The organism is Snuella sedimenti (genome assembly GCF_016428595.1).
GTDB classification, from domain to species: Bacteria; Bacteroidota; Bacteroidia; order Flavobacteriales; family Flavobacteriaceae; genus Snuella; species Snuella sedimenti.
This window is the reverse complement of the sequence record NZ_JAELVQ010000010.1, coordinates 57672-115342: the sequence shown is the minus strand read 5'-3', so window position 1 is coordinate 115342 and position 57671 is coordinate 57672. Positions and strand designations below refer to the sequence as shown.

Below are 57671 nucleotides of genomic sequence, written 5' to 3'. Positions count from 1 at the left end.
CCCAGTTTAAAACCGTAATTGCTCTATACCTTAACGACGCCCTCCACACCTTTACCGGTATTTGCCCTGGTAGTATTACCAAAAGCAAAAAGGGAGACAAAGGATTTGGTTACGACCCCATTTTTAAACCCGATGGTCATAATGATACTTTTGCAGAAATGGATTTAAGCCTAAAAAACAGTATTGGACACAGAGGAAAAGCTATTTCACAGCTAGTCAACTTTTTAGCCCCTGAACCTTAAAAATACACTACAAAAACCACAAACCTATTGGTAATTAACATTCTTTATGTTATTTTTAATTTATGACAGAGGAAGCTATAGAAAAAGAGAACGCAGCCATTACCAAAGCCTACAAAGAGTTATTAAGAGTTAGTTACACCACACTCACTAACGATGATAAAAAACTTATTCGTAGCGCCTTTGATGTGGCATTAGATGCTCATAAAGATCAACGCAGAAAATCCGGTGAAGCATATATTTTCCACCCACTGGCAGTAGCTAAAATTGTTGCCCAGGAAATTGGCTTAGATGCAACATCCATTGCTGCTGCTTTGCTTCATGACGTTGTAGAAGACAGTAAAAATTACACTATTGATGACATAGAACGCTTATTTGGCGATACAGTTGCTCGCATTGTAAACGGTCTTACCAAAATATCTTCCCTTAAAAAAGATATGGACGTATCCCTACAGGCGGAGAACTTTAGAAAGATGCTGTTAACATTGAATGACGACGTCCGCGTTATAATCATTAAAATAGCAGACAGGCTCCATAACATGCAAACTATGGACGCAATGCGTTCTGACAAACAAGTTAAAATAGCTTCAGAAACCTTATACATTTATGCGCCCTTAGCACACCGTATTGGGCTTTATAATATAAAGACAGAACTAGAAGATCTAGGCCTAAAATATACAGAACCCGATGTATATTTCGATATCCTTAACAGAATTAAAGAAAGTAAGGAAGAACAAGACCTGTATATTAAAGAATTTAGTGACGTCATAAAAAAGTCTTTAGACAAAGAACAACTTGAGTATACCATAAAAGGACGACCCAAGTCCATTTTTTCCATTCGTAGAAAAATGGTTAAACAAGGGGTTTCCTTTGACGAAGTTTACGACAAGTTTGCTATTAGGATTATCTACAAAAGTGAAGATATAAATGAGAAATTTTTAGCGTGGAAAATATATTCGGTTGTAACCGATCACTTTAGACCCAACCCCATTAGATTGCGTGATTGGATATCATCACCTAAATCTACCGGATACGAAGCCTTACACATTACCGTAATGGGACCTAAAGGTCGCTGGGTAGAAGTTCAAATACGCAGTGAGCGCATGAACGAAATAGCAGAAAAAGGCTATGCTGCACACTATAAATACAAACAAGCTAGTGAAAAAGAAGATAACTTAGAAAACTGGATCAACAAACTACAAGAAGCATTAGAAAACCCAGATACCAATGCCGTAGATTTTGTAGAACAATTTAAGTTAAACCTATACTCCAAGGAAATATTTGTTTTTACACCCGCGGGCGAACTAAAATCGTTACCCAAGGGTGCTACATCGCTCGATTTTGCATTCAGTATCCATACCGAAGTGGGCATGAAAACCCGGGGCGCCAAAGTGAATGGCAAACTAGTCCCATTAAGCCATGAGCTACATAGCGGTGACCAAGTTAGTATCTTAACATCAGAATCGGCCAAACCCAATGCCAATTGGCTAGACTATGCAACCACAGCCAGGGCGCGAAGCAAAATAAAATCGGCTTTAAAGGAGGACAAAAAACGTATTGGCGAAGAAGGCAAGGAAATTCTACGAAGAAAATTAAAACAACTTAAAATAACCCTTAACGAATCCTCCGTTAACGAATTGGTTAACTATTTTAAACTTAAAACCAGTTTAGACTTATTTTACCGTGTAGGTATTGGCACTATTGATAATACGATGCTTAAAGATTTTGCTGCTTCCAGAAGCAATGTCTTAATGAGTTTTATTAAAAATAAAATATCTAGAAAGCCCCATATAAGCAAAGATGAACTGGACAAAGAAGAAGTAACAGCTAACTACGACTCTATTGTTTTTGGTAAAGAAGAAGAAAAGCTTGACTATAAATTAGCAAATTGCTGCAATCCGATTCCCGGCGATGAAGTATTTGGTTTTGTTACTGTTACCGAAGGCATCAAGGTGCACAAAAAAAACTGCCCAAATGCCTTAAGCTTGCAATCTAACTATGCCTACCGAATTATGCCTGCCAAATGGATCGACTCAACACAGCAAGAGTTTTTAGCTCAAATTGTTGTCTCGGGTATTGATCATATTGGCTTAGTTAATGACATCACACAAATTATTTCGTCCAATATGCACGTAAACATGAAAAGCTTGAGTTTTGAAAGTGATGATGGTTTGTTTTCGGGAAAAATTAACGTGATTGTAAAAAATAAAACACTATTAAAAAAGCTTTTAGAGAAGCTTAAAAAAATTAATGGTATAGATAAGGTCTCTAGAGTGTAAAAAAAGTGTAAATTTGCGACGAAATTATGAATGCAAAGGCAGATACAAAAAATCAAGAAATAGTAAAAAGCGTATTTACAAGTTTCTTAGAAAATAACGGGCATCGAAAAACACCCGAACGCTACGCTATACTGCAAGAAATTTATAATAATACCGAACACTTCGATATAGAGTCATTATATCTTAGCATGAAAAACAAAAAGTATCGTGTATCTCGCGCTACTTTGTACAATACCATAGAGTTGCTTTTGGAATGTGGTTTGGTTAGAAAACATCAGTTTGGACAAAACCAAGCACACTACGAAAAGTCATATTTCGACAGGCAACACGATCATGTTATCCTTACAGATACTGGAGAAGTTATAGAATTTTGCGACCCCAGAATCGAATCAATAAAAAAAACAATCGAAGAGATTTTTGATATTGAAATCAACAATCACTCACTCTACTTTTACGGAAACAGAAAATCAACCAACTAATTATTTTTTACAATGGCAGTAGATTTACTACTAGGATTACAATGGGGAGACGAAGGCAAAGGAAAAATTGTTGACGTACTTACATCTAACTATAATATTATAGCACGTTTTCAAGGTGGCCCAAACGCCGGTCATACCCTGGTTTTTAATGGTAAAAAGCACGTATTACATACCATTCCGTCAGGAATCTTTCATGAAGATGCTACCAATTTGGTTGGTAACGGCGTTGTTATCGACCCTGTTATCTTTAAAAAAGAACTTGACAAATTAGAAGAACAAAACATAGACTATAGAAAATCATTGCTTATTTCCCGTAAAGCACATATTATCTTACCTACACATCGTTTATTGGATGCTGCAAGTGAAGCTGCTAAGGGAAAGGCGAAAATTGGATCTACCCTTAAAGGTATTGGTCCAACATACATGGACAAAACCGGAAGAAATGGTATTCGTGTTGGCGATTTGGAGTTGAGCGACTGGAAGGATCGCTATAGGGCTCTGGCCGACAAACATGAATCCATGATTTCATTTTACAATGTAGACATTCAATACGATTTGAAAGAACTTGAAGCTGAGTTCTTTGAAGCCGTAAAAATTTTAAAATCGCTTAAGTTTATTGATTCCGAAGAATATGTATACCAAGCACAAAAAGCAGGTAAAACCATTCTTGCTGAAGGTGCTCAAGGCTCATTACTGGATATCGATTTTGGAACCTATCCGTTTGTTACCTCCAGCAACACAACAGCTGCAGGAGCCTGTACAGGTTTAGGAGTCTCCCCTAATAAAATTGGCGAAGTATTTGGTATCTTTAAAGCCTACACCACCCGTGTTGGTTCTGGCCCCTTTCCTACCGAGTTGTTTGATAGCGATGGCGAAACTATGGCACGCGTAGGAAACGAATTTGGTGCGACTACTGGTCGTCCAAGACGTTGTGGTTGGTTGGATCTTGTTGCCTTAAAATACGCTTGTCAAGTTAATGGTGTAACACAATTAATGATGATGAAAGGCGATGTGCTTTCTGGTTTTAAAACACTTAAAGTATGTATCGCTTACAAATACAAAGGAGAAATAATAGAGCATTTTCCATACAATATCGATCCAGAAAATGTAGAACCAATCTATACCGATTTTAAAGGTTGGAATGAAGATTTAACTGCTATGGATGATGCTTCACAACTTCCGGCAGCTCTAAACGAATACATTGCATTTTTAGAAAAAGAACTGGAAATCCCTATTACCATCGTATCAGTTGGGCCAGATAGAAAACAAACAATTTTTAGACAACAATTGGTTTAATACTAAACCAATAATGATATATTTAACGCTCCAAAATATTTTGGAGCGTTTTTTGTTACCATACAATTATAATATATTATTATCGTTATTTTTGCCACAAACACTTATACTTTGAGAATACCATATCGCTTTTACATTCTAACAGCTATTTGTCTAACCATTTCATTTGGTCTTGGCGCACAGGAAAAGAAAGTCATTGAAATCCCGTATTCGGGTTTTTTAACTTACGATGAAGAAAACTATCCAGGAGCTAAGATTTTTACTCGCGACGACTCACAACAAGTTCATATTGTCCATGGAAGCATCGATTTATGGTGTGACAAGGCCATCCATTATGATACAGAAAAGTTTATAGAAGCCTATGGCAATGTAAAAATGATTGAAGGAGACACCATAACCATGACCTCTAAATATATTGAATACAGTGGTAAATCTTTATTAGCCTATGCTAGTGGCGAAGTAGTACTAAAGGATCCTAATTCTACCGTAACATCGGACACGCTGTATTTTGACCGTGCAAAACAACAAGCCTACTATAGAACTGGAGGCAAAGTAGTAAAAGACTCTTCTGGAACCATTACTAGCAGGATAGGGCGCTATTATATGAACCAAAAAAAATACCAGTTTGTTACCGATGTGGTACTCGTTAATGAAGAAGCTACAGTAAAATCAAACTTTTTCGACTTTTATTCCGATACTGGTCACGCATATTTATACGGCCCATCAACCATAACAACAAAAGAAAGCGTTACCTACTGCGAAAAAGGATTTTACGACACCAAAACCAAAATAGGCTATGCCATTAAAAAAGCCAGGATAGATTACGACAACCGTACCGTAGAAGGCGATAGCTTATATTTTGACAATACCAAAAGTTTTGCTTCCGCTACCAACAACATTACCGTTACAGACACCGTAAACAATAGTATTATAAAAGGTCATTATGCGGAGGTTTTTAAGGAAAAAGACTCTGTTTTCATTACGAAAAGAGCCTTAGCAATTAGTGTACAAGAAAAAGATTCCATTTACATACACGGCGACACCTTAATGGTTACCGGTAAACCCGAAAAACGTATTACCAGAGCCTTTAGAAATGTAAAAATTTATAAATCAGATTTAAGCGGCAAAGCAGATTCCATACACTTTAACCAACAAACTGGTTTAATGCAGTTAATAAACATCTCTCGTTCAGGCACGAATGATGCCTTTTCTACCAAACGTAAACCTATTCTTTGGAACATAGAAAACCAAATGACTGGCGATACCATTCATTTAATATCGAATACCAAAACGGAAAAGCTAGATTCCCTTATTGTTTTTAATAACGCCTTTATTATAAGTAAAGATACACTCAGCGACGACGGCTATAACCAAATAAAAGGTTTACGCTTGGTTGGGCTATTCAATGAAGAAAACACGTTGCACCAAGTAAATATTAATAAAAATGCAGAGTCTATCTTTTACACACGAAATGAAAAACAAGAATTAATAGGAATAGACAAAGCCAAATCGGGAAGTATTTATATGCTGTTTTCTGAAGGTGATATTGAGGAATATACGAGACTAAATCAAATTGACGGAAGTCTGTTCCCTGAGTCTAAATATCCAGAAAGGGACAAACGACTAAAAGATTTTGATTGGCGTGAAGAAGAACGTCCAAAAAGTGTCGACGATTTATTTAAAGACGATCCACCATTAAACCTTCCTAAAATAAAAGGTTTAGATGATTATGTGCCACAAGAAGACTTTTTTGATGACGCGATGCTAGAACGTATGGAAAAAGCCGATAGCGAAGCTAAAACCAAAGAAGATGAAGATCCTAAGGCTTCCAGAAGGCTACCACAACATGTTAAAGACCAACAAAAGGCTAAAGACTCCTTAAAAAACAAAACGGGCAAATAGTCATGACCTCAGATTTTTTTAAATACCAAGCGCAAACATCACCCCATCCCCTTGCCCTGGAAATCTCCCATGCTGAAGGGGCGTACATATACGACACCAAGAACAAAGCTTATTTAGACTTTGTTGCGGGTGTTTCTGCCTGTACTTTGGGACACAAACACCCGAAAGTAAACAAGGCAATAAAGGAACAAGCAGATAAATATTTGCATGTAATGGTATATGGCGAGTACATCCAGAAAACGGCTGTACAGCTCACTAAACTATTAGCTAAAAACTTACCAGAGCCTTTAGAAAAAACCTACTTAACTAATTCTGGTACCGAAGCCATAGAAGGTGCTTTAAAACTCGCTAAACGGGCTACAGGAAGAAGTGAGGTCATTGCAGCACATAAAGCATATCATGGCAATACCATGGGCGCTATGAGCGTTATGGGATTTGAAGAGCGCAAACAAGCATTTAGACCGTTAATACCCAATACACGCTTCATCTCGTTTAATGACACAGACGATTTAAAACACATTACAACCCAAACTGCTTGTGTTATTTTAGAAACCATTCAAGGGGGTGCAGGCTTTATTGAACCAAAAAATGGCTATTTAGAAAAGGTAAAAAAACAATGCTCTAAAGTTGGGGCCTTACTAATTTTGGACGAGATACAACCAGGTATTGGTCGCACAGGAAAACTCTTTGGTTTTGAACACTATAACTGTATTCCTGATATTTTAGTTAGTGGTAAAGGCTTAGGGGGTGGATTACCAATTGGCGCCTTTACAGCTTCGAGCAAACTTATGAATTTGCTTCAAGACCAACCAAAACTGGGGCATATTACAACTTTTGGGGGGCATCCGCTTATTGCAGCTGCTGCGTACGCCACGCTTCAAGAAGTCCTAACCAGTAACTTAATGCAGCAAACCCTGGAAAAAGAAACGCTAATTCGTAAACATTTAGCACACCCGCTTATTAAAGAAATACGAGGAAAAGGATTAATGTTGGCTCTTATTATGCCATCGGATACTATTGCAAATAACTTAATTCTTAATGCTCAAACTAAAGGATTGATACTATTTTGGTTGCTCTTCGAACCTAAAGCAGTAAGAATCACCCCACCTCTAACCATCTCAAACGACGAAATTATTAAGGGTTGTGGCATCATTATTGCTATACTAGATGAGATAACCCAAAAGCAATAAAAACACGTAACACACTAACTATCAATATAAAACAAACAATTTTAAAAGTAAAAACAGTACTTGTTCATTACTTTGTTAAAAACATTTGAGTAATTCTTCCAAAAAAAAGCTTTAGAACCTTAAATTTATTAGGGTAGAAACATACGATTGTGCCTATGGAGTTTAGTCCCGAAGACAATAACAATTTACCGCTTACTAAGTTTGAATCGATGTTAAAAACGAACCACGTTTTGTTTTTCGATTCAGAAGAGTTTGAGAACATAATACATCACTACTTAAATCAAGGTAAGATAGCGTTAGCCAAAAAAGCCATTAAGTTAGGTCTAGACCAACATCCCACATCTATTAACCTAAGACTTTTTAAAGTTGAAGTATATGTTTTTGAAAATAAGCTTATTGAAGCTGATACTTTACTAAACCAACTTTATAGTTTAGATCCATCCAACGAAGAAATCTTTATTCAAAAAGCCAATATACTATCGAAAAAAGATGAGCACCAACAGGCTATTAATGTACTTAAAAAAGCGCTGGAATTAACTGACGATGTTGCCGACCTTTATTCTTTGATTGGTATGGAATACCTATTTCTAGATCAATTTGAGGAAGCCAAAACGGCCTTTATGAAGTGCTTAGAAGAAGACATAGAGGATTATTCTGCACTATATAATATTATTTACTGCTTTGAATATTTAGATCAAAGTAATGAAGCAATTAGTTATCTCAACATCTTTTTAGATAAAAACCCTTACAGTGAAGTTGCTTGGCACCAACTTGGCAAGCAGTATTACAACTTAAAAAACTATAAAAAATCGTTAGCTGCCTTCGATTTTGCCATTATCTCGGACGACACCTTTGTAGGCGCGTACCTTGAACGCGGTAAAGTACTTGAAAAATTGAGCCGCTTTGAAGAGGCTATTGAAAACTATAGCATCACCCTAAAATTAGATGACCCAACATCCTTCGCACTGCTACGTATAGGACATTGCTATGAAAAGTTAAAAAAAGACGATTTAGCAGTTCAATATTTTTACAAAACAGTTCACGAAGATCCTTTATTAGATAAAGGTTGGATAGCCATTACCAAGTTTTATAATCGAAAAAAGAATTATAAAAAAGCGCTATACTATATCAACAAGGCTATTAACATAGATACCGAAAATGTTATCTATTGGAAATTATACTCACAAATAAACCACAGGTTAAACTATTATGAAGAAGCCGAACGTGGGTACAAAAAAACATTAGAGCTAGGGAATTACGAATTAAGCACTTGGCTATCTAGGGGCGATTTATTAATTAAACTAGGAGAACCCGAAGCCGCTATTTACAACTTTGAACAAGCTGTTGAGTTTTATCCCGAAAATGCTGAATTGGAATTTCGTTTGGCCGGCTTATACTTATCGCTAAATGAAATTGACAAGGGCACATTCCACTTAAAAAATGGACTCGACTACAATAAAGAATACAGCTTTATTATCGACGAACTCTTTCCGAAAGTCTCCAATAAAAAGCTTGTAAAAAACTTACTAAAAGCGAATCTATAAGCTAACGTTTCATTAAAATGCATACCTTTGATTTTTTGTTAAAATCAAAATATGCAACGACGTTTATCCAACTACTTAACCATTACTTTAAAAGGTCTAGCCATGGGTGCTGCCGATGCTGTTCCAGGTGTCTCAGGAGGAACAATCGCTTTTATATCAGGTATCTACGAAGAACTCATTGAAACTATTAGCAATGTAAACGCCTCACTTTTTAAAACACTGTTCAGTAAAGGTATTAAACCATTTTGGGCACAGTTAAATGGAAACTTTATTGCAGCACTTCTAATTGGAATTATTATTAGCTATGTTTCTTTTATGAGAATAGCTAAATATTTATTAGAATACCACCCCGTCCTAATTTGGTCTTTCTTTTTTGGTCTTATTATCGCCAGTATTTATTATGTTGGCAAACAAATTACCAAGTGGAATATCCGCACTGTAATAGCATTGGTTATTGGTAGTGCTCTTGCTTACTATATTAGTGCTCTTCCTATAATTAGTGAGAGTACCAATGGTTCGTTCCTGTTTTTTGCCGGAGCAATTGCTATTTGTGCTATGATATTACCCGGTATTTCAGGATCTTTCATCCTTATCATTCTTGGGGCATACAAAACACTAAGTGATGCCATTCATGATTTTGACATAAAAAAATTATTCATTTTCATTGCTGGTGCAGTTTTTGGCTTGCTCAGTTTTAGTCATATTTTAAAATGGCTTTTCAAGCATTACCATAATATTACATTGGCTTTACTTACAGGTTTCATATTTGGATCCTTAAATAAAGTTTGGCCCTGGAAGGAAACCATTGCTTGGCACACCAACACAAAAGGTGTAAAAACACCTCTCCTACAAGAAAGTGTATCACCTTATACTTTTAGTGGAGAGCACCAAATTGGATTCGCTATAACCTTAATGATTCTAGGATTTTTAACTATTTTTATTCTTGAAAAATTAGGATCTAAAAAATAACAATGCAAAGTACCAGAACATTTACCGATAGAATATTTCTAATTCTCAAAGGGTTAGGCATGGGAGCGGCCAATAAGGTTCCCGGTGTTTCTGGCGGTGTTGTTGCTTTTGTTGCCGGTTTTTATGAAGAATTTATTTATTCGCTACAAAAAATAAACAGAAAAGCCTTTAAACTACTCATAAACGGAAGGTTTAAAAGCTTTTACAACTATATTAATGGTCGCTTTTTAAGCTTACTCCTTTTTGGTATGGTTGTAAGCTACTTTAGTGTATCCAAGGTTTTAGATTACCTTATCAAGCATTACGAACTCTATGTATGGAGTGTGTTTTTTGGGATGATCATTGGTTCTATCTATTATATAAATAAAGATTTTAGGGATTGGAACTATAAAACATATACGTCTTTGGCAATAGGTATCATAATTGGTGTAAGCATTAGCTTTTTGAATCCAGCTAAAGAGAATGACAATTTGTGGTTTGTTTTTTTTTGTGGAATCATAAGTGTATCGGGCATGACCCTTCCTGGCTTTTCAGGTTCTTTTATTTTAATCCTTCTTGGAAACTATGTCCTTCTTTTGGTTGATTCCGTTAATGCTCTGTACGATACATTTTACGAAATCATTAAAGGCGATTTTAGTTTCATTGACAAAGTGGAACGCATGCGAATGCTTAAAGTTTTGGCTGTTTTCACATTAGGATCGGTTACTGGGCTAGTAACTTTTTCCCATCTGTTAAATTACATTTTAAAACACTATAAAAGTATTACGCTATCTGTTATCATAGGTTTTATTATAGGCTCTTTAGGCGTAGTATGGCCTTGGAAAAAAACAATTTATAAAGTACAAGCTAACGGTAGCTTTCTACTGGATTCTACAGGAGAAAAAATAATAGCGAACTACAAGCGGTATATCCCAGAATTACATGCAGAAACCTATTACGCCATCGGCTTTATAATACTGGGAATAGCCATTGTGCTAGCACTTGAAATTTATGGACAAAAAACCAGAAAAATACATGATTAAAAAATTAGGTCTATTAGGTAAGAATATTTCATATTCATTTTCAAAAACATATTTTAAACTAAAGTTTGAAGAAGAACAAATAACAAATACAACCTACGAGAATTTCGATATAGAATCGATCGACTTATTTCCTGAAATAATTAAAAATACAGAAGGATTAAAAGGTCTAAATGTAACCATCCCCTATAAAGAACAAGTCATACCCTATCTAGACAAAGTAAACAAAAAAGCAAAGGCCATTGGTGCAGTAAACACAATTAAGATCACAAAAAAAGGAAAACTAATTGGCTACAACACCGATTGCTACGGATTTAAAAAATCTCTAAAACCCTTTTTAAAGCCACACCATAAAAATGCCTTAATATTAGGTACAGGTGGCGCTAGTAAGGCTATTGCCTACAGTCTTAAAAAACTGGGCATACATACTAGCTATGTTTCCAGAAAAGCTTCAAAAGGAATAGATTTCACGTATGCTTCATTGACAGAAAATGATATTAAATCACATCAACTCATTATAAACTGTACACCTTTAGGTACCTTCCCAAATATTGATAATTGCCCGGATATTCCATACGATGCCATTACCGACAAACACATATTATTCGATTTAATTTACAATCCAGAAGAGACTAAATTTCTTAAACTTGGAAAAGCGCAATGCGCCACAACCGTTAACGGCTTATCCATGTTACAATTTCAGGCCGAAAAAGCTTGGTCTATATGGAATTCCTAATTAAAACAAATAAATTAATTATTAAAACATAGCTACTCCTTTGTAAATATATAGAGTTGTTAGTATATTTAAGCTTTAAAGAAATTTAACGAACCTAAACATTTTTAAAATGTCTGAGATAAACAATACGCAAAAAGCAGAAGAAAACGAAAGCGTTAATACCCCTGCAAATCCATCTAATAATGACGATGTGACGAATACTTCCCAAGTTGAAAAGAAGGACGCAGAAATAGATATAGTTGAAGATAACAATCTTGAAACTGTAACTGAAAACAATACTTCTGCCCATACTACTCAGACAGATTCCACACCAAACACTTCTGATAAAACCGCAACTTCCAATAACACAGATAAAGAAAAAGAGGAAGAAGAAGAAGAAGAAGAAGGACACGATGAAGTTCTCAATGAAATAGATGAATCGAATGCCGAAGACGCTGAAGATGAAGGCAATAAAGAGCGCCATACTATTGAGGTTAAGGAATACGACAAAATGTCTCTTGAATCCCTAGCTATAGAACTTGAACACCTTCTAAAAAAAGAAAAAGTACAAGCTATAAAATCGCATGTCGAGAGTATAAACTCTGAATTTAAAACTAAATTTCAGGCACTGCTCGATGAAAAAAAAGAAGAATTTTTAAATGACGGTGGGAACGAAATTGATTTCTACTATTCATCTCCTATCCAAAAACGTTATAAAGAAGCCTATAGAAATTACCGTGCTAAACTTAATGAGCACTATAAGAACATAGAGAAAAACCTAAAACAAAATTTAGCAACTAAACTTGAAATTATTGAAGAACTCAAGGGGCTTATCAACGTTGAAGAAAACATAAACACTACATATAAGCATTTTAAAGAGCTACAAGAACGTTGGAGAAATACAGGCCCTATTCCAAGAGACAAATACAACAATGCATGGAATAGCTACCACCATCATGTAGAAATGTTTTACGATTTCTTACATTTAAATCGTGATTTAAGGGATCTAGACTTTAAGCACAATTTAGATAAAAAACTTAAAATCATTGAGCGTGCCGAAGAATTGGCCAAAGACGACAATGTATTACGCGCCTTTAGAGAGCTACAAGAGCTTCACAAAATGTGGAAAGAGGAGTTAGGACCAGTAAGCAAAGAACATCGTGAAACCATCTGGCAACGCTTTAAAACGGCAACAAAGGTCATTAACGACAAACGGCAAGTATACTATCAAGATCTTGATAAAGTTTATGAAAAAAATCTCGATAAAAAACTCGAAATCATTGCCGGTATAGAAGCCATAAATGAGCAAGGAGCTAGCTCCCATAATGGTTGGCAAAAGAAAATTAAGGAAGTTGAAAGTTTACGAAACGACTTTTTCAATGCGGGAAAAGTACCTTTAAAAGTAAACGAAAGTACTTGGGCAAAATTTAAAGATGCTGTAAGACGTTTTAACCGCCAGAAAAATGCTTTTTATAAGAACTTAAAAAAGGAACAATACAACAATCTTCAAAAGAAATTAGAACTTGTTAAAATAGCAGAGGACAATAAAGACAGTGAAGACTTTGAGGTAACCACCTCTTTGATGAAAAAAATCCAAAGTGATTGGAAAAAAATTGGTCATGTACCTCGTAAAGACAGTGATAAAATTTGGAAACAATTTAAAACTGCCTGCAACCATTACTTCGACAGGTTACATGCCATTAAAAATGCTGCCAGTAAGGAACACCTAGAAGCCTTTAATAAAAAGCATGAGCTTTTAGATATCTTAAAAAACTTAAAATTATCTGGTGATAGATCTGCAGATTTGGATACAATAAAAACCTATATAAATCAATGGAAAGATTTAGGCAGAGTACCAAACGACAAACGTTATATCGAAGGTAAATTTAATAAAGCTATAGATGAATTGTTATCCAGTTTAAAAATGGGTAAGAATGAAATTGAAATGATCAAGTTTGAAAACAAATTAGAGAACTTAAATAGCGGAGATTCTGATGACACTAGCAACTTAGATAACGAACGTTCTTTTATTCGCAAAAAAATTGACGAAACAAAAAATCAAATCAATCAATTAGAGAACAATTTACAGTTTTTCACAAACGTTGATGACGATAATCCTCTCGTTAAGGAAGTACTTAACAATATTAAAGCGCACAAAGAATCCTTAAAACTTTGGAAATCTAAACTAAAAAAAATAAAGGAACTTTATTAAAATATACAGCCATCAAAAGCGGTTGATTTAAACGCCAACCGCTTTTATTTGGATTCCCTCCGCCAGAATGACAAGTTCACTGGAAACTCTGAGGGAGAGCCTCGAGGAATTCTTTTTGATTAAAAACATTTTTCAAGAACATTTTTCATTACGGAATACGAAGTAGAGGCTCCTGGTGAAGCTCCTAAAAGTGCTGCAATTGTTTTATCTTTAGACACTATGATTTCCGTACCAAATTCCAACTTACCAAACCCTTTTTTATTCCGTTTAATAATTTGTACGCGCTGTCCAGCCACTACCATTTTCCAATCATCATCATTAGCCTCTGGATAAAATTCACGTAACATCTCCATACGGTCTTTAAAACTCAAGCTCACCTGCTTAACAAGGTACTTAACTAATGGTAAGTTTTGGTACCCTGCCCCTAAAAGGCTCATAATATTATCGAACTCAACGGACCGTGGTAAATCAAACATGGAACCATGTTTTAAAAACTTGGTAGTGAAGCCCGCAAAGGGACCAAACAGTAATTCCTTTCGTCCATTGATCATGCGGGTATCCATGTGCGGCACCGACATTGGAGGCGACCCTTTTTTGGCTTTTCCATATACCTTAGCCTCATGTTTTTCAATGATTTCTGGATTTGTACAACGCAGCCATAAACCGCTTATAGGAAAACCGCCATAACCTTTGGCTTCTTTTATATTCGATTTTTCCAGTAATGGCAAAGTACCTCCACCGGCTCCTATGAAAAGATAGTTTGTAACCAATTTCCAATGCCTACCTACATTCTGTCCCTTAACACTTAACAACCAACGCTTATTGTTTGTTTGCTGTAAATTGTAAACATTACTGTGGTTTAGCAATTGTACATTATCTTGCTTCGCCAAAAAACGAAAAATTTGATCGGCAATTTCTCCAAAATTAACATCATAACCGTCCTCAAAGTATGTAGCTGCCACATCTTTCGCTTTACCCGATCGCCCGTCCATCATCAATGGAACCCACTGCTTTATTTCTTCAACGTCCTTAGAGAAAATCATATCCTTAAAATGGGAAATCTCTTTTAAAACCTGCCATCTTTTTTCTAAAAAGGCGATATCCTTTTTCCCTTGAACAAAGCTAATATGGGGGACGGAATGTATACATTTAGAAATATTGTTAATATAGCCTTTTTCAGCACAATCCCTCCAAAAACCAAGAGTTTCCTGAAATTGCTCAGCAATTGTAATAGCCTTTTGGGGATCTATTGTCCCCTTTTTTTCTGGTGTATAGTTTAACTCACAATTACCCGCATGTCCAGTTCCAGCATTATTCCACGCTTCCGAACTTTCCTCCGCCATTTTTGGAAGCTTTTCAATGATAGTGATTTTTTTTCCGGGAAATTTTTCAAAAAGCAATATTGCTAAAGTAGCACTCATTATACCTCCACCTATAAGTACAAACTCTGAATGTTTTATTGTTTTAGCCATTTTTGAAGCCTTGATTTTAATAATTGGCTGCAAAGATAGTTGTTTATAAAAATATTAGAATCGTTGTTTATTGCAATATTTTTGATTTTAAACTATTAAAATAATAGTGGGATACTATTTATAAATATGATAAAATTACAACCACTCAAAAACTATTTTTTCAAAGCCTATTAAAGTTTTTTAGCTTCTTCCCAAAACACATCCATCTCGGCAAGGGTCATATCCTTTAATGGTTTATTTAAGTTTTTAGCTTTAGCTTCGAGGTATTGAAATCTCTTAGAGAATTTCTTATTTGTACGCTCTAAAGCATTCTCTGGGTTTATATTTAAAAATCGAGCATAGTTTACCATTGAAAATAGCACATCTCCAAATTCGCTTTCCATACGGTCTGCATTACCAACTTTAACCTCTTCTTTTAATTCACTGAGCTCTTCTTCTACCTTTTCCCAAACTTGATGTGGTGCCTCCCAATCGAAACCTACTCCTGCAACTTTCTCCTGAATTCTATTTGCCTTTACCAGTGCTGGGAGACTAGTTGGAACGCCCTCCAAAACACTCTTTTTCCCTTCTTTTAGCTTTAATTTTTCCCAATTACGCTTAACATCTTCTTCGTTGTTAACCGTAACATCTCCATAGATATGGGGATGCCTGCTTATTAACTTTTCACAAATACCATTACACACATCGGCAATATCAAAAGTCTTTGTTTCGCTTCCAATTTTAGCGTAGAAAACAATATGGAGTAAAACATCTCCAAGTTCCTTTTTTACTTCTTGTAAATCGTTGTCCAAAATAGCATCACCAAGTTCGTAGGTTTCCTCTATGGTAAGGTGTCGCAAACTTTCCATTGTTTGCTTCTTATCCCAGGGACACTGCTCACGCAATTCATCCATGATGGTTAATAATCTATCGAAAGCCTTTAATTGATCTGCTCTGGAATTCATATATCAAATTTTAGTAAAAATACAATTATATTGATTTTAACATTGGCATAAAACAAAAAATCCAGCTGTTTCTAGCTGGATTTTTTTATCATTAAATGCAAGTGCAATTACTAAGCATTTTGAAGTTTTATTAAGTTAAGGGCAGAACCAGCATTAAACCACTCAATTTGAGCTTCGTTATAAGTGTGATTTGCTTTAACAATATCTTTGCTTCCGTCGGCATGTACCACTTCAATGGTTAGTTGCTTACCTGGAGCAAATTCATTTAAATCTAAAAAGTTAAAGGTATCGTCTTCCTGAATTAAATCATAATCATTTTCATTTGCAAAGGTTAAACCTAGCATACCTTGCTTTTTAAGGTTTGTTTCGTGTATACGGGCAAACGATTTTACGATCACTGCGGCAACACCTAAATGTCTTGGCTGCATGGCCGCATGCTCTCTTGAAGAACCTTCTCCATAATTATGATCACCAACAACAACAGTTTTAACACCTGCCTTTTTATATTCACGTTGTGCATCTGGCACGCCTCCGTATTCGCCTGTTAATTGATTTTTAACAAAATTCGTTTTCTCGTTAAAAGCGTTTACTGCTCCAATAAATGTATTATTGGCAATATTATCTAAATGTCCTCTAAAACGTAACCAAGGTCCAGCCATACTAATATGGTCTGTTGTACATTTTCCTAGGGCTTTAATTAATAGTTTAGCTCCTGTAATAGTATTTCCAATAGGCTCAAAAGGGGTTAACAGCTGTAAACGTTCGGAATCTTCAGCCACATTAACCTGTACGCTACTCCCGTCTTCTTCTGGTGCTAAATAACCATTATCTTGTACTTCAAAACCTTTTGGCGGCAATTCCCATCCTGTTGGTTCATCGAACATTACTTCTTCTCCCTTTTCATTGATAAGCTTATCGGTTAACGGGTTAAAGTCCAAACGTCCAGAAATAGCAATCGCTGCTGTTAATTCTGGTGACGCAACAAACGCATGTGTGTTTGGGTTACCATCGGCACGCTTAGCAAAGTTTCTGTTAAATGAGTGTACAATACTATTCTTTGGTGCGTTTTTAGGATCGCTATATCTTGCCCATTGTCCAATACATGGTCCACAAGCATTCGTAAATATTTTAGCATCTAATTTTTCGAAAACATCAAGAATACCATCACGTTCTGCTGTATACCTTACTTGCTCGGATCCAGGATTTATGCCTAATTCTGCTTTCATTTTCAAACCTTTATCCAACGCTTGTTGTGCTACAGATGAGGCACGGGATAAATCTTCATATGATGAATTGGTACACGATCCAATCAAGCCCCACTCTACGGCCAATGGCCAGTCGTTAGCTTTTGCTTTTTCAGACATTTCCTTACCTACAGTCGTCGATAAATCTGGAGTAAATGGTCCGTTTAATAAAGGGCCTAATTCTGATAAATTGATTTCGATAACTTGATCGAAATAATTCTCAGGATTTTCATAAACTTCAGCATCAGCAGTTAAATAGTCTTTTATTGCATTGGCAGCATCAGCTACATCGGCTCTATCGGTAGAACGTAAATAACGCTCCATAGACTCATCATAGCCAAACGTAGAGGTTGTTGCTCCAATTTCGGCTCCCATATTACAAATGGTCCCTTTTCCTGTACATGACATCGACGTTGCCCCAGGGCCAAAATATTCAACAATAGCACCTGTACCACCTTTTACAGTTAATATTTCTGCTACTTTTAAAATAACATCTTTAGGTGCTGTCCAACCAGATAATTTACCTGTTAATTTAACACCTATTAATTTCGGAAATTTCAATTCCCAAGCCATTCCTGCCATAACATCCACTGCGTCTGCTCCACCAACACCTATAGCAACCATTCCCAAACCACCTGCATTAACAGTATGAGAATCTGTACCAATCATCATTCCTCCAGGAAAAGCATAATTTTCTAATACTACTTGGTGTATAATACCTGCTCCTGGTTTCCAAAACCCGATGCCATATTTATTGGAAACAGACTCCAAAAAGTTAAATACTTCACTACTTACATTATTAGCATGTATTAAATCCTTAGCAGCACCTTCTTTAGCTTGGATTAAATGGTCGCAATGTACTGTTGTAGGTACAGCAACCTTACTTTTTCCAGCTTGCATAAACTGTAATAATGCCATTTGAGCTGTCGCATCTTGACATGCAATTCTATCTGGCGCAAAATCTACATAATCTTTTCCTCTAACAAGTGCTTTAGTAGGTTTTCCATCCCAAAGATGTGAATATAAAATCTTTTCAGATAACGTTAATGGTTTTCCCACAATATCACGTGCTATATCTACACGTTCTGCCATTTTGGTGTATACACCCTTAATCATATCGATGTCAAATGCCATATAATATATTTTAAATTTCCTATTTTTTAAAAGTTTTGCAAATTACAAAATTTATATCAACTATAAAGGGTAATAAAGCTATATAGGTTAAAAGATGAATTTAATTTAAGAAAGGGGTATTTTAACAGAAATAAATTAACGTTTTGTTATTTTTTATCTATGAAAATTAATTAATTAACAACGTGTTTAACCAATATATTCTTCAATTGTTTAGCATCTCGCAAATTAGTCATTGGTTTTTCGAAATAAAGGTAAACAAATCTGGACAGTACATAGGTTAGCAATAGATAAGCCAAAACACATATAAAGCGATACCATAAAGTTAAATCTTGAAAATTTATAAGTAAGCGCATTAGGTAAAGTAAAAATGTATAATGCAGAAGGTACATGCTATAGGAATACAAACTTATGTTTGTAACTATTCTTTTTGTATAGGCGTTTTCTACCTTGAAGAAATACAAATAAGGAATCGTTAAACCAATTGTTATCGAAATTATCGGTAGATAAAATACATTCCAGTAAACAGGGTACGCTTCGATGGTAATCCCTAATAAAGGAAGTAGCCCTGCAACGACCAAGCACATTACTATTCCCAACAGAAACAATTTTCTTTTATTTTGCTTAATTTTGTCATGGTATTTATTAAAACAATAAACCAATATAAAGCCATAAAAAATAGCATCCAATCTATAAACAACAAGCGCCTTTAAATTTGAATTCCATATTTTAAGTGATTGTGGTTCGCCAATATGTGATACATGATAAAAAATTTTGGCACATACAAAAGTTAATACCAGACAAGCTGAAACCACCAAAAACAAATTATCTCTATTTATATTCTTATTCTTAAACATTTTAAAGCTTCCCCAAAGTACTAAAGGGGCTAATAAATAAGCATATTCTTCAACAGATAAGCTCCATGATTCAGGAAAAAATGGTAAATAATCATTTGAAAAATTCTGGAGAAAAAACACATACTTCCATATTAAACTTGGCAAGTTGTCTCCCACAATTAAAGCGACACCTATATTGGCTAGCAACATTAAAAAATATAATGGCAATGTCCTAAACCATCGTCTAACCCAAAAGTAAAGCACATCATTAAACGACATACGTAGTGATTGAACCATCTGCAAGAGCATGCCCCCAATTAAAAAACCACTTAAAACAAAAAATATTTCGACCCCTAAAACCCCCATCAACTGTAATGAGTCGATAAACAGGTTATCATAATCCTCAAAAAAATAATTACAATGCGACACCAGAACCATTAGTATTGCCAGTGCCCTTACCACATCTAAGCCAAAAATCCGTTGCTTTAAAGGTTTCAAAATTATCTAGGGAATTTACGATCTCTTAATTTTAATATGGGTAACTCAAAATAGCGATAAATTAAATTAGATAACACTAATGTGGTTCCCAAAAATGCCATAAGCACTCCCATTTTTTCCAGCAGATCTAATTTAGACATATCTATAAATGACTGTATATTTAACAATATTAAGGAATAGTTTACCAAATAAATAGCATAAGAACGTGTGCTAATAAATGTTATAAAGCCTTTCCCCAAGCCACTATAATGCAAGTTCACAAAAAAGGGAAACAATAATGCTAAACTACAAACAACACCCCACAAGTAAAAAAACACATAGAACCACAAATGTGTTTGGGGTAAAAGATTAAAACTGTACATAAAAAAATGAAGTAGCACAAACATAATTAAGCCAAGAACTAACATAATATGCTTATACTTATTGAAAAAAAAAGGCCTTCTTTTTAATAAATAAACTAGAATAAACCCAATATAAATACTATCTAACCTGTAAATAACAACCTTTCTAAAAGACAGGCTCCAATCCTTATAATTCTGCACTTCATTATTGAAAAAATAGATTATCTTAAAAAATGCGAGCCCAATTACAACCAACACTACGGTTTTAATAAACAGCGATTCTCGATTTGATTTTTTAAAAGAAAAAACAACCAAAAACAGCATTAAAGGCAACAGTAAATAGGCATATTCCTCTATGGACAAACTCCATGCTTCGGTAAAAAAATCGGGGTGCTCCGATATTATATTTTGTAAAAACAATGGGTATAGCGCAATTGATTTTGGCAGTGATTGTCCTAATAGATAGGCAATTAAAATGTTTAGTATTAAAATTAAAAAATAATTGGGTAAGGTTCGCATCCAGCGCCGTTTCCAAAATGTTAACAGTGCAGACCAAGCAAAATGATGTTTTTTTATTAATTTCAACAACAGACCCCCTATCAAATACCCACTTAAAACAAAAAACAAATCGACTCCAATGGCTCCCATAGCCCTAATTGATTCTATAATCAAAGTACTTTCATTAGGAAACATCAAAAAGGTAGTATGAGATAACACAACTAAACTAATTGCTAGCGCCCTTAAAAAATCCAGTCCAAAAAGTCTCGTAAAAGGTTTCTGCATTAATAATATTCTAAATGAGAGTTACTAGTTTCTAAATACGAGTTTACATGTTCTTGTATTTTTTGATAAACACGATCTTCTGGATATACCATTACCCCAATAGTTCTCCCAGCCCATTCATTAAGATCGATGTAATACTCCTCGTTAAACTCCCTGACATTTATTCTAATATGATCTGGCAAATCATTTATCTTTTCGGTTTTAGCAAAATGAATTCTACAATACTTAGGTTTTGCTGAAAAATAACTAAATCCAAGAATATGATCATAAAATCCAAAAAAATTAAAAAAAGGAAAAACAATTGCTATTAAAAAAAGAATTATTGCCTTTGGCTTTCTTATTCTAATTAGATCATTAATTGAAAACTCTTTATTGTAAAACAAATAAAACAAAGTAAACACATTAAACAATGTTAAGGGGAACACGGCATATCCATAGCCACCAATGGTGAACGTTGTTAGAATCATAGCGTGCATAATTGTAATTAGCCAAATTCCCCACTTACGTGTTTTGGTAAAAATTAAAAAAACACCAAATGACGCCTCTAAAAAAGGCACTGCATAAGTAAAACTCTGTCTAGCCCAAAGCGGAACAAATGGAATACGCTTATTTAAACCATTGCCCCATATTTCAAAAAATGCCATGTTACATTTATGTAATCCGCTCCAAAAATAAGTTCCCACTAAAATTAAAAGAATACATTGTTTGGATAAGGCAGGGTTATTCCTAAACTCAATTAAAGCAAAAACCATAAATACAATTTCGAAATAAAAGGGCTGCAACCTATTTTGATCCAACAATGCCCAATAAATGTAAATAAGTACTATAGGAATCCCCAATCTCCAATAAGGCTTAAAAACAAAGACGAAAAAGAAAGCAAAAAAAGAAACAATCAAAACTAAATCTACCATAAAATTGGGAACAGGAATGCCTTCAAACAGAGGAATCATGGGAAACATTCTTTTGGAAAACCATACTTTAGGCAATAAAATAAACGGAATTAAAAATGCAAGGAAAGCAAACAACCTAACGAAAAACAATTCATCGCGTTTAAAAAAACTCTTCATAGATTAATGATACGCTGTTTTGAAGTTTATCATAAAATTATTAGTAATTTTAAATATCTAATGCAATAATATGACTTTAAAGACGTGGCATAAAATTACTACAATCATTCTAATTATAATTGGTACCGGTAGCCTAATATACTATTTTAATTTATCTAACAGGCACAAAGCCATTGTAAAAACACAGCTGTTACATTTTTTTAGAATAGTAGATCCCAATTGGCAGAAAGATGTTGCCAGCAACCAGCTAACATTTGAATCTCCCTCCTTTTTAATTGACAATATTTACAAATCTATGGAAGGCCCCCTAGCAACCCATAATTTTTATTTGGATACTTCTAAAAACGAATTACTATGGATGACAGGTTTTAAAGTCCAAGCAAAATTTTCTAAAAACAATGCGGTTGCTTCTAACGACTTTATTTGCCATTCCAATATTGATTATATAGAGCAAGAGCATCATGGAAGATGGAACTTGTTAAACAGAATGTATCAACAACACCCTAGGCTCATTTCGTTATCACATGGTATTGAAACCGTGAACTTTCCTAAAGGTTATGGTTACCCCTTTTTTAGCGACGAAACGTTTTTTATGTCTACACAAACGCTAAATCATAATATAACAGATTCTATTTTTCAAATAAAACATACTATTTCCATTAACTATAGTAACCATAAAAACATCAAGCCTTTATTTCCAAAAACCTTATTTATGATGCTTCCGTTTGATTTAACCAAAATGGACGATAAATATGTTAGTATACTTGATAATAATTCTTGTGTTCCTATTGAAACAAAAAACCATACTTATTACGACGACAACGGACAAATAGTATCTGGACACTGGAAAATTAAAAAAGGGAAACAAGTATTTAGATGCAACGTCACCAAGCAACTCGCTATTCAAGATACCCTTAGGTTACATCAAATAACACCTCACTTACACCCTTTTGCAGAGCAATTTATTTTAAAAGATGTAACAACCAATGAAATACTCTATAATTGCATTGTTAAAAACCACAAAAACCGTATAGGACTTAACTCTACACCAGCATTTTCAAGTATTAAAGGGGTACTAATGTTTCCCGATCATGATTATGAATTAATACTTTCAACCAATAATACATCAGATGAACTACAAGACATGATGGCTAGTATGTTTTTATTTTTTTACGATAAAGAAATGGCTATAAAAACAAAAAACTACTTCAATGCTAATTAGGCTATTACTCCTTATCGGCTTTACTTCTATAAACCTGTCCTGTGTTTCAAAGACACATCTTCCCATTCTAAGTCATTACATTGACTCTAATGGCAAAAAGGTGAATTACAATATTGAGAACTTTGAATTCACGAATCAGTTAAACCAAAAAGTTACAGGGAAAAACACCAAAGGAAAAGTCTACATAGCAAACTTTTTCTTTACGAGATGCCCTAGTATCTGTCCGAAAATGAAAGTTGGTTTAACGCGTGTTGCCCATGTATATAAAAACGCTGACGATTTTATGATACTTTCGTTTAGTATCGATCCTAAGAACGATTCCATCCCAATCTTAAAATCATATGCTAACAGTACAGGAGTACTAAATTCAAAATGGCATTTTCTTAACGGAAAGCAAAGTCAGCTTGACCACGTAGCAACGTTATTTAGAACTAGTTTTAAACCTTTAAATAATGGCATTGACTTTTACCACTCTTCTTTTACTGCTTTAGTTGATAAAAACCAACAAATAAGAGGCTTTTACGATCTTTTGGACGAACAATCCATTACCGAACTCATAAAGGGGATCGACTTCTTACTCGATAATTGAGACCGATACTCCTTTTAAAATAAATCTTTAATAATTTGCTCCTCGGTAATTCCCTCAGCTTCAGCCTTGTAATTTTTAATGATACGGTGTCTTAAGATACTATGGGCAACTGCCTGTACATTTTCAATATCTGGCGAGAATTTACCGTGGATGGCTGCATGTGTTTTTGCTGCCAAAATTAAATTCTGTGAGGCCCTTGGTCCAGCTCCCCAATCGATATATGTTTTAACCAAATCGGTTGCAGCTTTACTATCGGGGCGTGTTTTACCAACCATAGTTACGGCATATTCAATCACATTGTCGGCTACTGGAATACGACGAATTAAATGCTGAAAGTCGACTATTTCCTTAGCAGTGAACAAGGCATTTATTTTACTTTGTTGGTCTGTTGTAGTTGCTTTAACGACTTCTACTTCCTCATTAAACGATGGGTAGTTTAAATTAACTGCAAACATAAAACGATCTAATTGCGCCTCGGGCAATGGGTAAGTCCCCTCCTGTTCTATTGGGTTTTGCGTAGCCAATACAAAATAAGGCAAATCCAATTTATAATGGTGACCAGCAACGGTTACTGCCCGTTCCTGCATAGCCTCCAACAATGCTGCCTGTGTTTTGGGTGGCGTCCTGTTAATCTCATCAGCTAAAATAATATTAGCAAACACAGGCCCTTTAATAAACTTAAAATGCCTGTCTTCGTCTAGAATTTCACTACCCAAAATATCACTTGGCATTAAGTCTGGCGTAAATTGAATACGTTTAAAATCCAGTCCTAAAGCTTGGGCAATGGTATTAACCATGAGTGTTTTTGCTAAACCGGGAACCCCTATAAGCAATGAGTGACCCCCCGAAAAAATAGAGATCAATATTTGGTTTACGACATCCTCTTGCCCAACAATTACCTTGGCTATTTCTGTCTTTAAATCCTTATAACGTTTTACAAATTGATTAACGGCTGCTACATCGGACATAGGCTTACTTTTTTAACCAGTTACTAGAAAAATCGCAATCCCTATAATCTCCCGATATTTTAATATAAGTATCCATGATCTTTTCCTTTTGCCACTTCTCAATTGCTTTTAACTGTTTTTCCCTTAAAGCAAGCTCTTTAATTTTTAAATAATCACGGGCATAATCTGCTTCATGTTCATCAATCCTATCGGTAACCATCAATATTTTATACTTTACATTACCTGTTCTATCTGTTTCAGTCTGAATCAAACTTACTTCACCGTCTTTTAAATTTTGGATTTGTGTATACAATTCGGTATCCATTTTTGTTAATTCAAAATTATAATCTTGTGTTTTCGGGTTGATAAGTTGCCCTCCGTCACCTCTGGTTTCTTTTTCATCACTGGCTTCTTTTGCAGCATCGGCAAATGAAATGTCACCATCTACAATACGCTGTCTTACTTTTTCAAGGCGCTCTTTAGCTTCCTTAACAGCTTCGCTCGAAACTTTGGGTATTAAAAGAATATGCCTAACATCGTATTCTTGTCCTCTTACCTTTTCCAAGTAAATAATATGAAATCCATAATCTGTCTCAAAAGGATCGGACACCTCGCCTTCTTGAAGGGAGAAAGCAACTTGTCTAAACTCCTTAACCATTCTAGGTTTGGTTCTATCTAATGTAAACTTACCTCCTCTACTTACCGATTCTTTGTCGTCAGAATACAATATGGCTTTAGAAGCAAAACTAGCACCGTTTTCAACAACATCTGCCTTAAATTGTAACAAACGATCTACAACTCTTTGCTTTTCTTCTTCGGATACCTTCGGTTCGGCTACTATTTGTGCCACTTTAAGCTCTGTTCCAAATACAGGGCGGTCTTCTTTAGGTATTTTATTAAAGAATACCCTAACTTCTTCTGGGGTTATCTCGACTTCTTCAATAATTTTAGACTGCATTTCTCTCGCTAACATCCCAGCTTTATTAATCTCATACATTTCATCCCTAAAGCTCTTTTCATCTTCTTGATCATAAAACTTTAAAAGTCGTTCCATAGACCCATTGGTTTGTGTTAAAAACTGTTCAATCTGGTAGTCTACACTTCTACGAACTTCTGCATCGGCTACAACAATACTATCTTGAATAGCATGGTGCTGATACAGTTTGTTCTCAAGGAGCATACCCATTACTTGGCAATTGTCAAGACCTTCAACAGAACCTCCGGCTGCTTTAATCTGCTCAAGTTCTTTTGGTATATCAGACTCTAAAATTATAAAATCACCTACCACCGCTGCTACACCATCTACCTTTTGCCCTTGTACCGTATTAACAGAAGCTTTTGCTTCTGTGCTTTTCTCTTCTACAGCTTCCTCGATAATTTCCTGTGCTAATATATCGTGCATTCCCAATAAGGTAATACATAAAAAAATGAAATGTTTCAAATTAATTATAGATTTCAAATTGTTTATTCTTAATTGCATCTTTTGTAATGTCTTTTTCTAATTCCCTAATAAGTTCAAGCTTTCGTTTGTTAATAACGATTTGATCTATAGTTGGCTTCACATATTCCAGTGGTGCCGTATCATTTCGCATCAAAACATCATTAATTTGCATCAAATATACTCCTAATGAATCTTTGAGCTGTATAAAATTAGTTTTTTTTAACAGTTGGCTTTTATTTTCTGAAGTTATTACTGGAATTTTATCAATTACCTGACTTACTTTTATCCAAATGGAGTCATTTAACGAATAGGACCTAAACTGAATAGATATGGAATCCAATTCTTTTTTATCGTCTGGATTAAAGCGCTTAAACTTTTTTTCAATGGCTTTAAAATCGATAATATTCTCATCTACATTAATGTAACGAAACTTTATAAGCTCTTCATTTAACTTAAAAACCTCTTTATTGCTTTCATAATAAGCCTCCGCCTCATCTTGTGTTACCAAGGTATCTATACTTCGCTTTACCAAGGCTTCTATATAAGCTTTTGTATATAAATCACTTTTATATTGTTCTACAAGTTTATTAAATATCTCCTGCTTAGCTTCACTTAAATTAAGCATCGCGCCATCCATAAACAATTGCTTTGTTGCCCAACGATTAATGAAATTTTGCACCATAAGTGTACTATCTGCTTTCGATGTCCCTTCAGAAACCAAATCTTTTATGTCATCATAATATAAATAGGTTTCATTCACTCTGGCTACTGGAACACGGTCATCTGTTTCCTTAAAAAAAGTACACGATGTTGCTACTATAAACAATAGTATAATAATGGCTATATTTTTTTGCACTACTGACTTTTAATTTGAAGTTTCACTTTTTTTAATGCCTCTTGATTAACGGTTACTTTAAACTTTTCCCTCAACTCCTTAATCCAATTAGACTCTTTGTAAATCTGATAATCTGAAATAACCGAGCCTTTGGCATCTTCAAAAGCTTTTTGAGCTTCTGGCAGTACTTTATTTACCTGAACAACAACAAAAGCATCGTGGTGATAATATACTTTAGACATGCCTTTTTTAAACACAAAATCTTTAGGAAGGGCCTGATGTGATGCATCCATTACCCCCGAAGTAAAAATAACCTGAATGGTATTGTTACTATTTACCAGGTTCTTTATTTGTTCTACAGGCAAGCCTTTATGTAATAATTTAGCAACTTTTTTAAGGGCTTTTTGATTTGTTGACGTCGCAACAATTGCATCTACGCACTTTGGCAACATATATTTAGCCTTATGCGAATTGTAAAAATTTTGAAGATCGAGTGAGTCTGATTCTGATATATTCCAAATAGTAGATTCCATTAAATCGAACAACAGAAGCCCGTCTCTATACTCATTAACCACATGGGCATATTCTTCATTTTCCTCTTCTAAATGATCTTCTCGATATTTAATAAGCTGACTATTAAAAAAAGCATTGTATTTTTTCGACACAATAGAGGGAAATGGCGCCCTGGGTTCCATTTGCCTTTGTGCCTTTAATAAATAATCTGCAAAATCTTTATAAGTTAACTGCTCATCAACAATTTTAACTAATGGTTTATTTGCCGTAAAATCGCTTGGCAGCACCCATGTGCGCTTAAAGTAATCCTCGTTTAATATGGATACAAAATAACTTAAATCTGGTTGTTGGCTATTTATATTATACCTCTTCTTAAGATTTTCTATTAAGGCTTCATCAATTAATCTGGAGCGATCATCTCGTTTTACGCGTACTTCTAATTCTGGTTTAAGCGCTTCAAAAGGCCGTATAGGCTTTCTGTCATAGAGTTTTACAATATGCCAACCAAATTCTGTTTTAAAAGGCTGAGATACATCTCCAATATTAACCAAACCAAAAGCCTCGTCTTCAAAAATCTGGGAAGTTAATTGTCCCCCAGAAAATGGCTCCAACATACCACCTCTGGACGCCGTGCTTTTATCATCGGAAAATTGCTTGGCCAATGATTCAAAATCTTCTCCTTGCTCTAACTTTTTATATATTTCCTTAACACGGGTTTCGGGTGTCATGTTAACGGTATCCATTTGCTTGTTAGCAATCATAATGTGGGCTACAGTTACCTGGCCACGGGATTTTCGCTTGTCGAATACTTTTAGAAAATGATATCCAAAACGGGTTCTAAAAACTTGAGATATGTCTCCTACTTTAGTATTATAAGCTACATTTTCAAATTTATAAACCATTTTAAATCCAGAAAAGTACCCAAGAGATTCACCAAAAACAGTTTGTCCATTATGCACTTCTTCCCTAACCTTTTCAAACCCTTCCTTTAAAGCTCTATTACGTAAGTTAATAGCTGTATTATAGGCAGCCAGTGTATCTTTCGGATTTGCATTTTCGGAAACCTTTACTAAAATATGGCTGGCCTTTACATCATAAGAAATTCTATCGTAAGCCTCTTGTATCAAAGCATCAGTAACTTTTGCATCGGTAATATAGCCTTGCATCAGCTGCTTCTTATAATTTCTCAGTTCTCTAATATAAGACGGCTTTTTGTGTAAGCCCAAAGCTCTAGCTTCCTTTAATTTTAATTTGTAATTAGTGAAAAGCGTTAAATACTCATCAACATCCTTTTGGGATTCATCTTGAACCAAATCTAGGTTCTTATTATAAACCCTCAAAAATTCAGAGACGTAAACGGGATCGTTGTCCACTATAAAAAGTATATCCTCCTGATTGGTTTGTGCTTGAAGATTAGACAAAAACAAAACACCACATATAGCAAGTAAACACCTTAACTTCATTTAATCCTATTCTTTTTAATGTTAAACAACATTTATTTAACTACCCTCGTACAATTTGATTTTTTGGCAACAGCTCCTTTGGATCAAAAAAAAAACAATAACGATAACTACAAAAATACTAATATATACCTATAATACAAGCTGATTTAAAAAACGGTTAAAAAGCAAAAATATTACGCTGTTATATTATATATCTTTGCTTTCATAACGCTCTTAATAAAGTACCATGCGAAACCTCAAACTCATTTGGGATTTTTATGGCCCTGAGGCCCTGAAAATTGCCGAGCATCATGAAATTCATTTAAAGGAGTATATCCAAATTAAAAACTTAAACATATCCATTACTGGATTTGAAAGTTTAAACGACACACATGCCATAGCTTATTTGGTTGTTAACGAAAATAACATGAAACCCATACGCGATGCTCTAAGGCCTCATCGTGGTCAGATATATCAAGAGTAGCTAAACAATTCGAAATTTGAATTGTATCTTTAGACCATTAAATATTAAAAAAATGACATATAAAAATTCAATCTTATTACTTTTTATTTTATTAACTAGTTCCTTAACCAATCTCTCTGCTCAAGAACAGGAAATTCCAAAAGCAGAACGCCTTGCTTGGTTTAAAGATGCCAAACTAGGTATTTTTATTCATTGGGGCATTTATGCTGTAAATGGTATTGACGAATCTTGGTCTTTCTTTAATGGCTATATTTCCCATGATGACTACATGAAACAGCTTAATGGGTTTAACGCAAAAAACTATGATCCAAATTATTGGGCTTCCTTAATTAAAGAAAGTGGTGCAAAATATACAGTCATAACAACAAAGCACCATGATGGGGTAGCTTTATGGGACACCAAACAAAGTGACTTGAATACGGTCGATAAAGCAAAGGCAAAACGTGATTTAATAAGTCCTTTTGCTCAAGCTGTTAAAAATGAAGGTTTAAAATTGGGGCTTTATTACTCCTTATTGGATTGGTCCCACCCCGACTATCCTAATTTTACAAGAAATAAAAAACGTTATAGCGACGATGCAGATCGTTGGGAAAAATTTAGAAAATTTAATTTCGGACAATTAAAAGAACTAACGCGATACAATCCAGACCTGTATTGGTTTGATGGAGATTGGGAACAATCGGCTGAAAAATGGAAAGCCAAAGAAATTCGCAGTTTACTACTCTCCAAAACACCACATACCATTATAAACTCACGCCTTCAAGGTTATGGGGATTATGCTACACCTGAACAAGGTGTCCCCATTTCTAAACCAGACAACGAATACTGGGAACTTTGTATGACCATGAATAACTCTTGGGGTTACCAACCTAATGATACGACCTATAAAAGTACGAATCAAATAATTAGAATATTGGTAGATTGTATTAGTATGGGAGGAAATTTACTTTTAGATATAGGGCCAAAACCAGATGGCACTATTCCTAAAGAACAAGTTGAAATATTACAAGGCTTAGGACGTTGGACCAACAAGCACAAAGCTGCTATTTATGGTACTCGAGCCGGTATACCACATGGGCATTTTAACGGATACACTGCCTTATCTAAGGATAAAAAGATTTTATACTTATACGTAGACAATAAACCTAACGGGCCTTTGCTAATTAAGGGTTTAAAGAATAAAGTAAATCGTATTTGGGTTGTTGGCAATGGCACCAAACTTCCCTACAAAGTAGTTGGCAAACAATATTGGAGTGCTGTTCCAGGCTTGCTTTATATCGACTTACCTGAATCGGTGCAAGACAAAGACGTTACGGTTATAGCCGTGCTTTTAGATGGTGAAGTCGATCTTTACAGTGAAGCTGGCCAAAAAATAGAAAGCAACTAAAAATACAAGATGTCAGTATATAAATACATAGTAATCGCTTTTATAACTTTATTACTATCAATCCGTACCAATGCTCAGGAAATAGACAATCCATATAATCCAGAGCCTAAAATGAAGGCTTTAAAGACCAAAACTGGCAAACATGTAGCGACCATGCATTTTTTAGTTTTTGGAGACTCAAAAGGGTCGAGACATTTTCCTAACGTTTTAAAGCGAGCTGACTCTCTACAACCAGATTTTTGTATCACAACAGCTGATCTTGTTAATACTGGTGGAGGTAAAAAAGGAAAGCAAGATTATGACAAACTTGATAAAATGGGTGGCTGGTTTATGCGCAAGTACCCCATGTGGCCAACTGTAGGTAATCATGAAGAATCGGGTGGAGATGATGGTGTCGAGAATTTTACTAATTTTTTTGGCATGAAGAAGGCCATGTATAGTTTTGAATATGGCAATGCTAAATTTATCGCACTGCCCTGGCCAAAAATAAATAATGACAGAGTCAAGCTTAAATGGTTGAAAAAAGAACTGAGAAACGCAAAAGGAAAACATATTTTCATCTTCAAACACCGTCCGCATTACACCCTAGGAGCAAAGTCATATAAGGATGTAGAAGGCAAAGAAACAAAGACTACAAAACTGTATGACAGATACAATGTTACTGCTGTTTTTAGTGGTCATGACCATATTTATTACCGTACCAAGCGCAACACTACAAATTATATTATTTCTGCTGGTGCTGGTGCCACTATTTATCCTCTTAGACGTGAAAACGATGCGCTTAAAAATGATGCCTATTATGGTAAACGAACGGACGAAAACATAAAGAAAGGACACGCTCCTTATATGTTTCGTGCAGCAAATGGCACTATAACAAACCTACCCGAAGCAATGTACTATGTACTTTCTGTTAAAATTGACGGGGATCGCGTTTCTATCGAAATGATAGATGAAAAAACCGGAAAAGTGTGGGATCGTGCCTTAATTAAATAATGAACTTTTAAACTTTTTAGATTGAAGCAAAAATCAGGCATTTTTTGCACATTTGAAAGCTTTTTTGAGTTGTATAGTCGAGCTACGGAAGAAGAAAAAGACAAAAAACGGGTAAAAAAGGGCATTTTTTTAGCCAATTGAAAAAAGCACGACTTTTAATTGCAGTCGTGCTTTTTTGTGCTTTATTATTTTATTTTGCTTATCTACTATAATTAGGAGATTCTTTTGTAATCGTTACATCATGTGGATGGCTTTCATTAATACCACTCGCCGTGATCTTAACGAACTGCCCTGTTTCTTTTAAAGTCTCAACATCTTTAGCCCCACAATACCCCATACCTGCTCGCAAACCACCAATAAACTGATGGATACTTTCGTACAGGTCTCCTTTATAAGGTACACGTCCAACAATACCTTCTGGCACTAATTTTTTAATATCGTCTTCAACATCTTGGAAATAACGATCTTTACTACCTTCTTTCATGGCTTCTACCGATCCCATTCCGCGATACGATTTAAATTTTCTTCCTTCGTAAATAATGGTTTCTCCTGGTGATTCTTTCGTTCCTGCTAAAAGCGAGCCTAACATCACACAATCGGCTCCTGCTGCAATAGCTTTAGGAATATCACCTGTATAACGAATACCACCATCGGCAATTACCGGAACACCACTGCCTTTTATTGCGGCTGCCACTTCAAGCACTGCTGAAAACTGAGGAAAACCAACACCTGCAACTACACGCGTTGTACAAATAGATCCTGGTCCAATACCAACTTTTACAGCATCGGCTCCAGCTTCTACCAGATATTTGGCAGCTGCCCCTGTTGCTATATTACCTACTACAATCTCTAAATCGGGGAACTTCGCTTTTATTTCTTTAAGAACGCCTATAACACCTTTTGTATGGCCATGAGCTGTATCGATAACCACTGCATCAACACCTGCATTTACTAAAGCTTCTGCCCTGTTAACAGCATCGGCAGTTACACCAATAGCTGCAGCTACACGCAAGCGCCCATATTCATCTTTATTTGCATTTGGTTTTTGACTAAGCTTTGTAATGTCCCTAAACGTAATAAGACCAGATAATTTATAATTATCGTCTACAATAAGTAGCTTTTCTATTTTATGTTTTTGAAGGATTTCTTCAGCATCTTTTAATGACGTACCAACCGCTGCTGTTACTAGATTTTCACTAGTCATAACCTCAATAATAGGCTTCTTGTTATCATGCTCAAAACGCAGATCTCTATTGGTAACAATACCCTTTAACGTTCCCGATTCATCTACAATAGGAATCCCGCCAATACCGTGTTCTGCCATATATTGTTTAGCATCGACAACCTTGGCTGTAAGAGGTAAAGTAACCGGATCTATAATCATTCCGCTTTCTGCACGCTTAACGCGTCTTACTTTTAAAGCTTGCGCTTCAATAGTCATGTTTTTATGTAAAACACCAATGCCACCTTCTTGTGCCATGGCAATAGCCATTTTACTTTCGGTTACGGTATCCATTGCTGCCGAAATTATTGGGACATTAATGGTAATATTACGCGTAAATTTTGTTTGAATACTTACTTCTCTCGGTAAAACCTCTGAAAAAGCTGGAACTAAAAGGACATCATCATAAGTTAATCCTTCTCCTACTATTTTGTTTTGATGTGCAGTCATGATGCAATTACGATTATAATTGCGTGCAAATATACAATTAATATCTAAGATATTATGTATTAGTTTTGCCAGTTTTAACAATTAACTTGAAGTGCCTAGCTATTCTATTTCTTATGAATTTCTATAAATTAACCTCGTCCGCCTCCCCTTGATCTAAAACTTCTGCCTCGTCTGTAATCACCGCTACCAACATTCATATTTTGACCAGCAAAACGGCCAAACTTATAAGTAAAATTAAGCATGAAGTATTGTTTTAGTATTTTGCTTTCAACATCTTGAATATAACTTTCTGCAACGGTGCGCCTATAACCATTATTCTTACCTAACATATCGTAACCTACCAATGTTAAAGTTGCTTTATTATTCCACAACTCGGCTCCAATTCCTGCGTTCCAAAACACAGCATCTCCATCAAAATCGTCTCCAACCCTACTATTGTAACGGTATGACAGTTTATTGGACAGAAAAATATTTTTAAAGAAAAAGACTTGTGTATCTATCCTAACATTCTGAACAAAATAATCGTTATCCTTAAAGGCGTCTGTATCATAAACACTTTTGTTCATAGAATAGTTGTACGAAGCATTTAATTCTATCTTATTATCGTAGGCATATCTAAACGAAACCGAGGGTGTTATTGTAGTCGTTTGTGCCGTAAACTTTACATTGTTCTGAATGGATAGATTATTTCTAAAAGCACCTTGTATTCTGGCATTTAAGTTAATATTCGTTTTTTTATTGAAAAACGATTTTGAAATAGCCGCATTCCCCGATAGTGAATAATCACCATTAATATTATCGTAGGTAGTATACCTAATTAAATCTGCATCGGTGGTAGTCGCGTTTATTATTTTATCCTGAACAAACCCCGCTCTTGCATTACCACTAATATTTATGTGATGAAATGCTAAATTGTTCTGATATTCAAAACTTATGCTATGATTAACCTCGGGCTCTAATAACGGATTCCCTTTACGAATATGCGTGATATTACTAACATCTTCTATTGGCTGTAATTGATTTGCCGATGGCACATTCACATCCTGATTATATCTTAATGAAATATTTTTATAGCCATTTTTATCTCTATAACGGATTCTACCTGAATAGGTAAAATATTTAAAATCCGTTTTAAAATTTCGAGCTGCTACCAAGTTGTCCTTATTGTTACGATAGGTATCAGTATAAGCACCTTCCACTTCAAACCTAAAGTAGTTGTATTCATACCGAAGTCTTAAAGATGGTTTTATAACCAGAGAAACATACTTACTATCCGTACTTAACAAGTCATTAAACTCATCATAAATCTCGGTTGTTTCGTTATAGTCATAGACATTCTTCTCATTTTTTTGCGAATTAACGGTAACTGAATATCGCGGAATAATTCTAAAATTAGACCCGACCTCTTTACTCCATATGGCACCAAACCGTATGTTTGTATTTCCATTTTCAACATCATTTATCTGATCTTGTACAACCGTTGTGTTTTTATTGTACAAAACATTTTCTGAAAACCGCTTGCTATTCGTATTACCTTTAGTAAAGTTTGTACTTAATTCAAAATTCATATAATCCCGCCAGTTTCCCGTTAAAGGTGTTACCCTAAGTGTATTATTTAATGTATAATTCGAATTTGTAGTTTCATTGGTCGAATTATAATCACTTACCAAATCACCATTACTATACAGAGCGGTTGTTTCTACTTCAGAAAAAGACACACTATTCGAACTATTAAAATTTATATCGTTTGATAACTGTACTCTTTTATTGGAAGCTTTATTCTTTGGTTCTATTAGGAAATTTAAATCCAATCCACCTTGATGACTATCAGAATCGTTGTACCCCTTGCTTTTGGAATCGGTAATATAATTTAAATTGGGCAAGAAATTTTCCCTATAGGTTTTCTGTTCGGTATCAGTATGTTGTGAACTATACCTGTAATTTCCATTCACTCTAGTTTCATCCCATTTCCCCTTAGAATAATTAGCTCCTAAAAAATCAGAATCAATATGTCCATTACTCGTGTTGGTGTCTGGCAATGCATTAAAACCCCTAGACATATTAATATTATTAGTACCGGAAATTATACCTAACTGTTTACCATCAATAAGTTGAAATATATTGGCATTGGCCTGGTACTTATCATCAGTACCATAACCCAATTTAACATCTCCAAAATAGGCCCTGTTCTTACCTTTCTTTATTTTAAGATTAATTTCTTTAGTTCCCGAATCGGATTCTTCTCCTGTAAACTTCTGCATGTTGGTTTTGTAATCGGTAACCTGCACTTTACTCACCACATTACTCGGGATGTTTTTTAAAGCGATATCGCCTTTTTTCTCTCCAAAAAACCGCATGCCATCTACATTAATAGCCTCTACCTCTACTCCATTTACCGTAATGTTACCATCCATATCTATGTCTACACCTGGCAACTTTTTTAATAAGTCTTCTGCCTTATCGTTAGGAAGTGTTTTGAAACTATCTGCATTATACTCAATGGTATCCTTTTTTACAACTACTGGGGGTGCCTTACCAATAACCGATACAACATCCAATGCCTCAACTTGATCCTCTAATTCAATAGTTCCAATGTTTAAATTATCTCCTTCTGGGACCAATACGTCCTTACTGAATGGTTTATAACCCAAATAAGCAATATTAAAACGTATTTTAGGAGCGTCTTCTGCATTCACCCGAATGGAGAATGCACCTTCTTTATTTGTTATACCATAAGCCATAACAACACTATCTTTAATACTTTGCAGGTAAACTGAAGCACCTTCTAATACATAAGAGGTATTATCTTTAACAACACCTTCTAATGTAAACTTTTGGGCATATAATGTTATAGAAAAAAGAAACGAAAGAAGTAATAAGGATTTTTTCAATGTTATTTTTAATTAGAAGTTTGCCTTTAGACACCTGACATCCCTAAAAGTTTAACCTTTAATTGTTAAAAAAAGCCTAAAGCTTTATTTTATTGTTACACCATGAGGTAGCATTAACAAGGCTAACTCAAATATAAACAAAAAAGAAGTAAGTTATTTTTTTTGCAGCAGCTGCTTTAGGACAATAATAATCGATATAGTAAAGACAAGTGTCATTAAAAGACCAGAAAACATAACGACATATTTCATCCACAAAATGCCCTTCCATAGCAGGTAAAGCCCTCCGAAGGTAAGTATAACAGATATAAAAGGCTCTACAATTAAAAATAGTTTTAATTTCTTTGCTAACTGGGTAATAGAAACAATAACACCTAATAAAAAGAAAATAATAGACAGTGATAAAATATGGTTATGCACCAAGGTTAGCATTTCCTTGTCGCTCTTTTTAAAACGCATTACAGTTGCATTTTCATCGTCTTCATTCCCTAAAAACTGCTCTTCAATTCCGTTTGGATGCGCTGTTGATGTTTCTCCAACAAATAGTAAACCAGTGTAAAAACCAACACTTAAGACAATAACAAATGCCCCAATTAATAATTTAATCTCTTTAGGAAGCACATGTATTAATCCGTTAAGCTGCATTTACAAGATATTTTTAGAGTGAAGTATTTTTAATGATTGTAATAAATTATTCATGGCATTGGTCATGGAACGTACAGAAATAGTGGCTCCAGAGATAGCAACGATATTATCTCCATATCTTAGGGCATCTCCTTCTTTTTTACCTATAAATTGTTTCAACCAACGTTTGCTTCCAATTTCTCCTCCATAATCTTCTCGATATACTAGCACCTTTGTCTTTAAAACAATCAAGTCCTTATCCAATAATACCAAATAATCAAATTCATCCGTTTTACTCGGAGCTTTAGCCACATAGGCATAACCTAAAAGCGCATCATCAACAGTTATTTTAAACAGGTTGTCTTCCCCAAATTGAGAAGGCAAGTCTTTAGTATCCTCATCGAGAATTCGAACATTCGTAAAATGGAACGTTTCAATATTAAAAGCATCCTTTATTGCAGCATCCACTTTTTTCTGAATAGTTTTTGGCAAGCCAAAAGAGTACATAACAACTGCTAAAAGCAATATAAAAACGGGTTTAAATTTCACACGTTTAAATTTTAGTAATTAATTGATTTTATTGTAATTATAAAATTAAGAACGTGTGCAACCACTCCCTACACTCGTTCTCTCATTAAAAATTTTAAACATTTCCTTTTGTGAAGTAATTTTTAAAATTTCTTAATGCTCGTTTCATGTGGCAAAAGTATTGAATTATTTACTTTTATAAACAACTAAAATACCAAATAGCTAAAGCAGGAAATTAAATTCCCTGCTTTAGCTGTTAACACTTAAAGAATATTCCTTAGAACCAAACGCCAAATCCTATGTTAAGTTGCCCTACGGATTTGTTACCGTCAACGGCGTTATCAAAAATTTGATAATCTGCTTTAACAACAGCTCCTGGAGCAACGTGATAACTTAAACCTGTTGTCCACTCGTTTCTATTATATCCTAAATTTCTAGTAATACCTGCATCTTTAGTTGCTGCATGGGTATCATATTGCTCGTATCTTACAAATGCATCTAATTTTTGCTCATTATCTAATGGCAATAAATTATAAGCAGCTTCTGCATACCATCCCTTTAATTCAGAACCTAAATTTGCAGAATTTAAAGCATTATAATCATCGGCATCACTAATTAAAGCATGAATATACTGTCCTCTTGCAGAAAAACGCTTATTAATATATCTAGCATCTAAACCAAACATGGTTACGCCAACATCTGCACCATCAATTTTATCAACAGCATCTTCGGCTTGAGTATTCCCAAAATAACCTGACAACCCTAAACGTAATCCTGGTAAACCATAATAATCTAACTTGGCAGATAAATTAGGTGTATTAATTGTTGATTCTGCTCCTTTTTGACGTCCATTTCGCAAACCATTACTTCCCCCTAAAGTTTTTGATCCATTTATAGACTTAAATCCATTAAAAAGATAAGCTTGGTAACGTAAACTTGCATCGTTAAACTTTCCAGTTACACCAACACCTACTTCTCTCCAAGTAGTCGGAACTATACTTTTATCCATGCTTGGGCGCTCAACACCATTAAAAGTAGTAGGCTCGTGATACTCATTTACGATTCCCATAGGCACCAACATTAAACCTCCACGAATATTTAAGTTATCATTTAAGCTATAATTCAAAAACGCTTGCTCAATGTACACTTCCTTAACATGCTCGTATTCAATTTCGGTTACGAATTGCACTCTATCATTAAACTTATATCCCAAAAGCATTACCATTCTATGCACATCCAATTTACCATTCCCTCCTTCTGGTTGGTTATAATCTACTTGTGCATAACCTCCAACAGTTATACCTTGCGACCTATTACCACTTAAAATGTTCTGTACTGCATTTTGTTGTTGGTTTTTAGTTGCTGTTGTATCTTGACTTACTGTTTGCGCAAATGATGATACACCCATTAAAATAGCTAAAAATGTTGTTACTCTTTTCATTACTTGATTAAATATTATATTTATTTAGATTAATTATAAATAACTATTAATTTCGAAGTGCAAATTTAAAACTCATTATGAGATACACAAAGTTTATTTAGATTAATTTTAAATAAATTTTAACAAGAAAACATAACTATTTAACAAACAGAATATTACAATAAAAAAATTAATAATACACATTAAAAATCTTGGAAGCCTCATTAAAAGCACTCTCAAAACTAAGTGCATTCAGGGTATTGCTTTTAACGGTTGTGAAGTAAGACAACAGTTTTTCGGTTGGCATATTTCCAGTTAACTCATCTTTTGCCATTGGACATCCTCCAAAACCTTGAATGGCACCATCAAATCGCCTGCAACCAGCTTTATAGGCTGCATCAACTTTCTCGAACCAAGAACTAGGCGTAGTGTGCAAGTGCGCACCAAACTCTATGTGTGGGTATTTTGGAATTAAGTTAGAAAACAAATATGCTATACTTTCGGGTGTAGAACTACCAATGGTATCACTTAATGAGAGTATTTTTACTCCCATGCCATTTAAACGCTCGGTCCATTCCCCCACAATATCTACATCCCAAGGGTCGCCATAGGGATTTCCAAATCCCATAGAGATGTATACAACCACCTCCTTATTACTTTGGTCTGCTATATTTAAAATAGTGTTTAAAATGATGACGGACTGCGCTATGGTTTTATGCGTATTACGCATTTGAAAGTTTTCTGAAATAGAAAAAGGATAGCCCAAATAATCTATCTCTGGATGTTTTGACGCTTCCATAGCACCACGCTCGTTAGCTACTATTGCCAATAACTTACTGGTTGTACTCGATAAATCCAATTGCGATAAAACCGCAGCTGTATCCACCATTTGGGGAATAGCCTTAGGCGATACAAAACTACCAAAATCTATAGTATCGAACCCAACCCTTAACAAAGATTGAATATATTGAACCTTTTGAGATGTAGGTATAAAAGCTTTTATGCCTTGCATTGCATCTCTTGGGCACTCAATAACTTTAACATGGTCATTCATACCTTTTAAACATATTAAAAGCTTCTACAAGAATCATTTTTATTTGCTCTATAATAAATTTTAAATGCCACGTGGCTTGCCTCTCAATTAAAATGATTGCCTCTATAAATGTGCAAAGTTTTAATCGAAGATAGTTTATCTAAATCAAAATTAAAATACCAATACACATTAAAACAATTATTTGAAACCACTTAAAAAAAACACCTGCTCTTTTATGCCCTTTAATATAAACAGCAATACTATCAGACAATAATGCAATACTTGAAAATACAATAAAGGATACCACTATAAAGAATCCCCCTAAAATATAAAACTGACTTACATTACTTAGGTAGTCACTAAATAAAAAACCCGGAAAAAAAGCTAAAAAGAACAACGACACCTTTGGATTAAGGACATTCATTATAAAACCTTGCCTATATAATTTAAAGAGGCTCTTTTTGGGCACACCATGAGCATCTAAACCAAGTTGAGCATTGCTTCTATATACGCTAAATGCCAAATAGAACAAGTAACCAACCCCAAACAATTTTATAATTAAAAACAGCTTATCATTTTGCTGTATTATGGTTGAGACGCCAAAAGCCACCAGAGTAGTGTGTACCAAACAACCTGTCATTAAACCTAAAACCGTTGCAATCCCATATTTCTTGCCATGCACTATACTCTGCATCAGCACATAAACATTATCGGGTCCTGGGCTTATAGCTAAGGCTGCCGATGCTAAAGTAAACGATATTAACACAGAGTATTCCAACTTAACCTTTACTTTAACAACGCCTTGTTAATAGCCTTCACTAGTCCTGGCCCTTCGTAAATAAACCCTGTATAAATCTGTACCAAATCGGCTCCTGCTTTTATTTTCTCCAAAGCATCGTTTGCTGAGTGAATACCTCCCACACCTATTATGGGAAAGGCTTTATTGCTTTTCTCTGCTAAGTATTTTATGGTGCGTGTGCATTTTTCTTTTATGGGTTGCCCACTCAAACCGCCATTCCCTATAGCTTCCAACTGTTCCTTAGTAGCTTTTAAATTACGCCTATCGGTAGAGGTATTGCTAGCTATAACGCCATCCAAATTCGTAGCGTTAACCAATTCTACAATTTCATCTAATTGATTATCATTCAAATCCGGTGCTATTTTTAAAAGAATCGGCTTTTGCTTTTCAAATGTCTTATTGGCTTTTTGTACAGCACTTATCAATTCTTCTAAGTATTCCTTATCGTTTAACTTGGCATGGCTTCCCACATTAGGACAACTAACATTAAGAACGAAATAATCTACATATGGATGCAAGGCATTAAAACACGCTAAATAATCTTTGGTATAATTTTCAGGCTTTGTAGCTGTGTTCTTTCCTATGTTGCCCCCAATAACAAGTTTTCCCTTATTCTTTTTTAGCTGAGAAATAGCAGCCTCAACACCTTCGTTATTAAAGCCCATGCGATTTATAATCCCTTGGTCATCCTTTAATCGAAATAAGCGCTTTTTCGGATTTCCAGACTGTCCCTTAGGAGTTACGGTACCTATCTCTATAAAACCAAAACCAAAGTTTGCCAATTCATTGTATAACACGGCATTTTTATCGAACCCAGCCGCCAGTCCAACGGGGTTTTTAAAAGTAATCCCAAATAGCTTACGTTCCAGTCGTTTATCGTCAACAACATACAAACTTCTGTAAAGTGCTTTAAACCCCGGTATTTTAGAAGTGTTCTTTACTAATGAAAATATAAAATGATGAATCTTCTCTGGATCGATTTTAAAAAATAAAGGACGAAGTAATAATTTGTACATCAGTATTATTTATGCAAAAATACTTCTAAATAAAAAATCAACCAATTCAAAAGGGAAAAAAATTAATAATCGTATTTTTAACCCCATAAAAGGTTATTCCCTTAAATAACTTAATATTCCCAAAAAACGCTATCAAATAATGGATAAACAACGTATTATAGACCGCTTTATAAGCTACGTAACGATAGACACCCAATCTGACGCTAAGTCCAATACGACACCGAGTACCAAAAAACAATGGGATTTAGCAAATAAGCTGGTAGATGAATTAAAAACTATCGGCCTGCAAGATGTTAGCATTGATGAAAACGCCTATATTATGGCCACGTTACCCAGTAATGTAGAACATGCAGTACCTACCATTGGCTTTATTTCGCATTTCGACACCACACCAGATTTTACGGGTACTAATGTAAAACCGCAAATTATTTCTAACTATGATGGAAAGGATATTGTACTTAATGCCGAAAAAAACATCATACTATCCCCTAGTTATTTTGAAGATCTTTTACTGTATAAGGGTCAAACCTTAATTACAACAGATGGCAATACACTTTTAGGAGCCGATGACAAAGCTGGTATCTGTGAGATTGTGTCTGCTATGGAATACCTTATACAACATCCTGAAATTAAACATGGCCCCATTCGTATTGGTTTTACTCCTGATGAAGAAATAGGGCGTGGCGCTCATAAATTTGACGTTGAAAAGTTTGGAGCCGACTGGGCCTATACTATGGATGGCAGCCAAGTTGGCGAATTAGAATACGAAAACTTTAATGCCGCCGGGGCAAAAGTTACCGTTAAGGGAAAGATTGTTCATCCGGGATATGCAAAAGGCAAACTGATCAACTCCATGTACATTGCAACCGAATTTATTAATTCGTTACCACGGTTGGAAACCCCTGAGCACACAGAAGGATACCAAGGCTTTTTTCATTTATGCGACATCACAGGTAAAGTTGAAGAAACGGTTTTAGAGTATATTATCCGTGATCACGACCGTGGCCATTTTGAAGCGCGTAAAGAAGTCATGCAAAAAATAACCAATGAAATAAATGCCCAATATGGTAATGACGTTATTGTTTTGGAAATTAAAGACCAATACTATAACATGAAAGAAAAAGTAGAACCTGTAATGCATATCGTTGACATAGCAGAAGAAGCTATGAAACAGCTTGGGATAAAACCTTTAATAAAAGCCATTCGCGGTGGCACAGACGGTTCGCAATTAAGTTACATGGGCCTTCCCTGCCCCAATATTTTTGCAGGAGGACACAACTTTCATGGGCGTTACGAATACGTACCTGTAGAAAGTATGATAAAAGCCACTGAGGTTATTTGTAAAATTGCCGAGTTAACCGCAATGAAAAAATAATCACGGTGAAAAATATAATCTTGCGCAACAGCTTGGCATAAAAAGCAAATATTTTATATCAAGCTGTTGTTTTTGTAACAATATCAACAGTTTGACACTAATGACGTAAATATGACGTAGTAAAGACGCTATCAACTATAACAAATCCAAAATACTTTTACCGCAAATAAAAATCAAACAAAATGGACCATTTAAATTTAGCGCAACGTGTAAAAGAATTAAGAACCGGAAAAGGGTTCTCTCAAGAAGTATTGGCAGAAATATCAGGTCTAAGCTTAAGAACCATCCAAAGGATTGAAAATAATGAAACCGTTCCGAGAGGGGACACCTTAAAACGATTGGCTGTTGCCTTAAACACATCACCCGATGATATTGTGGATTGGCAAGTACAGGAAGACCAAAGTTATTTAACCTTAATGAGCGCTTCGGCTCTAGGCTTTTTATTTTTTCCATTGTTAGGTATAATCATTCCTTTAACCCTATGGATACTAAAAAAGGATAAACTAAAAGGGGTTAATGAATTGGGAAAATCCATATTAAACTTTCAAATTTCCTGGGTGCTTTTATTATTTCTCTATTACATTTTTATTATATCTGGAATGCTAGGGCTTGGAAATATTTTTACTAAAATACTCCCCAATTGGAGGTTTGGTATACTAACCTTTTTTATCCCTCTCATCTGTCTCTATTTGTATAATATAATGGTAACAATAATCAATACCATCAGGATACATAAGCACAAATCTTTTAAGTATGTTCCAGCACTAAGGATTTTGAGATAACGAGCAATTTTCAACAGTATTTCAAACCAAAGGCGGATCTAGAATTTACAAAACATGTCTTTATGTTTTGTAACACAATTATTTTTCTAATAATACATTATATTTAAAGCTCAAAAATCGACTATTCCATATGCTCATTAAAACACTACTTAGGTTATTTATTATTTCAACAACCACATTGGTATCATGTGGCAAACAAAATGAAAAACCCAATATCGTATTCATTGCTGTAGACGATTTAAGAACGGATTTAGGCTGTTATAACAACCCAGTAGTGCAATCTCCAAATCTTGATAAGTTAGCAGCAACAGGTTTTTTGTTTAAAAACCATTTTGTAAATGTACCTACCTGTGGTGCTTCCAGACATTGCTTACTAACTGGTATGCGGCCAACAACAAAAGCCCATCTTGGAAATGACATTACCCAACATGTACTCTCTAACCAACCCGAGACAGATATTCCAGAAACCTTTATTCATCAATTAAAGAGAAATGGCTACCATACTGTAGGTATTGGTAAAATTAGTCACTCTGCTGATGGTCTTCTCTATGGCTATACCGAACAACCTTCTAATAAAAGAGAACTACCCTACAGCTGGGATGAACTGATTTTTAATCCGGGGAAATGGCGAACTGGTTGGAACGCTTTCTTTGGCTATGCCAATGGTGAAAACAGACAAAGCTTGAACAGACAGGTTAAACCCTATGAAAAAGGAAAAGTTAGTGATACTGGTTATGTAGATGGTCTAACTACTCAATTAGCTATAGATAAACTAAAAGAACTCAAAAAAAATACAAAGCCATTTTTTCTAAGCGTAGGTCTCTTTAAACCGCATTTGCCATTTACAGCACCCGAAAAGTACTGGGACTTATACAACAGAGATGCCATTCCAATCACTGACAATCCTGCAATCCCGCAAAATGTCAACCCACAAAGTTTACACAACAGCCACGAATTAAACGGTTATAAATTGGGAGAAGAAAAACCTGCACTTAACCAGCCTGCATCCGATGGCTATACAAAACAACTAAAACATGCCTACTATGCCTGCATTAGCTATACAGACCATTTAATTGGGTCGATAATTGATGAAATTAAAGCACTTGGACTCGACGACAATACCATTATTGTGGTATGGGGAGACCACGGATGGCATCTGGGTGATCAACAAGTATGGGGGAAACATACCATTTTTGAAAATGCCTTGAAAAGTACTTTAATTATAAAAGTACCTAACAGCAAACAAACAAAACCTATTACATCTATTGTAGAAACAGTTGATATTTATCCCACTTTAATGGCTCTGTGCAATGTGGATACTAAACACCCCATAGATGGCGAAAGTTTTATAAACTTGTTAAACAACAACAATTCCTCTTCTCAAGATGATGTTGCCTACAGTTATTTTAAAAATGGTATTTCCTTAAGAACAGAGCGCTATAGACTCACAAAATACTTTAGAAAAGCCGAGCCTACTATCGAACTATATGATCATGACACCGATCCTTTGGAAAGCATTAATATTGCTTCTAAGCATCCAGGTATTGTCAACAAACTTATGCCTGTACTAGAAAAAGGAAATACTGGGCTCTATAAATAAATTTAAAACGTGTGGAAAAGGTAACATCCGTTGAAGCTTATATTGAATTGCATCCTCATTTTTCGAGTGCCTTACATGTGTTGCGAAATATCTTAATTAATACAGAATTAGAAGAAACCATCAAATGGAACGCTCCTGTTTACACTCTAAACAACAAAAATGTTGTTGGACTAAGTGCTTTTAAGCAACACTTTGGCCTTTGGTTCTTTAATGGTATATTTTTAAAGGATGATCATAATCTTTTAATAAATGCCCAAGAATACAAAACAAAGGCATTACGCCAAATGCGATTTAAATCAATTGATGAAATTGACAAAACCATCGTTTTAAATTACATAAAAGAAGCAATAGACAACCAAAAATTAGGACGTGTCCTAAAACCAGACAAGAATAAAAAAGAAATTGCCATACCGCAGACTCTAAAAAATAGTCTTGATAAAGACGAAGCACTAAACAATTGTTTTGAATCCTTAACACCCTATAAGCAACGTGAATTCTGCGAATATATTAGTTCTGCGAAAAGAGAAACCACGTTGCAAACACGGTTAAAAAAGATCATACCCCTTATTTTACAGGGTATTGGACTAAACGACAGATACAAAAAATAAGCCTGCCCTAAAGTTTGATTTTCAAATGGATATTAGTTTATGCAAACTTTGACCAGGACAGGCACTTTTAACTACTAAAACAACCCTAATCGTACTTTTGGAGTTCCAATGCTTACTCTTGTAGTGCTAGATCGTGGATACCTTTCATAATGGTATCTGTTATAACCATAATAATAAAATGTTGCATGGTGATAATAATGGCCACTGTGGTGACAATGGTGATCACAATGTCCGTAATGCTCGGCATAAGCCTTTCTTTTTCTTCGCATATAAGCTCTATAAGCTTTTCGATCCCGCGCTTTTAATTCCGCTTCATATGTTTTTTGGTCTTCCCAAAATGCAAGCTCTTCTTCTTCATTATCAGCTTTAAACTGCTGTTCATACTTAGCATCTTCTAGCGCTCGCTTTTCATAATAAGAAGTTTTATCAACTTTTGTTTCGCTTGTCGCCTTCAATTCATTAGACGTTTCCGCTTCTTGTGCACATATTATAGAAGAAAAAACGAATGCTACAAGAAGCGCTACATATTTTAAAGATTTCATAATTATAAAATTTAGGGTTACTAATACTGTTTTGTTTCCTTTATCAGGCCTGTTTGTTAGTAAGACACCTATATTATTTTTTTCCCTACGAAATCATTAGAAAATTTTTATATCAGATATGAAATACCCCGTCCCGGGTGATCTATTAATACGGTTACATACGTACATGGCCATCTCCATAAACATAATACTTATTGGTAACCAATTGCTTAAGACCTAAAGGACCACGATGGTGTAATTTATCTGTACTAATTGCCAGTTCTGCACCAACGCCCATCGCGCCCCCATCAGTAAATCGGGTAGATGCGTTTTTATAAACAGCTGCACAGTCTACCGCTTCCATAAAGGTTTGGGCGGTGTCATTGTTGGTTGTAATTATTGAAGCCGAGTGTCCTCCCGAATATTTGTTTATCTTGTTAACAGCTTCTTTTAAGCTGTCTACCGAACCAATGCAACATTTCATTGCCAGGAACTCTTCATACCACACTGCATCATCCCCAATGATCGTTTCCTCCTTCAAAGTACGAAGGGTTAATTCATCAACCAATACCTCAACTCCATTTGTTTTTAAAATGGTGTTTAACGCTTTTAGTTTTGCCTCATACTCCGGAATGTTTACGTCTATTAAAATTTTGTCTAATGCGTTACACGCAGATATTTTGTGGGTTTTAGCATTAAGGATAACCTCTATTGCCTGCTGCCAATTGGCTTCTTTATCAACATATAAAAAATTATTCCCTCTTCCGCTTACCAGTACGGCACACTTTGCATGTTCTTTAACAAACGCAATTAACCGCTCTCCCCCCCTAGGTACGATCAGATCTAAAGGCTCCGTAGGTTTTTTAAGAAAGTCCTGTGTTTGTTCCCTGTTCATTTTAAGCAACCTTATGTAGTTTGTACTTAAACTGTTCTCTTTGAGGGCACGATGCCATAGATCAACAAGCAGAACATTACTGTTCAGGGCTTCTTTACCACCTTTTAAAAGAATTTTATTATTGGCCTTAAAGGCCAGTGCTGCTGCTTCAATGGTTACATCGGGGCGTGATTCATAAATAATCATGATCGTTCCAAAAGGTGCTGTTCTATTTTCTATTTTCAATCCGCTTGGCAACGTATTGCCAGAAATGATCTTTTCTACTGGATCCTCCTGCTCTTTCACCTCTTTAATAGCCTGCACCATGCTGTTTATCTTGTCTTCATTAATAATTAAACGATCGTACATGGCCTGATCGTCCTTATTAAACCCCTCTAAATCCTTCTTATTTGCTTCCAGTAAAGCTTCGTGGTTAGCGTCTAATAACCTTATCATACTGGACAACACATGATCTTTTATTGCTGTTGTTATTAATTTCATTTGTTGTGTTTTAAAGGGCCACTTTAGTCCCTATATTCTTTCCTTCAATAATATCAATTATCGTATTATCCCTTTTACCGTTGGCTATATAAGTAGGTATATTTTTAGCTGCAGCTTGTTGTGCATAATCCAACTTCGATCCCATACCACCACGGCCTTCTTCTTCTTTTTTGTTACTGTCTTTAATGTATTTATCCAAATTTTCATCAGGATCAACATGTTCTATAAGGTCACTGGCCTCCGAATCCGGATGTCCGCTATAAATACCATCAATATCCGTTAGAATGATCAGTTTATCGGCATTCATCAGTTGTGCAATAAGACTGGCTAGCTCATCATTATCAGAGAACATAGACATGGTCACGGATACGGCATCATCTTCATTTGCAATAGGGATAACACCTTCCGATAGCAATCCTTCGCAACAATTTATCATATTTTCGCGATGTACTCCGGGACTAAAATCCCTTTTGGTAGGCAACACCTGCGCACACTTCATACCGTAATCGTGAAATATATTGTAATACAAACGCATCATTCTGGGCTGGCCAATGGCCGAATACACCTGTCGCCGTTGCGTTCTATCGTTTATGTTAGATTTACCCAAAACCTCTTTCCCTGCAATCACAGAGCCCGATGATACCAGTATAGTAATAATACCACGCTCATAAAGTTCGGCTATTTGACGAACGAGACGTCGTAATACGGGCCTGACAATTCGATTGTCCTTATTGGTCATTACATTAGTCCCAACTTTTATAACTATTTTTTCTGTATACATACTATTAATGTTCTTCTCCTAATTCTATTGCACGTTGAAAGGCTGCAAAGGCAGCTTCTTTTATTAATTCGTTTACATTGTTATCTGCCATAGAATCTAAAGCAGCTCTAGTCGTTCCACCTTTTGAAGCGACTCGATCCATCCAGGAGTTAGGTGACAAATTAGACTGGTTAAAAAGTTCGACCGCTCCGGTAAATGTCTGGCTCACCAAAACGGTTGAGTCATTTTTAGAAAACCCCATTTGCAAGGCAGCTTCCATCATACTCTGCATAAAATAAAACACATAGGCAGGGCCACTACCTGAAATTCCTGTAGAAGCATCTATAAAATTCTCATTCGATACCCTAATTGATTTCCCAGTGGTATCCAACAAACTTTCGACCGTTAGCAGCTCTATTCTGGATACTTCAGGTGAAGCCACATAAGACGTTAGCCCTTTTCCTATTTTAGCAGGTAAATTAGGCATGGCTCTAACTATTTTATTTAATCCTGTTAATGTTCTCATGGAATCGATCGTGACACCCGCCATAATTGAAATAATTATTTGTTCTGGGTTTACCAAAGATTGCATAGCACGAAGTAAAGCCTCAGAATGGTAGGGCTTCACCGCAATAAAAATAATATCTGCCTGTGGCACACAATCGTCTAATTCTTTAAAAGCATCGAAGTGAGACATTTGATGAAGTTCTTCCAGCTTTTCTTCAGAGTTGTCCAGAACCATAATGTTCCTTTTTTTAAGCAACTTCGATTTAGACATACCTTGTGCATAAGTAAGCCCCATATTTCCGGCTCCTATTACTAGTACTCTCATATGTTTTAGTTATTATTGTTTTAGATATTAAATAAATAGCATACAGTCTCTACATTCCTTTACTTCACCATAGTACGTTTCCCTATATTTATGTAATGTTTTAATTGGCCATCCAAACAAATACTTTTTAATGTAAGTAACCTTTGTTGTAAGCTCTCCCATTTTTATACTATATCGTTTTTCGTAAACTGTTTTTCTTTTTACTTTTAAAATTTTCATTTGCATTTTAATTTTTAATTATTCGCCTATGTTTTCAATCACGCATTAGCGTACTAAACGCATTTCTATGTTTCTTTTTTTAAATCCTTTTTCTTCGAACAGCCCCACAACAGGGTTATTTTTATTGATATATAATGTTATATCCCCCTTACAATATTTAAGGGTGTAATCTATTAAGGTTTTTGCTATACCATAACCTCTGTATGCCTTATTTACAGCTATGTACACCAATATGTTTTCTGGTATGTACTCATCCATTCCTGTTTTATTAACAACTACCGCTCCTAATATTTCACTTTGGTTCTCTATTGTAAAAACATAACCTCCCAATCCAGCTATATCTTTTATAGCATATTGTAAAGATTTTTTAATGGCACGCTTACTGTCTCTAAATTCTCCCGAATGTTCGTGCAAAAAATTAGTCAAACGGTTTATTTCAATAATAGATAGCTTAGAATAAGCATCAAAGGTTTTTATAGTCATACAAAAAAGATTCTACCTAGCCACATATTGTGGAGGCAGTACATTAAAAAATAAAAACAAGACAATAGAACACCTAATAAATAAGCGCCTAATATGGTTGTTTAAAATAAAGAATAGTAGCAACCCTTTCTATGTGGTTACTTCGGGTGAAGTTTTTAAAGGGCAGGAGGGATAAATTTATCCGATTGGATTCTAAAAACCAAAAAGTTAAAATCGTAAATTCTGTAGTTCTTCAAAACATTTAATCCTTTTCCCATAGGTGCAAATATACGAAAAGCATTAGTGGATAACAAGTTTCAAACAATCTTTGATATCTAGCACTTATTATTTGTACATGATCATTTTAATTGTAGATTTATCGAAAAAGTGAATATATGCGTATAATTATTATTGCCTTTGTACTTTTAGTATCTTGTAACCCATCCAATGAAAAACCATATTATAATTTTGAAACCCATTTCGAAAAATCCAACGGTGTCGAAACAGCAACTTACTACCAAACCATTCAATTTTATGAAGATTTAGCTAACGCCTACCCTGAAATTTCCATTCAAGCCATTGGCGAGACAGATTCGGGTAAACCATTACATTTAGTTACATTAAACCCTGATGGTGCTTTTGATTTCCATGAAATTAGAAAGAATAAACGCATTTTATTGATAAACAACGGCATCCACCCAGGTGAATCTGACGGTATAGATGCCACTATGATGCTTTTTAGAGACTTGGTAAATGGGCATATTACACCTCCCAAAAACACAGTTCTAACAACCATTCCTATTTACAATGTTGGAGGGGCTTTAAACCGGAACTCTACAACCCGTACCAATCAAAACGGACCAAAATCATATGGTTTTAGAGGCAACGCCAGAAACTACGATCTAAATCGAGATTTCATAAAATGTGATACCAAAAATGCAAAAGCATTTACAAGAATATTTCATTTAGTACAACCAGATGTTTTTATTGATACGCATGTGAGCAATGGTGCCGACTACCAATACACGCTTACACATTTATTTACCCAACATAATAAACTTAGCGGCAAATTAGGCGGTTATTTAAACGACAGCATGATGCCGAAACTAGAACAAAAATTAACTAAAAAACATTGGGATATTACGCCTTATGTAAATGTTTTCAATAATCTACCCGAAAAAGGCTTTTCCCAATTTATGGATTACCCAAGGTATTCAACTGGCTATACAACCTTATTTAACACCTTAGGCATGATGATTGAAACACACATGCTAAAGCCATACCCAAAAAGAGTTGAAGGCACTTACGAACTTTTAAAAAGTATGATTGAAATTACCGAAGAAGATGGTGAAAAAATTACTGCTATTAGAAAAGAAGCACCCTTAGAATTACACAAAAGCAAATACTACCCATTAGATTGGAAAATTGATACCACCAAAACGAGTACCGTGAATTTTAAAGGGTTTAAAGGCGAACGCATTCCTAGTGAGATTACAGGTAAAAATCGTCTTAAATTTTATAGAACACAACCGTTTACAAAAGACACGCCTTACCAAAACCACTTTATTCCGAGTCTTAAAGTAAAAACCCCTTCTGCTTATGTTATTCCCCAAGGCTGGCATAATGTAATCGACTTACTAAAACTAAATCAGGTTAAAATGACTCCTTTTAAAAAGGACACCACACTTACAGTTGAAAGCTATAAGATTCAATCATTTGAAACAAAAAAAGCACCTTATGAAGGTCATTACTCCCATTACAATACTGAAATAACAAAGGAAGAAAAAGAAATTACCTTCTCAAAAGGTGATTATATAATAAGTACCAAGCAATATGCCTTTAGGTATTTATTAGAGACCCTAGAACCGCAAGCTTTCGACTCCTTCTTTAATTGGAACTTCTTTGACACAATACTTCAGCAAAAAGAAGGATTCTCTCCTTATGTTTGGGAAGACAAGGCGTTAAAATTATTAAATGACAACCCAGGGTTAAAGGAAGCCTTTGAACACAGGAAAAAAGACTTAACTGAATTTAACAACAATTGGTATGCGCAATTAGACTGGCTACACAAACAAAGTGAACATTACGAAAAAGCACATTTGCAATACCCTGTTTACAGAGTTAACTAAAATTCCAAATAATCAGACTTTGATTTAGAGACTGTTTAAAATTCGTTTTTGAAATTTGTTATAGGTCATTTTTTTGCCAATTAAGGCTTTAAAACCGGAGTTTAGCAGCGCTAAATGAGGATTTTCATAACGAAAAGTGGTGAAAAAAGGGGCATAACAAAACCAAAAGGTGGAATTTAAACAGTCTCTTAGCTTTCAATTAATTTCTTTTAACTGTAAATAATTAGTTCTTTCAATATTGAGAATACACTATCGCATACCGCCCAAATTAAAAAGAGACTGCCTTTAGTCTAAGACAGTCTCATAATTTTTATGGATAATTAACCACAATTAAGCGGTCTTTAAACAGGAATAGCTGTTCTTTATTTTGTTACTGGAGTTGCATTTAGTTTGGCACTCAACTCCATTGAAAGTGCAGAGCGCTCAAACTTAACTTTACCCGACATGGTTTCGATAATACAACTACCATCTTTATCGTTTAATTCTAATATCTTGCCGTGCAGTCCACTTTTAGTGATTACTTTATCGCCCCGTTTTAACTCGGCGTTAAATTTTTTCTCTTTTTTAGCACGCTTCATTTGTGGTGCAATCATAAAGAAATACACTACTACAAACATTAATATAAATGGTAAAAAACTACCTATTCCTCCTCCTTCGGTCATTATTTTAAATATTATGCTGAATTTAATTGTTCAGCTGATTGTTTTACTTTGCTTTTGTTGGATCTGGTTTTACAAATGCCGTAATTTTTACAGTTTCTCTACCCTTTTCTGTATTAGCAGTAACAGTAATGGTCTTCGAAACTTTATTGGTTCCGCTGCCGTTAAATTTTACAGAAAACTGTCCTGACGCTCCTGGTGCAAGTGGTTCTCTGCTCCAATCTTTGGGCACTGTACAGCCACAAGAACTTTTTATATCGGTAATCACTAAAGGAGCTTCTCCTGTATTCTTATATTTAAAAACAGTTTCTACCGATGTTTTAGCTTCAATTTCTCCAAAATCATGCTCTGTTTTATCAAACTCGATAACAGGAAATTTAGATGCATTGGCATCTCTTACTGCTGCTTCAGCTACGTTATTTTCGTTAATCTTTTTTGAGGCATCTTCTTTACATGACGACACAAACGCCACTAAACAAAATACGCTTACTCCTAATATTATTTTTCTCATAATAGATCGTTTTAGTTTGGGTATAAAAATAGGAATTATTTAATCCATTAAAAAGTTTTATCAATTTCTTAACAAAAAACCTACATCAAGCCACGCCCTACTTTGTTTAAGGCACCTGCTTCGGCATATTCTTTCACTAGCTTATCCAGTATACCATTTATAAAAATACTGCTTTTAGGCGTAGAGTATTCCTTCGCTATTTCCAAATATTCATTGATGGTTACTTTTACAGGAATTGAAGGGAAAAACTTTAATTCACCAATAGCCATTTGTAACAAAACAAAATCGATACTTGCAATACGTTCAGAATCCCAATTTTGGGTTTTAAGCTCAATTTCTTTGTTTATGGCGGTTCTGTTTAATAGTGTTTTCTTAAATAAATCGATAGCGTACTGCTTGTCTTCTATATCCTTATATAATTTAGGTGTAAAATGATTTTCAGTTGTGCTTCTTTTTACCTTTCTTAATAATTTTAGAATGGTCGTATTCACCGTCGGCAAATCATCTAACCAAGTAAGGTTCTTATCTTCTATATAGTCGTAAAGCTTATCGTTTGGCGCTATTATCTCTTTAAACACATCTACAACAAACGTTTTATCTTCCTTAAAGTCAGATACTCTTGTTTGCATATACTCCTTATACAAATCACTGTTTACAATAGCCTTAAAGATCACATCAACATATTCGCTATCTAACTCCCAGTTATTTACACCATATGCTTCTAATTGATTCTTCAATTCTATATTATCTTGAAGTAGCTTAAAGACCTCGTTATTCACAAATTTTCTATTAGGGTCTTTATCTTCCTTAGTTGCTAAATGCTTGCGCTGTTTTTTCTGAAGATCACTTTCTGCACGTTTTTGAACTTCCAATAACAAGGAAATTATCAATAAGTACAAACTGTACATGTTATCTATACTAAACAATAAAAATTTCTGATCCTTGCTAAAATCATCACTTTCCCCGCCTTTAAAGGCATAAATGGTTTGCATTACTTTTACACGAATATGTCTTCTGTTTAGCATAATAACAATGAACTAAAATTAAAAAAGTAAAAACTTAGTTGTTTTTCAAGCTGCAAAAATAAAACTATTTTAAAAAATTATAATCAAAATATAAGCTTATTATTTCATCTGTTAATGTCTATTGTTTTTTAGTGGTCAGATGCGATGCCCAAATTACCATATACTCACGTGTTTTTATTTTGAAAATAGGAGTTCATGAATCTTCGATTTCGGTTGGGATTGCAACTTTTTGTTAATGGGCATTTCATAGCCCATCTTAACGTTTTGTTCTTAATCTAAAATGAAGTGGACCTAACACGAGAAAGGCACTTTTAAAATACAAAGAAACAAATAGGAACGAAATACAAGCAAACTACTTTGAGCAAGTCTACAATGCCGTTAATGGAGAAACCTTTTAGCCTTTAAACAAACCTTAGAGCATTTAAGTAGCAATTACGAGTAAATACAACCCTTTTTAGAAAATAGAAAAACCCTGAAGCACTCTAAAATCAATACTAGTATTACAATTCCCTTAACATTTATTAGCACGTATGTATTGTTTTAATCCTGTATCTTTGTTTTCTTAAATTAGTTCCACAATTATAAATGAAAGAATTACAACATTTAAACAAATACTTTTTTAAATACAAAACGTATCTTTTATTAGGGATCATTATCACCATTGTAGCTAGAATATTTTTACTTTTTACACCACGCCTTGTTCGTGAAATTTTTGTAATTGTAGAAAAGTATAAAGATGGCGGCGATTTTGGATCGAGTAGCATACAAGCCGAACTTGGAGAGATTATCTTTTACATTATTGGAGCCGCTTTTATTGCGGGTATCCTAACGTTTTTTATGAGACAAACCATTATTAATGTCTCCCGTTATATAGAATTCGATCTAAAAAATGAAGTCTACGAACATTATCAAAAGTTATCTTTAAACTTTTATAAAAAGAACAGAACTGGCGATTTAATGAACCGAATTAGTGAAGATGTTGGTCGTGTGCGTATGTACGCGGGTCCTGCCATTATGTACAGTATTAACACCGTAACACTATTTATTATAGCATTAATATATATGTTTAGTGAAGCGCCTAAGCTTACTCTTTATACTATTATGCCCTTACCAATTCTATCTGTGGCCATTTATAAATTAAGTAGGGAAATCCATAAACGCAGTACCATAGTACAAGAATACCTTTCAAAACTATCCACGTTTACACAAGAATCCTTTAGTGGTATTTCTGTTATAAAAGCATATGGCATTGAACCAGAAACATCCAAAAATTTTAATGCATTGGCTGCAGACAGTAAAGACAAGCACCTTAGCTTGGCTAGAGTACAAGCATTGTTTTTCCCAATGATGATACTACTTATTGGTGCCAGTAACCTATTAGTTATTTACATTGGCGGTATGCAATATATTAATGGTGAAATTGAAAGTTTGGGTACCATTGCCGAGTTTATTATTTATGTCAATATGCTTACTTGGCCAGTAGCAACAGTAGGTTGGGTTACTTCAATAGTACAACAGGCCGAAGCCTCCCAAAAACGAATTAACGAGTTTTTAAATATTGCCCCCGAAATAAAGAATACTGTTAATGTAGATACGAATATTGATGGCGATATTAGTTTCAATAACGTATCCTTTACCTACGACGACACCAACATACAAGCCTTAAAAAATGTTAGCTTTACCCTTAAACAAGGAGAAACCCTTGCTATTTTGGGAAAAACCGGATCGGGAAAATCCACCATACTGGATTTAATTGGACGTCTTTACGATATCGACGAAGGAACCATTACAATTAATGGGACAAAAATTAGCCAACACAATCTCACATCTTTAAGGAACGGTATTGGTTATGTACCACAAGATGCCTTTTTGTTTTCAGATACCATAAAGAATAATATTAAATTTGGAAAAGAAGATGCTACCGACGAAGACGTGATAAGTGCAGCTAAAAAAGCCCACGTTCACAAAAACATTATCAAATTCAACAATGGCTATGATACCGTTTTAGGCGAACGCGGGATAACACTTTCTGGCGGACAAAAACAGCGCGTTTCGATTGCCAGGGCCATTATAAAATCGCCTCAAATCTTATTATTTGATGATTGCCTATCGGCTGTTGACACCGAAACAGAGGAAAAAATACTAACAAACCTAAACAAGATATCGCAAAACAAAACAACCATTATTGTGAGCCATAGGGTCTCATCTGCTAAAAACGCCGATAAAATTATTGTACTCGATAATGGAGAAATTGTACAATCTGGCACACATGACACCCTCATAAATGCAGAAGGTTACTACAAACACCTGTATTTAAAACAACTAAGTGAATCTGAAGTTGACATGGATTAATAACGCGCAAAGGCGTATAGAATATACATTTATAGCCACTTTAAATTGCCTAAATAGCAACTTAAATAAAAGAATTTTCATAATTTGTTGGTTAATATGCTATTTTTTTAGATTTTTGAGGAACTTAATGACAATAGATAAATTTAAAATACAACTATGAACAATAATGATATGATGGAGAAAGAGGAGATATTTTCAAAAGTATTAAGAGCAGGAAGACGTACATATTTTTTTGATGTAAGAGCGACTAAAGCAGACGATTATTATCTTACCATTACGGAAAGTAAAAAATTTACTAATGACGATGGGTCTTTTCATTATAAAAAGCACAAGATATATATTTATAAAGAAGACTTCTCTGAATTTAAATCTATCCTAGCCGAAATGACCGATTATATTATCCAGGAAAAAGGCGATGAAGTTATTAGCGAACGTCATCAAAAGGACTTTAAAAAGGAATATGACCAA

General features: G+C 34.9%; 50 protein-coding genes (2 of these 50 cut by a window edge). 23 read left to right on the top strand and 27 right to left on the bottom strand.

Annotated features, from left to right (window positions below):
* The 11 genes from JF259_RS09655 to JF259_RS09605 all read left to right on the top strand — a co-directional run.
* A protein-coding gene (locus JF259_RS09655) for a non-canonical purine NTP diphosphatase (protein ID WP_199115106.1) crosses the window boundary here: on the top strand, positions 1 to 242 show its 3' end. The gene continues 337 nt to the left of window position 1, outside the view; only the last 242 of its 579 coding nucleotides appear in the window; the start codon falls outside the window, past its left edge; it ends in the stop codon at positions 240 to 242.
* Positions 243 to 304: 62 nt separating this feature from the next.
* On the top strand, positions 305 to 2518 hold the full coding sequence (locus tag JF259_RS09650; protein WP_199115105.1) for a RelA/SpoT family protein: 2214 nt from the start codon (positions 305 to 307) through the stop codon (positions 2516 to 2518).
* 26 nt (positions 2519 to 2544) lie between these two features.
* Entirely contained in the window at positions 2545 to 2997 is a 453-nt protein-coding gene (locus JF259_RS09645; protein WP_199115104.1) for a Fur family transcriptional regulator, read from the top strand.
* A 12-nt stretch (positions 2998 to 3009) separates the two neighbouring features.
* Positions 3010 to 4293 carry an adenylosuccinate synthase gene (locus JF259_RS09640; protein WP_199115103.1) on the top strand — a complete coding sequence of 428 codons (1284 nt, stop codon included), beginning with the start codon at positions 3010 to 3012 and terminating at the stop codon, positions 4291 to 4293.
* A 111-nt stretch (positions 4294 to 4404) separates the two neighbouring features.
* Entirely contained in the window at positions 4405 to 6195 is a 1791-nt protein-coding gene (locus tag JF259_RS09635) for an OstA-like protein (protein ID WP_233164202.1), read from the top strand.
* Positions 6196 to 6197: 2 nt separating this feature from the next.
* Positions 6198 to 7385 (top strand): aspartate aminotransferase family protein, encoded by a 1188-nt coding sequence (locus tag JF259_RS09630; RefSeq protein ID WP_199115102.1) that lies wholly within the window; start codon positions 6198 to 6200, stop codon positions 7383 to 7385.
* 155 nt (positions 7386 to 7540) lie between these two features.
* A complete protein-coding gene (locus JF259_RS09625; RefSeq protein ID WP_199115101.1) occupies positions 7541 to 8929 on the top strand; it encodes a tetratricopeptide repeat protein in 1389 nt (462 codons plus the stop codon).
* 51 nt (positions 8930 to 8980) lie between these two features.
* The gene (locus JF259_RS09620; protein ID WP_199115100.1) at positions 8981 to 9898 is read left to right on the top strand and encodes a DUF368 domain-containing protein; all 918 of its coding nucleotides are present in this window, start codon (positions 8981 to 8983) and stop codon (positions 9896 to 9898) included.
* 2 nt (positions 9899 to 9900) lie between these two features.
* On the top strand, positions 9901 to 10920 hold the full coding sequence (locus JF259_RS09615) for a DUF368 domain-containing protein (protein WP_199115099.1): 1020 nt from the start codon (positions 9901 to 9903) through the stop codon (positions 10918 to 10920).
* A complete protein-coding gene (locus tag JF259_RS09610; RefSeq protein WP_199115098.1) occupies positions 10913 to 11653 on the top strand; it encodes a shikimate dehydrogenase family protein in 741 nt (246 codons plus the stop codon). The genes JF259_RS09615 and JF259_RS09610 overlap by 8 nt, the downstream gene beginning before the upstream one ends.
* A gap of 109 nt (positions 11654 to 11762) precedes the next feature.
* On the top strand, positions 11763 to 13844 hold the full coding sequence (locus tag JF259_RS09605) for a DUF349 domain-containing protein (RefSeq protein ID WP_199115097.1): 2082 nt from the start codon (positions 11763 to 11765) through the stop codon (positions 13842 to 13844).
* A 119-nt stretch (positions 13845 to 13963) separates the two neighbouring features.
* Here JF259_RS09605 and mqo read toward each other — a convergent pair whose 3' ends face one another.
* The 6 genes from mqo to JF259_RS09575 form a co-directional block, all read right to left on the bottom strand.
* Positions 13964 to 15316: a malate dehydrogenase (quinone) gene (mqo, locus tag JF259_RS09600; protein WP_199115096.1), complete on the bottom strand. Its 1353-nt coding sequence runs from the start codon at positions 15314 to 15316 to the stop codon at positions 13964 to 13966.
* A 170-nt stretch (positions 15317 to 15486) separates the two neighbouring features.
* Complete coding sequence (gene mazG, locus JF259_RS09595) at positions 15487 to 16260, bottom strand: nucleoside triphosphate pyrophosphohydrolase (RefSeq protein ID WP_199115095.1); 774 nt, start codon at positions 16258 to 16260, stop codon at positions 15487 to 15489.
* Between the two features lie 110 nt (positions 16261 to 16370).
* Complete coding sequence (locus JF259_RS09590; RefSeq protein WP_199115094.1) at positions 16371 to 18638, bottom strand: aconitate hydratase; 2268 nt, start codon at positions 18636 to 18638, stop codon at positions 16371 to 16373.
* Positions 18639 to 18808: 170 nt separating this feature from the next.
* On the bottom strand, positions 18809 to 19969 hold the full coding sequence (locus tag JF259_RS09585; RefSeq protein WP_199115093.1) for an acyltransferase family protein: 1161 nt from the start codon (positions 19967 to 19969) through the stop codon (positions 18809 to 18811).
* Positions 19970 to 19971: 2 nt separating this feature from the next.
* Positions 19972 to 21093, bottom strand: coding sequence for an acyltransferase family protein (locus JF259_RS09580; protein WP_199115092.1), 1122 nt, complete (start codon positions 21091 to 21093; stop codon positions 19972 to 19974).
* Positions 21093 to 22160 (bottom strand): MauE/DoxX family redox-associated membrane protein, encoded by a 1068-nt coding sequence (locus JF259_RS09575; protein ID WP_199115091.1) that lies wholly within the window; start codon positions 22158 to 22160, stop codon positions 21093 to 21095. Before JF259_RS09575 ends, JF259_RS09580 begins: the two co-directional genes overlap by 1 nt.
* A 70-nt stretch (positions 22161 to 22230) precedes the next feature.
* On the opposite strand from JF259_RS09575, the gene JF259_RS09570 reads away from it, so the two are divergent.
* Both JF259_RS09570 and JF259_RS09565 read left to right on the top strand, forming a co-directional pair.
* A complete protein-coding gene (locus tag JF259_RS09570) occupies positions 22231 to 23382 on the top strand; it encodes a hypothetical protein (protein WP_199115090.1) in 1152 nt (383 codons plus the stop codon).
* Positions 23372 to 23971: an SCO family protein gene (locus JF259_RS09565; RefSeq protein ID WP_199115089.1), complete on the top strand. Its 600-nt coding sequence runs from the start codon at positions 23372 to 23374 to the stop codon at positions 23969 to 23971. Before JF259_RS09570 ends, JF259_RS09565 begins: the two co-directional genes overlap by 11 nt.
* A gap of 14 nt (positions 23972 to 23985) precedes the next feature.
* On the opposite strand, the gene JF259_RS09560 is transcribed toward JF259_RS09565, so the two are convergent.
* From JF259_RS09560 to JF259_RS09545, 4 genes are read right to left on the bottom strand one after another with little or no spacing between them, the layout of a single operon-like run.
* Positions 23986 to 24939 (bottom strand): AAA family ATPase, encoded by a 954-nt coding sequence (locus tag JF259_RS09560; protein ID WP_199115088.1) that lies wholly within the window; start codon positions 24937 to 24939, stop codon positions 23986 to 23988.
* Positions 24940 to 24943: 4 nt separating this feature from the next.
* Entirely contained in the window at positions 24944 to 26320 is a 1377-nt protein-coding gene (locus tag JF259_RS09555) for a peptidylprolyl isomerase (protein WP_317192075.1), read from the bottom strand.
* A 40-nt stretch (positions 26321 to 26360) separates the two neighbouring features.
* Entirely contained in the window at positions 26361 to 27215 is an 855-nt protein-coding gene (locus JF259_RS09550) for a peptidyl-prolyl cis-trans isomerase (RefSeq protein ID WP_317192074.1), read from the bottom strand.
* Complete coding sequence (locus JF259_RS09545) at positions 27215 to 29170, bottom strand: peptidylprolyl isomerase (protein WP_199115086.1); 1956 nt, start codon at positions 29168 to 29170, stop codon at positions 27215 to 27217. Before JF259_RS09545 ends, JF259_RS09550 begins: the two co-directional genes overlap by 1 nt.
* Positions 29171 to 29396: 226 nt before the next feature.
* Between JF259_RS09545 and JF259_RS09540 the strand changes: the two genes are divergently transcribed.
* The 3 genes from JF259_RS09540 to JF259_RS09530 are packed head-to-tail and all read left to right on the top strand — an operon-like array spanning position 29397 to position 32013.
* Positions 29397 to 29633 carry a hypothetical protein gene (locus JF259_RS09540; protein WP_199115085.1) on the top strand — a complete coding sequence of 79 codons (237 nt, stop codon included), beginning with the start codon at positions 29397 to 29399 and terminating at the stop codon, positions 29631 to 29633.
* Between the two features lie 52 nt (positions 29634 to 29685).
* Positions 29686 to 31020, top strand: coding sequence for an alpha-L-fucosidase (locus JF259_RS09535; RefSeq protein ID WP_199115084.1), 1335 nt, complete (start codon positions 29686 to 29688; stop codon positions 31018 to 31020).
* Positions 31021 to 31029: 9 nt separating this feature from the next.
* Positions 31030 to 32013 carry a metallophosphoesterase family protein gene (locus JF259_RS09530; RefSeq protein ID WP_199115083.1) on the top strand — a complete coding sequence of 328 codons (984 nt, stop codon included), beginning with the start codon at positions 31030 to 31032 and terminating at the stop codon, positions 32011 to 32013.
* 199 nt (positions 32014 to 32212) lie between these two features.
* Here the strand turns inward: JF259_RS09530 and guaB are convergent, their stop codons facing one another.
* The 8 genes from guaB to JF259_RS09490 all read right to left on the bottom strand — a co-directional run bounded on the left by guaB (position 32213) and on the right by JF259_RS09490 (position 41993).
* A complete protein-coding gene (gene guaB / locus JF259_RS09525; protein WP_199115082.1) occupies positions 32213 to 33685 on the bottom strand; it encodes an IMP dehydrogenase in 1473 nt (490 codons plus the stop codon).
* A gap of 128 nt (positions 33686 to 33813) precedes the next feature.
* A complete protein-coding gene (locus JF259_RS09520; RefSeq protein ID WP_199115081.1) occupies positions 33814 to 36576 on the bottom strand; it encodes an outer membrane beta-barrel protein in 2763 nt (920 codons plus the stop codon).
* Positions 36577 to 36729: 153 nt separating this feature from the next.
* Positions 36730 to 37218 (bottom strand): hypothetical protein, encoded by a 489-nt coding sequence (locus JF259_RS09515; protein ID WP_199115080.1) that lies wholly within the window; start codon positions 37216 to 37218, stop codon positions 36730 to 36732.
* Positions 37219 to 37746 (bottom strand): FMN-binding protein, encoded by a 528-nt coding sequence (locus JF259_RS09510; RefSeq protein WP_199115079.1) that lies wholly within the window; start codon positions 37744 to 37746, stop codon positions 37219 to 37221.
* 256 nt (positions 37747 to 38002) lie between these two features.
* On the bottom strand, positions 38003 to 39166 hold the full coding sequence (locus JF259_RS09505; RefSeq protein ID WP_199115078.1) for a porin family protein: 1164 nt from the start codon (positions 39164 to 39166) through the stop codon (positions 38003 to 38005).
* Between the two features lie 169 nt (positions 39167 to 39335).
* The gene (locus tag JF259_RS09500) at positions 39336 to 40199 is read right to left on the bottom strand and encodes a hydroxymethylglutaryl-CoA lyase (protein WP_199115077.1); all 864 of its coding nucleotides are present in this window, start codon (positions 40197 to 40199) and stop codon (positions 39336 to 39338) included.
* Between the two features lie 139 nt (positions 40200 to 40338).
* The gene (locus JF259_RS09495; RefSeq protein WP_199115076.1) at positions 40339 to 40956 is read right to left on the bottom strand and encodes a LysE family translocator; all 618 of its coding nucleotides are present in this window, start codon (positions 40954 to 40956) and stop codon (positions 40339 to 40341) included.
* 8 nt (positions 40957 to 40964) lie between these two features.
* The gene (locus JF259_RS09490; RefSeq protein WP_199115075.1) at positions 40965 to 41993 is read right to left on the bottom strand and encodes a quinone-dependent dihydroorotate dehydrogenase; all 1029 of its coding nucleotides are present in this window, start codon (positions 41991 to 41993) and stop codon (positions 40965 to 40967) included.
* A 139-nt stretch (positions 41994 to 42132) separates the two neighbouring features.
* Between JF259_RS09490 and pepT the strand changes: the two genes are divergently transcribed.
* From pepT to JF259_RS09470, 4 genes are all read left to right on the top strand, one after another.
* On the top strand, positions 42133 to 43368 hold the full coding sequence (pepT, locus tag JF259_RS09485; RefSeq protein ID WP_233164201.1) for a peptidase T: 1236 nt from the start codon (positions 42133 to 42135) through the stop codon (positions 43366 to 43368).
* Between the two features lie 182 nt (positions 43369 to 43550).
* Positions 43551 to 44150 (top strand): helix-turn-helix domain-containing protein, encoded by a 600-nt coding sequence (locus JF259_RS09480; protein WP_199115074.1) that lies wholly within the window; start codon positions 43551 to 43553, stop codon positions 44148 to 44150.
* A 130-nt stretch (positions 44151 to 44280) separates the two neighbouring features.
* Complete coding sequence (locus JF259_RS09475) at positions 44281 to 45750, top strand: sulfatase (protein WP_199115073.1); 1470 nt, start codon at positions 44281 to 44283, stop codon at positions 45748 to 45750.
* A gap of 11 nt (positions 45751 to 45761) precedes the next feature.
* Positions 45762 to 46358, top strand: coding sequence for a YdeI/OmpD-associated family protein (locus JF259_RS09470; RefSeq protein ID WP_199115072.1), 597 nt, complete (start codon positions 45762 to 45764; stop codon positions 46356 to 46358).
* A 74-nt stretch (positions 46359 to 46432) separates the two neighbouring features.
* Here the strand turns inward: JF259_RS09470 and JF259_RS09465 are convergent, their stop codons facing one another.
* The 6 genes from JF259_RS09465 to JF259_RS09440 all read right to left on the bottom strand — a co-directional run bounded on the left by JF259_RS09465 (position 46433) and on the right by JF259_RS09440 (position 50548).
* Positions 46433 to 46900, bottom strand: a complete 468-nt coding sequence (locus tag JF259_RS09465) for a hypothetical protein (protein WP_199115071.1) — start codon at positions 46898 to 46900, stop codon at positions 46433 to 46435.
* A gap of 154 nt (positions 46901 to 47054) precedes the next feature.
* A complete protein-coding gene (locus JF259_RS09460; protein ID WP_199115070.1) occupies positions 47055 to 48254 on the bottom strand; it encodes a glutamate-5-semialdehyde dehydrogenase in 1200 nt (399 codons plus the stop codon).
* Between the two features lie 10 nt (positions 48255 to 48264).
* A complete protein-coding gene (gene proB, locus JF259_RS09455) occupies positions 48265 to 49035 on the bottom strand; it encodes a glutamate 5-kinase (protein ID WP_199115069.1) in 771 nt (256 codons plus the stop codon).
* A 4-nt stretch (positions 49036 to 49039) separates the two neighbouring features.
* Positions 49040 to 49846: a pyrroline-5-carboxylate reductase gene (gene proC / locus JF259_RS09450; protein ID WP_199115068.1), complete on the bottom strand. Its 807-nt coding sequence runs from the start codon at positions 49844 to 49846 to the stop codon at positions 49040 to 49042.
* Between the two features lie 27 nt (positions 49847 to 49873).
* Positions 49874 to 50065, bottom strand: a complete 192-nt coding sequence (locus tag JF259_RS09445) for a hypothetical protein (protein ID WP_199115139.1) — start codon at positions 50063 to 50065, stop codon at positions 49874 to 49876.
* Positions 50066 to 50110: 45 nt separating this feature from the next.
* Entirely contained in the window at positions 50111 to 50548 is a 438-nt protein-coding gene (locus JF259_RS09440; protein WP_199115067.1) for a GNAT family N-acetyltransferase, read from the bottom strand.
* 374 nt (positions 50549 to 50922) lie between these two features.
* Between JF259_RS09440 and JF259_RS09435 the strand changes: the two genes are divergently transcribed.
* Positions 50923 to 52656, top strand: coding sequence for a M14 family metallopeptidase (locus tag JF259_RS09435; RefSeq protein WP_199115066.1), 1734 nt, complete (start codon positions 50923 to 50925; stop codon positions 52654 to 52656).
* Between the two features lie 362 nt (positions 52657 to 53018).
* On the opposite strand, the gene yajC is transcribed toward JF259_RS09435, so the two are convergent.
* The 3 genes from yajC to nusB all read right to left on the bottom strand — a co-directional run bounded on the left by yajC (position 53019) and on the right by nusB (position 54851).
* Positions 53019 to 53318, bottom strand: coding sequence for a preprotein translocase subunit YajC (gene yajC, locus JF259_RS09430; protein ID WP_199115065.1), 300 nt, complete (start codon positions 53316 to 53318; stop codon positions 53019 to 53021).
* 43 nt (positions 53319 to 53361) lie between these two features.
* Complete coding sequence (locus JF259_RS09425) at positions 53362 to 53826, bottom strand: DUF1573 domain-containing protein (protein ID WP_199115064.1); 465 nt, start codon at positions 53824 to 53826, stop codon at positions 53362 to 53364.
* Positions 53827 to 53906: 80 nt separating this feature from the next.
* Positions 53907 to 54851 carry a transcription antitermination factor NusB gene (gene nusB / locus JF259_RS09420; protein WP_233164200.1) on the bottom strand — a complete coding sequence of 315 codons (945 nt, stop codon included), beginning with the start codon at positions 54849 to 54851 and terminating at the stop codon, positions 53907 to 53909.
* Between the two features lie 585 nt (positions 54852 to 55436).
* Between nusB and JF259_RS09415 the strand changes: the two genes are divergently transcribed.
* A complete protein-coding gene (locus JF259_RS09415; RefSeq protein ID WP_199115063.1) occupies positions 55437 to 57203 on the top strand; it encodes an ABC transporter ATP-binding protein in 1767 nt (588 codons plus the stop codon).
* 156 nt (positions 57204 to 57359) lie between these two features.
* Positions 57360 to 57671: the 5' portion of a PUR family DNA/RNA-binding protein gene (locus JF259_RS09410; RefSeq protein WP_199115062.1), read on the top strand. It continues 87 nt past the right edge of the window; only the first 312 of its 399 coding nucleotides appear in the window; its start codon is at positions 57360 to 57362; its stop codon lies beyond the right edge, outside the window.

Bases quoted from the DNA above. Each gene is read 5' to 3' on its own strand.
- JF259_RS09615 (WP_199115099.1), top strand. From the start codon at position 9,901: ATGCAAAGTACCAGAACATTTACCGATAGAATATTTCTAATTCTCAAA.
- JF259_RS09545 (WP_199115086.1), bottom strand. From the start codon at position 29,170: ATGAAGTTAAGGTGTTTACTTGCTATATGTGGTGTTTTGTTTTTGTCT.
- JF259_RS09415 (WP_199115063.1), top strand. From the start codon at position 55,437: ATGAAAGAATTACAACATTTAAACAAATACTTTTTTAAATACAAAACG.
- JF259_RS09445 (WP_199115139.1), bottom strand. From the start codon at position 50,065: ATGAAAATTTTAAAAGTAAAAAGAAAAACAGTTTACGAAAAACGATAT.
- JF259_RS09505 (WP_199115078.1), bottom strand. From the start codon at position 39,166: ATGAAAAGAGTAACAACATTTTTAGCTATTTTAATGGGTGTATCATCA.
- JF259_RS09530 (WP_199115083.1), top strand. From the start codon at position 31,030: ATGTCAGTATATAAATACATAGTAATCGCTTTTATAACTTTATTACTA.
- JF259_RS09565 (WP_199115089.1), top strand. From the start codon at position 23,372: ATGCTAATTAGGCTATTACTCCTTATCGGCTTTACTTCTATAAACCTG.
- nusB (WP_233164200.1), bottom strand. From the start codon at position 54,851: ATGCTAAACAGAAGACATATTCGTGTAAAAGTAATGCAAACCATTTAT.
- JF259_RS09575 (WP_199115091.1), bottom strand. From the start codon at position 22,160: ATGAAGAGTTTTTTTAAACGCGATGAATTGTTTTTCGTTAGGTTGTTT.
- guaB (WP_199115082.1), bottom strand. From the start codon at position 33,685: ATGACTGCACATCAAAACAAAATAGTAGGAGAAGGATTAACTTATGAT.
- JF259_RS09650 (WP_199115105.1), top strand. From the start codon at position 305: ATGACAGAGGAAGCTATAGAAAAAGAGAACGCAGCCATTACCAAAGCC.
- JF259_RS09570 (WP_199115090.1), top strand. From the start codon at position 22,231: ATGACTTTAAAGACGTGGCATAAAATTACTACAATCATTCTAATTATA.
- JF259_RS09620 (WP_199115100.1), top strand. From the start codon at position 8,981: ATGCAACGACGTTTATCCAACTACTTAACCATTACTTTAAAAGGTCTA.
- JF259_RS09560 (WP_199115088.1), bottom strand. From the start codon at position 24,939: ATGTCCGATGTAGCAGCCGTTAATCAATTTGTAAAACGTTATAAGGAT.
- JF259_RS09480 (WP_199115074.1), top strand. From the start codon at position 43,551: ATGGACCATTTAAATTTAGCGCAACGTGTAAAAGAATTAAGAACCGGA.
- JF259_RS09475 (WP_199115073.1), top strand. From the start codon at position 44,281: ATGCTCATTAAAACACTACTTAGGTTATTTATTATTTCAACAACCACA.
- mazG (WP_199115095.1), bottom strand. From the start codon at position 16,260: ATGAATTCCAGAGCAGATCAATTAAAGGCTTTCGATAGATTATTAACC.
- JF259_RS09580 (WP_199115092.1), bottom strand. From the start codon at position 21,093: ATGCAGAAACCTTTTACGAGACTTTTTGGACTGGATTTTTTAAGGGCG.
- pepT (WP_233164201.1), top strand. From the start codon at position 42,133: ATGGATAAACAACGTATTATAGACCGCTTTATAAGCTACGTAACGATA.
- JF259_RS09630 (WP_199115102.1), top strand. From the start codon at position 6,198: ATGACCTCAGATTTTTTTAAATACCAAGCGCAAACATCACCCCATCCC.
- JF259_RS09440 (WP_199115067.1), bottom strand. From the start codon at position 50,548: ATGACTATAAAAACCTTTGATGCTTATTCTAAGCTATCTATTATTGAA.
- JF259_RS09555 (WP_317192075.1), bottom strand. From the start codon at position 26,320: ATGCACGATATATTAGCACAGGAAATTATCGAGGAAGCTGTAGAAGAG.
- JF259_RS09490 (WP_199115075.1), bottom strand. From the start codon at position 41,993: ATGTACAAATTATTACTTCGTCCTTTATTTTTTAAAATCGATCCAGAG.
- JF259_RS09535 (WP_199115084.1), top strand. From the start codon at position 29,686: ATGACATATAAAAATTCAATCTTATTACTTTTTATTTTATTAACTAGT.
- proB (WP_199115069.1), bottom strand. From the start codon at position 49,035: ATGTATACAGAAAAAATAGTTATAAAAGTTGGGACTAATGTAATGACC.
- JF259_RS09605 (WP_199115097.1), top strand. From the start codon at position 11,763: ATGTCTGAGATAAACAATACGCAAAAAGCAGAAGAAAACGAAAGCGTT.
- JF259_RS09540 (WP_199115085.1), top strand. From the start codon at position 29,397: ATGCGAAACCTCAAACTCATTTGGGATTTTTATGGCCCTGAGGCCCTG.
- yajC (WP_199115065.1), bottom strand. From the start codon at position 53,318: ATGACCGAAGGAGGAGGAATAGGTAGTTTTTTACCATTTATATTAATG.
- JF259_RS09590 (WP_199115094.1), bottom strand. From the start codon at position 18,638: ATGGCATTTGACATCGATATGATTAAGGGTGTATACACCAAAATGGCA.
- JF259_RS09500 (WP_199115077.1), bottom strand. From the start codon at position 40,199: ATGAATGACCATGTTAAAGTTATTGAGTGCCCAAGAGATGCAATGCAA.
- JF259_RS09465 (WP_199115071.1), bottom strand. From the start codon at position 46,900: ATGAAATCTTTAAAATATGTAGCGCTTCTTGTAGCATTCGTTTTTTCT.
- mqo (WP_199115096.1), bottom strand. From the start codon at position 15,316: ATGGCTAAAACAATAAAACATTCAGAGTTTGTACTTATAGGTGGAGGT.
- JF259_RS09435 (WP_199115066.1), top strand. From the start codon at position 50,923: ATGCGTATAATTATTATTGCCTTTGTACTTTTAGTATCTTGTAACCCA.
- proC (WP_199115068.1), bottom strand. From the start codon at position 49,846: ATGAGAGTACTAGTAATAGGAGCCGGAAATATGGGGCTTACTTATGCA.
- JF259_RS09460 (WP_199115070.1), bottom strand. From the start codon at position 48,254: ATGAAATTAATAACAACAGCAATAAAAGATCATGTGTTGTCCAGTATG.
- JF259_RS09425 (WP_199115064.1), bottom strand. From the start codon at position 53,826: ATGAGAAAAATAATATTAGGAGTAAGCGTATTTTGTTTAGTGGCGTTT.
- JF259_RS09515 (WP_199115080.1), bottom strand. From the start codon at position 37,218: ATGCAGCTTAACGGATTAATACATGTGCTTCCTAAAGAGATTAAATTA.
- JF259_RS09640 (WP_199115103.1), top strand. From the start codon at position 3,010: ATGGCAGTAGATTTACTACTAGGATTACAATGGGGAGACGAAGGCAAA.
- JF259_RS09610 (WP_199115098.1), top strand. From the start codon at position 10,913: ATGATTAAAAAATTAGGTCTATTAGGTAAGAATATTTCATATTCATTT.
- JF259_RS09625 (WP_199115101.1), top strand. From the start codon at position 7,541: ATGGAGTTTAGTCCCGAAGACAATAACAATTTACCGCTTACTAAGTTT.
- JF259_RS09645 (WP_199115104.1), top strand. From the start codon at position 2,545: ATGAATGCAAAGGCAGATACAAAAAATCAAGAAATAGTAAAAAGCGTA.